This window comes from Stappia sp. 28M-7, assembly GCF_014252955.1.
GTDB lineage: Bacteria > Pseudomonadota > Alphaproteobacteria > Rhizobiales > Stappiaceae > Stappia.
Window position 1 is genome coordinate 1 of the sequence record NZ_JACMIA010000001.1, and the last position, 56,778, is coordinate 56,778.

Genomic DNA, 56,778 nt, shown 5'->3' on the forward strand with positions numbered 1-56,778 from the left:
AAATTCCCAAATACAGCCTGAACGTTACGAAGCCCGGTCCCAGCCGGGCTTTTTGCGTTTGGGAAATCGGTCGTCTCTGACGGCCACCGAGACGACGAAACCGTTCGGCCGACAGGCCCATTGCGCCCAACCTCGCTGAGGTAGGGCGATCTGCCGACTGTCGCAGCGGGTCTTCACGTCGCCAAAATCCAGTTCAAGGGACCGGACAGGCTGGCGGCGTTGGGCGCCCAGGTCAGCCGCACCTGCTGGAATGCTGCAACGTCATCCGCCCGGCTTCACGTGTCGGCCGAGCCAGAGCGCCTGTGCCGGCTTCTCCCGGCCTTTCTGTCAGTGCGCACAGGAAGCGATAGTCCCGGTTCAGAAGCATGGGGGGCGGATTTTCGGCCGGCCCGGCATCTCGGGCTGATGCCGGGCGACCCGATTGCCCATTGAAACTCCACCAAGGATACCGGCGGCGACGATCCGCCCTTCTGTGAGGTCGCGATCACCACCAGGGTTCGCCCGCACTCCGGTGCCGCGTGGCGGGTCGGAATTGCGGGCGGCAGGGACTTTGCCTTAGCCCCGCCGTGCCACACAGGCGAACCTGCGGGCTCCCAGCTTCTTGGCGACCGCTTTCCTGCCGCAGATGCACCTGCTGCCGCGAACCGTGCCGCCCTGGCAGACCACGTTCTGCCTTCTGGGGGCAGGGTTCACCCGGGACGGCGGTCTGGTTTTCGTTTTCGCCCGCGGATCGGTGCGCACGGCCTGCTTCTTCTGACAGGCGAAGGCGGCCTTCCCGATTTTCACAAGGTTGCGGTTGGGCCCGCAGCGGCACTTTCCGTTGGCGACCCTGCCGCCCCTGCAGACGATCTCGACCCTTCTGGGGGTGGGGTTGGTCCGGGCAGGCCGCCTCGGTTCGGGCGGCTTGGCGACCGCAATGCACTGATAGGACGCGTTTCCGGTCTTCCTGCGGATCTTGTTCTGGCCGCACTGGCAGGTGCCCCTGGCGATCCGGCCACCGACGCAGACGAGCCGTGGCTGCGGCGGCGTCGGGTTGGTGCGGGCCGGCGCCGGCGCCTTGTCGGGAGCCTTAGGGGGCGCGTGCGTGGGATTGGGGTCCGCAGTCAGGACGCCGACACCACCGCCAACGGCGGGGTTCACCCGGGGGTCGGGCTTGGGGAGGTCGTGACCAGGGTCCCTCCGGCTGCCGGTCAGGTCGCCGATGCCGCTGCTGTGCCCGGCGGCTTTCGCGCATTGGAAGGTACGGGCCGTGAAGGCATGGTCGAGCGGGTCTCCGGGCGACACCGTCCGCAGCGTGCAACCGGCCTCGATCGTGTCGGTAATGTCGAAATTGATCAGCGTTGCGGCGCGATAATGGCTGCTGGCCACCTGCTCGGGCTGGAGAACGCCTGAGAAGTTGCCGAGCGCCCCGCAGTCCAGCGAGTAATGGATGTTGTCCGCCTTGGGCGCGTCGAACCAGACCAGCGCCTTCGCATCGCGCGGGCACGTGTAGCTCTGCGCGAGCGGGCCGTTGTCGACAAACTGAAAATTGCCCTGGAACGAGGTTATCTTCGGCGTGTCGTCGTCGTCGTCGGTGCCGCTCGGCGATGCCAGTCCGCCGCCGCCCGCCCCGGTGCAGTGCAGGGTGATGTCTTTCCAGCCGGTCTCCTGGTTGAAGGTCTCGTTGACGAGATCGCGCGCGTTGAACTGGACGCTCGTCGTCCCGTCGACCTCGACCCAGCGCTCATGAACAGCCCTGAAATACCCGCCGTCGTGTTGGGCCTGTGCGTCGATGTCCTCGCTCGCAATGGCGCCGTCGCCGCGCTGTTCCCACAGCCTGAAGGACACCGGGCCTTCCTGGTTTGTCTCCATGGTCACCCGCAGCTTGGCCTTCTTGCAGCGGGTGCCGGGTGTCGGCTCGGTATAGGCGTTGGAGTAGGTGGTCAGCGTCAGGCGGATGTCGTTGACCGTCATCGGGCCCTGGTCGAAGGCGAGATCCTGGTTGTCCGGCGTATTGGGTGTATCGGTGCCGCTCGTCCTTGGAATGCCGCCGGTATCGCTCGGCGGCTTGGAATCGGGGACGGGGGGCTTCGAATTCTGGCCGAGGCACTCGATCTTGAGGCCGACGAAGCCGAAGGCGGTGGCCCGGCCGAAGTCGCCATAGCCCTCGTATTCGTTCAGATAATAGGGAAAGCGTTTGCGACGCTTTTCCCTGGCATCGGCATGTATGGCCAGCGGCAGCGGGTAGCTGAAGCTGTGCCCTTGCTCGGTTTCGGTCCAATTGGCATTGCAGCGATTGACGATCGCCTGCTCGTCGGTTTGGTTTAGCCTCGTGAATTCGTCGATGAGGATGTTCGCCGGGCCGGAAACCGATGTTCTGGAGTCGATGATGGCTTCTATGGGGTTTGGCTGGTTGCCGTGGGGTGTCTTGATGTATGTCGAGAAGACATCGCGAACTGCTCCATTGGTCAGATTGCGTCCGATGCGATAGAACTCGATATAGCCGCGTGACATCTCGATGGTGACATGGATGGGGATCGTTCGCGGATGGTCGCTGATCCGGGTCCACATGCCGTTTTCTTGTTCGACGAGGATCGTCTCCACATTGAAACCACCGCTGATCTCGATGTTGTTGAATCGAGGCGCCGCCGCCGCTGCTGGCGTCGCCAGCACGCCTGCAGCGCACAGGAACAGTGCCGCGGGCGACATCCTCCGGAGCAAACTTGAGGTCAACGGGCTTTCAGCAGACATAGGCTCGTCCTCGCTATCCAGCGTTGCTGCGCGAGGATATTGCGTTGCGAATGCCCGGGCTTGGGGGATGCGGCAAGGGTGAGAGCCGCACCGCGCACTGTCAGGTGGGTGGAGCCACCGGTCTGGATCTGCGCACATCCGACGGCGTCATCTTGTAGCGACGGCGGAAGGCCTGATTGAACCACGACAGATCGCCGAAGCCGGACTGATAGGCGATGGCGGTGATGCTGTGGTGGTTGAGGCGAGGATCGCAAAGCAGTTCGTGGGCTCGCTCCAGCCTTGCCGCAAGGACGTAGTCCGTGAAATTCGCGCTGGACGCGTAGAACAGGTTGCGAATGGCGCGCGGCGAGAAGCCGTGCCGGGCGGCAATCCACTCCAGCGAGAGATCGGGATGGGAGAGATTTGCCCAGATGTCGTCCTTGATGCGGGCGAGCCGTGCCGCCCGCGCGCTGTCCTTGGTTGCCTCGATGGCATCCCGGGTGGGGTCGACGGCCAGAATGAACAGGTCTGTCAGCGTTTTCCTGGCCTGGAGGAGCACCTCGCCGTCGAGCGGCCCGATATCGCTGGCGAGCGTCCTCGCATAGCCGCACAGGAGGTCGAGCGCGGCAGACTGCGGCACGCCGTGATCGAGCGCATGGTCGAGATCGCCGACGGCCGCGGCAATATGTGCGCGCGAGACGCAAATGACCTGGCTATGGCTCGTCAGCGACCAGGCGCTGTATCTCTCGTCGTTGCCCCTGAGATGCGCCGGCCCTCCCGGCCCCACGGTAACTTCATCGCGTCCATGGCGGCGGTCGTGCAGCCGCATCTGGATCGGGTGTCCCCCGCGATGGACCAGCAGGCACAGGTCGTCGTTTCCGTCGAGTGCGACATGGTTTTTCTGGCGCATGTTCGACATGCCGGACATCGTCTGGAAGCTGGCATAGGCGTTCGGCATGATGCGGAGCGAAAAGTCGAACGCCATTCGCTCGTCTTCATGGCGATCCATGAAAAAGCTGATGCTCGGCTCGAGAGCTTCCAGCAGCTTGGCTATTTCGCACGGGCCAGCTTCCGTGAATGACAGTCGATGAAAGTTGCCTTCGGTCAAATCCGCTCACTCCATTTAGAGTGCTGCCATGCTGACATGGCTGTCACCAGACGAGACGAACCGAGTGAACCGGCGGAGCATGGCCGCTGTCGGCAGAAATGAGGGCGATTTTGTCGCCTCATGCGTGCCGCGCGGTGCATGCTTCCCCCTTGCGTATCCAGGAGCGTGCACAGGGTAACGCAGGGGCATCCATCGGGGCAATGCTCGCATGAGTTGCCGGGGCGCGCGGTCGTGCGGCCCCGTAACGTCGCTCAGCAGGAGTGGGAAGATCATCGCCTGCCGTTCGGGCAAGGACACCTGCGATCAGAAGCGTATGTTCAGCTTGAGGCTGGCCGTGTGATCCTGAAGCCCGGAGCCGAGGAGCGCCCCGTAGGCAAGGCCCATTGTGGTGTTCTGCGTGAGGTTCACATCCAGGCCCGTGTCGAACACGAACGTGTCCTGCGCCAGCGGAACGCCCGCGATGACGAAGGGAGCGCCGCCCGAAGCGAAGGCGAACTGCGATGTCGGGGTGCTGCCGAACGCATGCCGCCAGCCCACCGTGCCGCGCAAGGTTGCCTGCGTCCCGCCCAGGCTGACATCGGTCTCCGCGCGAAGGCCGACCGTGGTGAAGGTCGCATCGACAGCGCTTGAGGCGGCGGTCAGGGCTGCTGCGCCACCGCTTTCGGTGAACCCGTCGGTAGACAGATGCACATAGGCGAGATTGGCGAAGGGCTCGAAGCGGGCCGCGCCTGCCTCGAAACGATAGCTCGCCTCGCCCCAGGCTTGCAGGGTTCGCGCGCTGTAGGATGCGCTGAGACTGTCCGTGAATCCGGTGAAGGCTACCGAGCGGGACGTGTCGAGCTGGTGCCAGCTATGGGCAAGACCGCCGGTCAGCGCGAAGGCATTCCATTCGCCGCCGCCATACAGTCCGAGCGTGTAGGTATCGGCCGTTCCAGAGGAGGACCGGTCGTCGACGCTGAAGCTCGACCGGGAATAGCCGCCCAGCACGCCGAGGCGCACACCGTCCCAGACCTGCGCGTCGCCGCCCATCAGGAAGCCGCCGATAGTGCGGTCCATTGTGGCTGCATTCCCGTCGCCGTCCCACTGGCTCCAGGAGCCGAAGCCCTGTCCCCAAAGACCGAAACTCTCGGAGATGCGATCCTCGATCCGGGTGTTCCTGCCGGAGCCGACGCCGCCGCGCGCTGAACGCAGGCGGCCCATCGCCGCTTCGCGCGGGAAGCGGCTGTCCTCGAGGAGCGCGGTATGCGCGGAGGCATGCACCTCGCCCGAAAGCAGGTCGAGGGCGATGGGGGCCTCCGCGACGGCCAGTGCCAGGACGGCGTTGAACACGCTGTTTCCCGCACCGAGCGAGTAGGCGCCGCTTCCGGCCGCGCATTGATTGGCGGTCATGCCGGCGAGGCAGAAGCTGGTTGCTGCCGCCGAGGTCAGATAGACGTTGCTTGGGTCGTAGGAGAGCGTGAAACCGAGGAAGGCGTAGGTGTCGGTGACGGCATCGAAAGCGCCGCTGACGCCGGCACCCGTCGTAAGGATGGTGTAGGTGCCCGGCAGGTAGGTCGAGCCGTCGTCGGTACCGTTCTCAGGCGTGACATGAACCGTGCCGCCATTGATGGTTGCCGTCCCGGTGACATTGAGCACGTCGTTGTTGAGGCCGGCAACGAAGCCGGCATCGTCGAGTTCGATCGCGAAGACCGATCCTGTATCGAAACTGGCGGAGGCGGCGGTCATCACGCCGATGGAGTTGCCCGGAGCCAGGGTGCCGCCGGAATTGACGGTGACGGCGCCTGCCGTGCCATCGCCGCCGAAGGTGCCCCCGGTGACCAGCACGTCGCCGACCAGGCCCATGTTGCGCAGCGTCCCGCTGGAGACGGTGGTGCCTCCCGAATAGCTGTTGATGCCGCGCAGGGTCGTCATGCCGGAGCCGATGTGGTTGACCGCGGCGGAGCCGGTGATGGCGACGTTCGCGCCCGCCACCGTGCCGTCACTGGTGAAGTAATAGTCGGCATCGCTGTGATTGAAATTGATCACCGCCGTGCCGGCCCCGCCATCGACCGTGATGGCGTCGACCACGCCCGCTGCGCCGCCCGTCCCGATATTGAGCGTGCCGGTGGTGGGAACGACATTGGCCAGCGTCAGTTGGCCGGAGCCGACCACGATACGCCCGCCATTGGAGAGATTGAGCGTGCCGTCGCCCTGCCATCCGACATAGTTTGCGCCGGTGGTGGTCCAGCTGGAGCCGGTCCCGTCGATCGTCACCGTGCCGACGCCGCCCGCCGCTGCGGCGACATAGCCTGCCGAGCTGCCTACCGAGCCGCCGCCCGAGATCTCCAGCGTGCCGACGCCGCGATTGCCGACACGCAGATTGCTGGAGTTGTTCCACGTTGCGCCGTTGACGGTGACGGTCCCGACGCCGTCGCTCTCGGAGCCGATCGAGGCCACGGTGCTGTTGACCGTGCCGCCGTTGGCGACGTGCACTGCGCCGGTGCCGGACTCGCCGACAACCAGGGTGGCGCTGCTCCAGACGGATCCCAGGTCGTTCACAGTGACCGTGCCGCTGCTCGTGGCGGCGCTCCCGACATTCGCATTGCCATTGGTGACCGCGCCGAGCCCGGAAATATCCAGCCTGCCGGTGCCATCGTTGCCGACATCGAGCGTGTTGGCGATGGTCCAGGTCCCGCGATCCACCGTCACGGTGCCGACGCTGCCGTCTGAAACCCCGATCACGCCGGTGTTGCTGCTGACCGTGCCCTGATTGGTGACGTTCAGGGAGCCCTGCCCCTGATCGCCGACATAGAGACTGGCCGAATTCGTCCAGGTGGACCCCGCGCCGTTGACATTCACGTGGCCGATGCTGCCCGCGATGTCGCCGATGCGCGCCGAGCTGTTGCTCACATCGCCGGTGTTCGTGATGTTCAGCGTGGCTTCGCCGCGGCCTCCGACGATCAAGCCTGCGGCATTGACCCAGGCCGCGTTCGCGCCGTTCACGTTGACGACGCCCTCGCTGCCGACCGTGTCGGCCATATAGGCCGATCCGTTCTGCACCACGGCGCCATTGGTGATGTTCAGGTTGCCCGCGCCGGCGCTTCCGACATACAGAGCGGCATTCTGAAGGTCCCAGGTCGAGCCCAGGTCATCGACCGTTACGGTGCCGGTGCCGCCATTGCCGATTCGCCCGACGTCGCTGCCGACGTCGCCGCCATTGGTGATGGTCAATGTGCCGGAGCCGACCTGGCCGACCGTGAGAGCCGCGCCGATGTTCCACGGATCGGGCTGCGTTCCGCCGCCCCCGCCGATGACGGTTTCGCTCGCGCCGCCTTCGATGACCTGCTGCGCATGGACCGGATGGCTGACGAGTACGCTCAAAGTCGTCGAGCTCAGCAGTGCTCCGAGAGCTGTTCCCAGGAGCTTTCCGCTTGCGTTGACAAATGAACTTCCACCGATCATCGGCATTTACCCCTGGCATCTTGCTCTGCGGCGCGAGGATAAGTGCATCGCGAAGGCGGGTGCTTGGGGAATCAGGCAGGGGCGAGAGCCGTTTTCGGGGTGGCAGACGTTATTTCGGTGCCGAAGTGCGTGAGCTCGGAGCCGGCTTCGTCCTTCGCCAATGACCCGTGTGCTCTGCTCGCCGGGAGCTCTGGCCGGGCGGGATTTTCCCCGCCCGGCCGTCCGCTAGCCGATCAGCCAAAGGCGGGCGTTTTCGAACGCGTTCCCGTCGTCGTCGACGGGGCGGCGGGAAATCTCCTGGAACCCCAGGCGCTTGTAGAAGGCCATCGCCTGCCGGTTACCGGTGTAGACCTCAAGCGTCAGCTCGCCCTTGAGCGTCAGGGCGTGGGCAATCAGCTGACGTCCAAGCCCGGCCCCTTGCCGGTCGGGCGACACGAAAATGGCGCCGACAAACGTACCGAGCAGGCTGATGAAGCCGCAGGGATCACCGCCCATGCAGGCGACCCAGGTCTCGGATTGCGGGAGATATCGGTCTTCGATAAGCGCTTTTTGCTCGCGCAAGCGCTGCTCCCCGACAAAGGGATGGGCCAGCAGCGAGGCTTCGAGCCAGATGTGCGACAGCTTTTTCGTATCCGTGGCCGGGTCATAGGGCCGGATGACGGCGTCATGGGTTTTCATGACAACTCCGAAGGATGGTTATGCCGAGAGGTGCGGCGACTTTTCCAAGTGCCGTTCGAGACCGCCGGGAGCGGTTGCGTTAGCTGCCTCTGCGCATAAATCTCCTTCTGCTGCTGCGCTTTTTCTAGGCTTGCCGGAATCTGCCGTCAATGTCTGGAAAGGGACGCTCTCCCGTCAGGCGGCGCCGTGGTGCCCGTAGCACGGGGCCAGCGCAGATATGGCCTCGAAAGCCGCCTGCTTGCCGCTTTGCTTTCGGGCTTCGCCGAGGGAGAGACCTTCCGCCACGACCGCCTCGATTCGTGTCACGCCGATGAATGCGAACATCGACCGAAGATAGGCTTCCGCATGCTCGCACGGGGCCAGGGAACCGCCTTGCCGGTACTGTCCGCCGCGCGCCACGGCAAGGATGATCCGCTTGTCCCGCGCCAGCCCTTCGACGCCCGTCTCGGTATAGCGGAAGGTCTTTCTCGCGATGACGATCCGGTCGATCCACGCCTTGAGCTGGCTCGAAATAGTCAGGTTGTAGAATGCGACGCCGATGACGATGACGTCGGCGTTCATGAACTCGTCCAGGATTTCTTCGCCGAGCGCGATCTCCTGCGCCATCGCCGGTCAGATGCGGAACGGGAGCGGCGACCAGATCGCGATAGGCGACGTCGGTCTCCGGATTAAGGTCTTGCAGCCTTTGAACGGTCGCCCGGGACAGCTCCCGGCTCACCGAGTGCGCGCCGAGAATGCTGGAATCGACATGAAGCAATTTCATGGGGGGATCTTTCTTGAAACGTCTGGACCGGTGTTGCGCTGTCAGGAGCTCGCAAGCGGCTTCAGGCCGAGCGCCTGCAGCTGCATCACGATCAGTCCGAGGAAGATCAGGCCGACGCCGACCAGGCGGGAGAGCGTGACGGGCTTTTGAGGCAGGCCGACAAGGCCCCACTGGTCGATGATGATCGACGCCAGCATCTGGCCGGCGATGACCGCCATCATGAAGCCGGCGGCGCCGAGCTTCGGCGCAAGCATGAGCGCGCCGGTTATGTAGACGACGCCGACAATGCCGCCGATCCATATCCAGCGCGGCGCCTGCACCAGGCCGGACAGGGTTGGCGCTCCCACCTTCGCGAGCGCCATGACGGGCACGATGCAGGCGAAGCTGACGCAAAGGGAGATGAGCGTGCCCCAAAGCGGATGACCGAGCGACCGCCCGAGGGCGGCATTCGCCCCCGCCTGAAACGGCACAACGGCACCTGTGATGATGGCTGCGAGAATGAGAAGCAGTGAGTTGGTGTGCATGGATGAACCTCCGATGCGCACCAGATGCGATATTTGATTTGTGGATGGAAATTCCGATAAAATATCCGCAACATGCATGACATGAATACTCTTAGGGGCATCGACCTCAACCTGCTGGTGGTTCTCGACGCGCTGCTGGCCGAGCGGCATGTGTCGCGCACGGCCGCTCGGCTGAACATGAGCCAGCCGGCCGTGAGCCACGCGCTCGCACGCCTGCGGCATCTCTTCGATGATCCCCTGCTGATCCGCCGCTCCGGGCGGCTCGTGCCGAGTGCCAGGGCGCGCGAAATCGCGCCCGTCCTGACCGAGGCCCTGCGACAGGTGCGGGAGGTACTGGGACCGGGCGGCTTCGATCCCGCCAGCGAGAAGCGGGCATTCCGTCTGGCGATGTCGGATTACGGCTCTGCGGTCGTCCTTCCCGATCTTTTGAAAAAACTGCGCCGCGAAGCGCCGGGGATCGATCTGGCGATAACCCAGTCGAGCCGCGAGGCGATGGTTCAGCTGGTTCTGGATGGGGAGTGCGATCTGGCACTGGGCGTCTTTCCCGATCTTCCCGAACGGATCGAGGCCGAGCAGCTTTTCCTGGAGCACTTCGCGTGCCTCGCGGACCGGGAGGGGCTGGCGGGGGGCGGCCGTCTCGATCTGGAGGCTTATCTCGCCCGGCCCCATATGCTCGTGGCGCTGAAGGACGAAGCGAATACCGAGATCGAGATGGCCTTGCGCGCCATCGGCCATGTGCGCCGCGTCGCCGTCACGCTGCCGCATTGGGGAAATGCGCCGCGGCTGATCCAGGGCACGGATCTTGTCCTGACCGTCGCGCGGAAGGCCCTGGGGCGCCATGAGCGCGACCCGGCGCTCGTCATCTTCGAGCCGCCGTTTTCGATCCCGTCCTTTCCGTTCGTTCAGGTCTGGCATGAGCGGCGCAGCGGCGATCCCGCGCATCTGTGGCTGCGCAATGCCGTCGCGCGCGTCTCGAGGTCCCTTTAGCGTCCGGCCGATCGACCGCCCCGCGCCCCGCCCCGCTCCGCTCCGCTACAACGGGGCGAGCATCAAAAGCGCACGGCGGAAGTCCGGCTCGCTGAGAACCACCTCGCCGGCGCCGAGCGTGCGGGCGTGGTTCAGGGCGCGGGAGGTGAGGTGCTGGGCGGTCTCGACCGCCTGCGGCAGGGGCAACCCGCGCGCCAGCCCCGCGACGACCAACCCGGAAAACAGGTCTCCCGTTCCGGGAAGGGCGATGGGCAGATGCGCCACCGGATGGCGGCTTGCACCCCCTGCACCGAGAACGACGCTCTCGATATGGCCGGCGGGGCTGTCTTCCAGCGCGCAGCCCGTCGCGATCAGATGGGCGCCGGGCGCCATGCGCAGGCGGGTTTGGGCTGCTTCGAGGTCGGCCAGGGTCGCGATTTCCTGCCCGGTCAGCCAGCTCAGCTCGAACGGGTTCGGGGTTGCGATGTCGGCCAGCGGCAGCAAGCGGTCGCGCATCACGTCCGCGATGGTTTCCGGCACATAGAGGCCGGGACCGGCATCACCCATGACCGGGTCGCAGACATATCTGAGGCGAGGGTTGATCGCCTTGGCTTCCGCAACGAAATCCGCCGCCATCAGCGCCACATCGAGCGAGCCGATATAGCCGGTCAGGATAAAGTCCGCCCGCTCAGGCAAGCTGCGCTCGCGTGCGCCCTGCAACAGGTCGCAGAAGAAGTCCGGCGGCAGCGCCCGGCCGCGCAGCGTCGGATAATCGGGCGTGTTGGAGAAGATCACGGTCGGGATTGCCGCCACTTCCAGCCCCGCGGCCTGCATCGGGAACAGGGCTGCGGAATTGCCCACATGGCCGAAGACGACCTGGCTCTGGATCGAGATCACGAAAGGCGGCCGGGTCATGCCGGCAGCTCCTGCAGCCAGGCGCGGAGCATGGACTGGCCGGCGCGTCTCAGCGCCGGTCCGTGCGTTCCGGCATCGCGGCGCAGGCTGGCCGGATTGATGCCGGCCTGGGCCAGCTCCACACTATGGCCGATCAGCCAACGCTCGAAGGCAGGCAGTTCGCCGGCTTCGGGGTGGAATTGCAGGCCCAGAAGCGCCGGCCCCATCGCAAAGGCCTGGGCCGGGCAGGCCGCAGTGCCGGCGAGATTGTCCGCACCGGCAGGCGTCTCGAACGCCTCGCCGTGCCAGTGGAGCACCGGCACGCCCTCAAGGGCAGAGAGTGGCCCTTCCCGCGCGGCCTCCGTCAGCGCCAAGGGAGCAAAGCCGATTTCCTTGCGCGGCATTGCGGCAACCCTTGCACCGAGCGCCGCCGCCATCAGCTGCGCCCCCAGGCAGATGCCGAGCGTCGGGCGCCGGGCGGCAAGGCGCGGGACCAGCCAGTCGCGCTCCGCCGTCATGGACGGATAGGCATCGCCGTCGTTCACGCCGATCGGGCCGCCGAGCACCACCACGAGATCGGCACCGAGCGGATCCGGCAAGGGATCGATGCCGGCCTCCGCATGAACGAGATTGTAGTCTTGGTCCTCGAGCACGGCGCCGAAGCTGCCGAGGTCCTCGAAGGCAAGATGGCGCAGGATCAGGGCTGTTTTCGACATGCGGGTCCCCTTGCATTTGCAAGCCTGTCTCGCGAATATCCGGCCTGTACAAAAGTGCCAGTTTCTTAAATTCAGATAGGCCGGTTGGCGTGGCATCCGATCCGCTTGCCCTGGAGATCGACAAAGACCTGCACGGCCCGCTGTTCCTGGCGATTGCCGAGGCGATCACCCGCGACATCATGCGCGGGCGGCTGCGACCCGGCGCCCGCCTGCCGGGAACGCGGGCGCTGGCGCGCGAACTCGGCGTTCATCGCAACACGGTCGATGCCGCTTATCAGGATCTGTTGACGCAGGGTTGGCTGCACGCGGAGCCCGCGCGAGGAACCTTCGTCGCGCAGGATCTGCCCGAAGGCATGGCAGAGCCGGTGGCCGTCCCCATTCCCGCACACGCGCCCGCCCGCCGGCCGCCGCTTGCCTTCACCGACGGGGCACCTGATCCCAAGCTGGTGCCCGACAAGGCTCTGGCGCGCGCCTTCCGCCGCGCCCTGCTTTCGCCGGCCTTTCGCAGTGGGGCAGATTATGGCGATGCGCGCGGCACGCCCGTCTTGCGCCAGGCGCTTGCCTCCCACCTTGCCTCGGATCGGGGCGTGGTCGCCGACCCGGCTCGGCTGCTGATCACGCGTGGCAGCCAGATGGCCCTGTTCCTTGCGGCGAAGGCGGCCTTGAACCCGGGCGAGGTCATCGCCGTGGAGGAGCCCGGCTACCCGCTTGCCTGGGAGGCGTTCCGGGCCGCAGGCGTTGTCGTCGAGGGCGTTCCCATCGATGCGGGCGGCCTGTCGGTTGCCGCATTGGAGGCGGCGGTCGCCCGCGATCCGCGCATCAAGGCGGTCTATGTCACGCCCCATCACCAGTATCCGACGACGGTGACCATGGGCGCGGCGCGGCGGCTGCAGCTTCTGGAGCTGGTCGAGCGGCACGGGCTCACGCTGATCGAGGACGACTACGACCACGAATATCGCTTCGAGGGCCGCCCGGTGCTGCCGCTTGCCGCCCGTGCTCCGGCGGATCTGCCGCTGATCTATGTGGGCTCGCTGTCCAAGCTGCTCTCGCCGGGCATCCGGCTGGGCTATGCCGTGGCCCCGGAACCCTTGCTTGGCCGCATGGCGGCCGCGCGCGCGGCAATCGACCGGCAGGGCGATGCGCCGCTGGAAGCGGCCTTGGCGGAGCTGATCCACGACGGCGATCTCGGCCGCCATGCGCGAAAGGCGCGCCGCATCTATCGCGCTCGCCGTGATGTCCTGGCCTCGGCCCTCTCGGAACGGTTCGGGACACGGATCGACTTCGACGTGCCGGCGGGCGGACTGGCGTTATGGCTGCGTTGCCGGGATGTGTCGGCGGAAAGCTGGGCGGCGCGGGCCGGAGAGGCCGGGCTGGCCCTGCTTCCCGGGACCCGCTTCGCCCTGGAGCGCTCGGCGCCGCAAGCCTTTCGTCTCGGCTATGCGGCGCTGGGCGAGGCTCAGATCGCCCGGGCGGTGGAGATCCTTGCCCGCAGCTGGCCCGACGCTGCCGCGTCTGCCGGGACCGGCAGGCGGGAGTGAGCCGGCGCGACATGCATTCCAAGCCGCGCCAACAGCTCCCGGTCCTTCCACGCGGCCGGGTTGCCGGTGGTCAGCAGCTGGTCGCCGACGAAGATGGAGTTTGCCCCGGCAAGGAAGCACAGCGCCTGCAGCTCGTCGCTCATTCCCGTGCGGCCGGCCGACAGGCGCACAACGGAGGCCGGCATCAGGATGCGTGCCAGCGCCACGAGGCGGACGAGCGCAAACGGGTCGACCGGCTGAGCCGTGTCCTGCACCGGCACGCCTTCGATCTCGTTCCACAGGTTGATCGGCACGCTGTCGGGATGCGCCGGCAATGTCGCCAGCGTCACCAGCATGGCGATGCGATCCTCCTGTGTCTCGCCCATTCCGACAATGCCGCCGCAACAGACCCTGATCCCGCCCTTGCGGACGTGGCCGACGGTTTCCAGCCGGTCGTCCATCGTCCGTGTCGAGGCGATCTGCCGGTAATAGTCGGGCGAGGTGTCGATGTTGTGGTTGTAGAAATCGAGCCCGGCCGCCTTGAGCCGCGCCACCTGGTCGGGCTTCAGCATTCCCAGCGTCATGCAGGTTTCCAGCCCCAGCTCCGAGACGCCTCGCACCATGTCGCACAGCGTGTCCATGTCGCGATCCTTGGGGCTGCGCCAGGCGGCCCCCATGCAGAAGCGCTGGGCGCCCGCGGCCTTGGCGCGGCGGGCGGCCGCCAGCACCTCGTCGGTCTCCATCAGCTTCGTCGCCTTCACCCCTGTCCGGTGATGGGCCGATTGCGAGCAATAGCCGCAATCCTCGGGGCAGCCACCGGTCTTGATGCTGAGGAGGCTCGCCGTCTCGATCGCCGCAGGGTCGAAATGCGCCCGGTGCAGGGCCTGCGCACGGTAGATCAGGTCGGGGAAGGGCAGGCGATGGATCGCCCGGGCTTCTTCCATCGACCAGTCGGTCCTGATTTCGGCGCCGGTCATCTTGCGGCGCCTTTCAGGCGGCCGAGGCCGGTTGCCAGCGTGGCGGCGAGTGCGATCTTGACCAGGTCGCCGAGGATGAACGGGGCGAAGCCGGCGGCGATCAGGCCGGATACGGGAACGAAAAGGGCGAGCCAGATCAGGCCGAACGCATAGACCACGGCAAGGCCGGCGAGCATCGCCAGGAGCCGACCCGCAAGGCCGCGCCCTTCGGCCAGCCGCCCGGCCACGAGGGTCGCCAGCAGGTAGCCGGCGAGATAGCCGCCGGTCGGTCCCGCCATGTAGGCAAGCCCGATCCCGCGTTCCGGCGAGCCGGAAAACACCGGCAGGCCCATCGCCCCGGCGCCGAGATAGGCGGCCATGGCGGCAAAGCCGAGCCGGGGGCCGAGAGCTGCCGCCAGGAAAAACACGGCCAATGTATGCAGCGTCATCGGCACGGGCCAGAACGGGATCTGCACCTTGGCACCGATGGTGATCAGCGCCGCGCCGCAAAGCGAAATCACGACACCGCGCCAAAGCGATGCCGAGCGCGTCAAGGAGGGGATCAGCAATGCCATGAGAACGTCCTCGAAAGATAGGTTCAGGTCCTATCTATAATTCTGGAGGTGTTCTCGTCTGATCAACTCAGATTATAGATAATCATCCAGGAATTTCATAAGTCTCTCTGGCGTCGGTGTTTTTTGATGTCGGCTTGCGCTTCCCGATCCAGCCGACATGGCGGGCCAGCGTCGAGCAGGCGAACTCCGTGCGTCCGTCCCTCAAGGCAGTCAGGATGGTGCGGTGGTCGTGGTCCGTGCGCGCTTCCCAGTCGCTGCGCCAGGCCGCGAACAGGAACCTTGCGCTGGCGGCGTGCAGGCCGTCGATGGTCTGCAGCAGGCGCGGCATGCGGCATGGGGCGAGGATCAGCCGGTGGAACCTGCGGTTCGCGGCCTCCCAGTCGCGGACGTTGCCGGCGCGGTCTCCATGCCGGGTAACCTCTTCTGCTTCCGCAAGAATCGCGCGCGTCAGGTTCGGTGCGGCGTGCCGCAAGGCCAGCGATTCGAGACTGGCTCGCATCTCGGCGACTTCGCGCAATTCGGCGACGTCGAAGTCCGTGACGCGAAAGCCCCGCCAGGGCTCGCTCTCCGCCAGACCCTGGGTCTGCAGGGCGCGAAACGCCTCGCGCACCGGCACATGGCTGGTGCCGAACTCCGTCGCGACATGGTCCTGTCGCAATCGTGCCCCGGGTTGGATCTCGCCGGAGATGATCCGGTCCGCAAGGATGCGTGCGATGCGCTCGGAAATGGGGTCTTCTGTCGCTGCGGTCATGGATTATAGATAATCTGCGACGCGCATCGTGTCGATCCCGATGTCCGCCACGGGGCGACCCGAGGGGTTGTCTCAGGTGCTGCCGCGGGTGACGAGCTCATAGCCGACATCCCGCAGCGGGATGTCGGCATCCGGCTGCAGGATCCTCTGCACGAGCATTTCCGCCGCATTCCAGCCGATCTGGTAGCCGTTCGTGCGAATCGTGGTCAGTCCGGGATGCACCTCAGCCGCGATCTCGAAATCGCCGAAACCCGCCACGGCCATCTGTCGGGGCACGGCGATCCCCTGCCGCTGGCATTCGAACAGCGCCCCCACCGCCAGAATGTCCGAAGCGCACAGGACGGCGTCGATATCGTATTTGCTTTGAAGCATCTGCAGGCCGACGGCCCCGCCCCGGAAGCTGGAGGCATCCTGATAGAGGTCCTGCGCCTCGAGCGGCGACACGATCTGGCCGCTCGGCAGTCCGGCGGCCTTGAGCTCGTCCTTCAGGCCGGCCAGGCGCTCGACGTAGCGCGTCAGGCCGATGGCCGGGTAGTCGATATAGCCGATCTTGCGATAGCCGCGCTCGATGAGGTGCGCGGTAATTTCCCGAGCGGCTTCGTAGTTGCGAAACCCGGTCGCCATGTCCAGGAACGGGCCCTTGGTCTCCCAGGTCTCGACGACGGGAACGCCGGCCGCCTTCAGCAGATCCACCGTTTCCTGCCCGTGACGGGTGCCCGTCAGCACGATCCCGTCCGGGCGGCGCTGGATGAACGCCTTGACGACGGCGGTCTCGTCCTCGAGCGAATAGCCGGTATTGGCGATCATGAAGTGATAGGAGGCCTGGCGCAGGTAGTCGGCCATGCCCTGAATGCTCGTGGCGTTGTTCGAGTTTCGCAGCGACGGCACGACGATGCCGATCATGTTGGTCTTTCCCGACGCCAGGTTTCCGGCAACGCTGTTGGGCAGGAAACCGAGGCGCGCGCCCGCCTTGAGCACGTTTTCGCGCGTGCGCGGGGAGACCGATTCCGGTCGCTTGTACACCCGCGATACGGTCATGAGAGACACGCCGGCCTCGCGGGCCACGTCGGCCATGGTCGCCCAGCCCATCCCTCTGCGGATTGAATTGTCAGCCATTTGGCCTCCGTCGAATCTTATCGCGCAACCTACTTGACAACGCCGTCGCTTTGAAGGGAAATGTGAACGCTAACGTTAGCGCTAACATAACTACGAAAAGAGAGGGGGCGTGATGCAGACGGCGGATGAGCTGGCGCAGAAGGTCGGCGACTGGGTGGAGCAGGATCGCGACGAGATCGTTGCATTCCTGAGCAGGTTTCTGCAGGCGAAGTCCCCGAACCCGCCGGGCGACACGCGCGAGGCCAGTGCCTGCGTCGAGCAGTTTCTCGCAGCCGCCAGCCTGCCCTACCGGATTCTATCCGGCCAGGATCACCTGCCCAACATCGTCGGCACGCTGGACAGTGGCCGGCCGGGCAAGCATCTCGTGCTCAACGGGCACATGGATGTGTTTCCCGCGATCGAGGACATTCCGGGCGAGCGCAGCCAGTGGAGTGGCGAAGTGGTCGACGGCCGCGTGTACGGGCGCGGCGCGGCCGACATGAAGTGCGGAACGACCGCCGCGCTGTTTGCCTATCGGTATGTCGCGCGTCTCCTCGAGCAGCTTTCGGGTCGCCTGACCCTGACCGTCGTGTCCGACGAGGAAACCGGCGGGCGCTGGGGCACGGGCTATCTCATGCAGACCATTCCCGACGAGGTGCTCGGAGATTGCTGCCTCGACGGAGAGCCGAGCGGGCTTGCCACCTTGCGGTTCGGCGAGAAGGGCGCGCTGCGAGCGGTCCTGACGACGAAGACCCGAGGCGGTCACGGCGCCTACCCTCACATGAGCGACAGCGCCATCAAGATCGCGGCCGAGCTGGTGCGCGAGCTGGAGACGCTGGCGGACCTGACGCCGGACCTGCCGGAGCACATTCTCGATGTTCTCTCCAGGCCGGAGATCCGGGAGGCGACCGACAAGAGCCTGGGGGCCGGCGCGTGCGATGTCGTCGGCAAGGCGACGGTGAACATCGGCGTCATTCGCGGCGGTCTGAAGGTGAACATGCTGCCGGACGAGTGCGTTCTCGAGGTCGAGATCAGGATGCCGCCGGGCTTGCAGCGTTCGCTCGTCGAGCGGGAGCTGCTGTCGATCGTAGCTAGATATCCGACGACGACCTGCGAGATCCGAGACCATCACAGCTACGATTCAAGCTGGTGCGATCCGCAACACGAGATGGTCGCGATCCTTCAGCAATCGGCCGAGGCGGTCACCGGTCTGCGGCCCCAACCCATCATCAGTCTGGGCGGTTCCGATACCCGGTATTGGCGGCATCGCGGCATCCCGGCCTACCTCTACGGACCCTCGCCAAAGACGATGGGCCGGCGAGACGAGCATGTCACCATCGAAGAGCTGATCACTGTGGTGAAGGTCCACGCCATGAGCGCGGTCCGCTACCTCAATCAGGCGCAATAGTCGAAAAAGAGGGGAACGATATGAAGAAAATCGGCCTGTTTACACTGGGGTTGACCGCCTCGGTCCTTGCACTGGCGACCGGTGCTCTCGCGGAAAATTCGGTCACGGTGCTCGTTCGCAACGACTCCGTCGGCTTCGATCCTCACAAGGTCACCGGCCGAGGGGCCGCGGAAGTCCTGTTCATGATGACCGACACGCTGGTGTCGGTCGAAGACGACCAGCAAACGCTGCACCCGCTGCTCGCCAAGTCGTGGGACGTGTCGGAAGACGGGCTCGAATACACCTTTCACCTGCGCGACGATGTTGCCTTCTGCAACGGCAAGAAGCTGACCGCCGCCGATGTCGTCTACTCCTTCAACCGCCTGCTCGATCCCGCGACGCGCTCTCCCACGGCCTGGCGCCTCGGCGAGGTCAAGGAGATCGTGGCGGCCGACGACCACACGGTGCGCTACACGCTCGAGCGGCCGCACAATGAGCTGCTGCTTCATCTTGCGCAGAGCTTCGGCGCGATCATCGACAAGGACGACGTCGAAAAGCTCGGTGCCGACTTCGGCGTCAAGGGCCTGAACGGCACGGGGCCGTTCTGCTGGGCGAGCTGGATGCCGCGCGATCACTTCAAGCTGACGCGCCACGACGCCTACACCTGGGGGCCGGAATTCTACGACAATACCGGGCCTGCGCTGGTCGACTCCGTGATCTGGAAGGTGGTTCCGGAAGAAGGCGCGATCCTGGCCTCCCTGCAGACGGGCGCCGGCGACATCTCCTATGTGATGCCCGAATGGGCCATCGAGCAGTTGCGGGCCGCGCCCAACCTGACGATCGCCGAGCCGCGCGTTTCCAACTACTCCGCCTATCTCGGTCTGCGTCCGTTCCGCGAGATGACCAGCGACCGCCGCGTTCGCCAGGCCATGAACCACGCCGTCGACCGGGAAGCGCTGGCGGCCAGCATGTGGTTCGGCCAGGCAACGCCGGCAACGACGCTGATCAGCCCGAAGACGATCGACTATTCGGGCGAGTACCAGGCCTCCTACGATCCCGACAAGGCCCGTGCGCTGCTGGACGAAGCGGGCTGGAAACTGGCGGATGATGGCTTCCGCTACAAGGACGGCAAGCGTCTGGCTCCCGGCATTCTTGCGGCCGGAACATCGGGCTGGCGCTCGCGCCTCGAGGCCATCCAGGGCTACATGAAGCAGGTCGGCATCGATCTGCAGCTCCAGCTGGTCGAGCCGGCCGCGGCCATGGCGCAGATCAACAGTTCCCCGGACTTCGACGGATATGCGCTCTTTGCGCCCTATGCGACGGCCGGCGAGGCGCTGATGGTCTTCCAGTCCGACAATATCCCCGCCCCGAACCGGTTCCACTGGGACAGCGCGGAAACCGACGCTCAGCTGGAAAAGGGCCAGACCGCTCTGTCGGCCGAAGAAAAAAGCGCTGCCTACGCCGCGATCCAGAAGACCATCGTCGAGGAAGCCCTGGTGATCCCTCTGGTTCACGAGAAGCTGTTCCTGTTCTCCACCGACAGGGTCAAGGGCGTCCGGGTGCATGGCATCTACAACAGCGCGCTCTACAAGGGCCTCGACATTGAGGTCGTGAAATGAGCGATGCGCTGTCGGCTGATTTCAAGCCGGAGCCATACTGGTGGGAGGATGTTCCGCGGCGCGGTGCCGCGGAGCATCCCCTTCCCGACGAAACCGATGTCGTCGTTGTCGGGTCTGGTTATGCCGGCCTGTCCTGCGCCATCGAGCTTGCGCGACAGGGGCGCTCGGTAACCGTCCTGGAGGCCAGAAGTCTCGGCTTCGGCGCCAGCAGCCGCAGCGTTGGCATGATCGGCGGCCGCTTGCGACAGTCTTTCCCGGTGCTGTCGCGCCGCTTCGGACCTGCAAAGGCGCGCGAGCTTCTCGAGGAGACTTCCGGGGCCTATAGCTGGTTCTTGAACTTCGTCCCGGACGAAGGCATCGAATGCGACCTCAGGCAGTCGGGGCGTCTGATCTGCGCCTGGACCGAAAAGGACCTGGCCGGCATCCGCCGGCAGAGCGAAACCCTGGCGACATTCGACATCCGCTCGCAGGTGCTCGAAAAGGACCAGCTGCAATCACACGTCCGCACGCCGCTCTACCACGGCGCGCTTCTTCTGCCCGATGACGGCGGCGTCCATCCGGCCCGCTATCATGAAGGGCTGCTGGCCAGCGCGACCCGGCGAGGGGTGGCGCTGATGGCGCACACGCCGGTGGTCGGGGTCGACAGGGCCGGTCCGGGTTTCGTTGTCCGCACGGCGCGAGGGCACATCAAGGCCGCGACCGTCGTTCTGGCGACGAACGCCTATACCGATACCGCGTTTTCATGGTTTCGCCGGCGGGTGATCCCGGTCGGCAGCCATATGGTTGCGACGGAACCGCTCGAGGTCTCCGCCATCGACGCCCTGCTGCCGACCGAAAGCCTGGTGAACGACACGCGCAGCCTCGCCTATGCCATCCGCAAGAGCCCCGACGGGCGCCGGCTTCTGGTCGGCGGCAGGGCCCTGTCGAGAAACAATTTCGACGCGCGGCACATCGCGACGCGGCTCATGGCCGTTCTCCGCCAGGTTCTGCCCGATCTGCCGCCCTTGAAGGCGAGCCACGCATGGGAAGGAAACGTCGCCTTCACCATGGATCGTGTCCCGCATATCGGCGTGCATGACGGCGTTCACTACGTGACCGGCTGCAATGGTTCGGGCGTCGTCATGGCCTCGTATCTGGGGATGCGGATTGCCAGGCTCGCCAACGGCGACGACGCGCCATGCGCCTTCAACGGCAACGCTTTCAAGGCGCCGCCCTTCTACCGCGGCAACGCCTGGTTCATGCCCGTGATCGCCACCGCGATGGGGATCGACGACCGGCTGCGCGCACTGCTCAACAGATAGACTGACCACACAGGAAGCGACGAAATGACTTTTTCTCTCATCGCCCGCGACGAAGCGACAGGCATGTTCGGGATCGGGATCACCACATCCTCGATCGCGGTTGGCAATCGTTGCCCGTGGGCGCGCGCCAAGGTGGGGGCCGTAACCTCCCAGCACCGCAGCGACATCCGGCTCGGGCCCAAGGGGCTGGACCTGCTCGAACAGGGCCTGAACGCCGAGGAGACCGTCAAGCGCCTCATCGACGAAAGCGAGTTCCCCGACCAGCGCCAGGTCGCAGCCATCGACAGGAACGGCGGCACGGCCTTTTATTGCGGCCCGAAAATCCCGTCCATCAATTCGGGCTATCAGGGCAGGAACTGCGTCTCGACGGGAAATGTCATCGCCAATGCCGACGTGCCGAAGGCCATGGTAAAGGCCTATGAGGCATCGCTGGATCTGGAGTTTGCGGAGCGGCTTCTGGCGGCCATCGATGCGGGGCTTGCCGCCGGCGGCGAGACGCAGCCGCTGTATTCGGCAGCGCTTCTCATCGTCGACGAGCAGGACTGGCCGCTGGTCGACCTGCGTGTCGACTACGAGCCGAGCCCTGAAAAGAAGCTGCGCGCGCTGTGGGAGACCTACAAGCCGCAGACCCAGCATTTCATCACCCAGGTGCTGCGTCCCAACGACGTGAAGCCGTCGGTCCGCGCCACCGAGCCGACCTGAGCGCTTGGTCGCCATAGAGTGTCCGGGAGACCACACGCATGCTGAGATACGCTTTTCAACGCCTGGTGCTGGCTGTTCCGGTCACTCTCGGGGTGTTGGTGATCGGGTTCACATTGCTGAACCTCGTGCCTTCCGACCCGGCGACGGTGCGCGCTGGGCCGGCGGCAAGTGCCGAGGTCATCGCCCAGATCCGAACGGAGATGGGGCTTGACCGACCCTTGTGGGAGCAATTCCTGCGCTATGTCGGGAACGTCCTGACGGGCGACCTCGGCACGTCGCTCGTCAACAACATGTCCGTCGCGGACGAGCTGTCGCGGGCCTTCGGCGCCACGCTTGAACTCGTCGTCCTTTGCCTGGTCTGGGCTCTTCCGACGGCGATCCTCCTCGGTGTTCTGGCGGCCTCGCGGCGCGGAACGATCTGGGACCGGGTGATCATGGGCGGATCGGTCGCCGGCGTTTCGCTGCCGGTCTTCCTGATCGGCATGATCCTGCTGTGGGTGTTCGGCTACAAGCTGCAGCTGCTGCCCTTCACCGGGCGCGGCGGCCCGTTGTGGACGCTGGACGGCTTTCGGCACGCGGTCCTTCCCTCCGTCTGCCTCGGGCTGATCTTCATCGGGCCCGTGGCGCGCATGACCCGCACGTCGATGCTGGAAACGCTGAAGGCCGACCATGTGCGAACGGCCCGGGCCAAGGGCTTGAGCGAACGCGTCGTGACGTTTCGCCATGGGCTGCGCAACGCGCTGATCCCCGTGACGACGCTTGTCGGCCTGCAGATCGGCTATCTGCTCGGCGGGGCCATCGTAACCGAGACGATTTTCTCCTGGCCAGGCGTCGGACGGCTTGCCGTAGGAGCCATCGTCGCCAACGACATACCCGTCGCGCAGGGCGCAATCATTGCGCTTTCCCTCGGCTTTATCGCCATGAACCTTATCGTTGATCTGCTCTACGCAGTGCTCGACCCAAGGGTGCAAGCGAAATGACGTCTCCCATCCCTTCCGAAACCGCGGCGGGCTTTCCAGGGCGCCACCTGCTGGTGTCGCTCGGCCGCGACCCGGTGTCGTGCATTGCCCTTGCCACGCTGTCGGCGCTGTTTCTCGGGGCTGTCCTGGCGCACTGGATCGCGCCGTACGATCCCCTCGCAATCGACATGATGAAGGTGCTCAAGGCACCGTCCCTTGAGCACCTGTTCGGCACCGACGGCCAGGGGCGCGACATCTTCAGCCGCAGCCTCTACGGCCTCAGGGTGACGATCCTGCTGGGTTTCTCGGCGATTTTCGTCGGCGGAACCGTCGGCACGGTGATCGGGCTGGTGGCCGGCTTCTACCCGAAGGCGGACACGATCCTGATGCGGTTGATGGATGTGATCCTCTCGTTTCCGGCAATCCTGTTCGGCCTCGCCATCGCCGCGATCATCGGTTCGGGAACGACTGCCGTCATCATCGCCCTGTCTGTGTCGACGACGCCGCTGGTCGCGCGCATTGCACGCGGTGCCGCGCTGATGGCGCTGGCCCACGACTACGTCAGCAGCGGCCGCGCCATCGGGCTGAACGACTGGGCCCTGCTCTGGCGCTACGTGCTTCCCAATTGCATCTCCACGATCGTGGTGTTCCTGACCCTGCGGCTCGGCCAGGCGATCCTGCTGGGCGCCTCGCTCAGCTTCCTCGGCCTTGGAACGCAGCCTCCCGCCCCGGAGCTCGGCACCATGGCGGCGCAGGGCATCGGCTTCTTCTTCTTTGCCCCCCATGTGACGCTGATCCCGAGCTTCGTGATCTTCTTCCTTGTCCTGTCGATGAACATTCTCGGGGATTCATTGCGCGACATTCTCGACCCGCGCCTGCGAAGCTGAGGACGACCATGACCAACCATGCAGATAGTCCCGGTGCCGCGGCCGCGCCCGTTCTCGACATCCGGGATTTCACCATCGAGCTCGTGACGGGCAAGATGGTATCCCCGATCGTCGACGGGGCCAGCTTTCAGGTCCATGAAGGCAGGACGCTCGGCATCGTGGGCGAGTCCGGCTGCGGCAAAAGCATGCTGTCGCTCGGGATCATGAAGCTTATCCCCACCCCGCCGGCCAAGATCGCCGAGGGGCAGGTCCTGCTCGACGGAAGCGATCTGGTTCCGCTGTCCGACAAGCAGATGGAGCAGGTGCGCGGCAACCGCATCTCGATGATCTTTCAGGAGCCGATGACCAGCCTGAACCCGGTCTACACGGTCGGCTACCAGATCGGCGAAGCGCTGCGGGCCCATTCCTCGCTCAGCTCTGCCGCGGCGCGCCAGAAAGCCATCGAGCTGCTGCGGAAGGTCGGCATTCCGAACCCGGAAAAGCGGGTCGACGAGTACCCGCACAGCCTTTCGGGAGGCATGCGGCAGCGGGTGATGATCGCGATCGCGCTCGCCTGCGAGCCGCGTGTCCTGATCGCCGACGAGCCGACCACGGCGCTCGACGTGACGATCCAGGCCCAGATCCTCGACCTGATGCGCTCGCTGAAGACGGAGTCGGGCACCGCGATCATGCTGATTTCCCACGATCTCGGCGTTATCGCCGAGATGGCCGACGACGTGATCGTCATGTATGCGGGGCGCATCATCGAGCAGGCGCCGGTTCACAGCCTGTTTGCCGCGCCGTCCCATCCATACACCCAGGGCCTTCTCGCATCGATACCGGCTGTTGAGGGCGAGCAGCACCGGCTTCAGCCGGTTCCCGGCACCGTGCCGCCGCCGCACGACCGGCCGAAGGGATGCGCCTTCCATCCACGCTGCAGCTTCAGCGACGAAAAATGCCGTGCGGAAAGGCCGCCGCTGGAAGAAAAGCTGGCAGGACATAGGGTTGCGTGCTGGCACGCCGGACCGGGAGCGAGCGCATGACCGCACAAAACGAAACGCCCTTGCTTGAAGTCCGCAACCTGACCAAGCACTTCAATGTCGGCGGGGGCGGCCTGTTCCGCCGCGACACGCAGACGGTCAAGGCCCTCGACGACGTCAGCTTCACGGTCGGCAAGGGCAAGACCTTTGCCATCGTCGGAGAAAGCGGCTGCGGCAAGTCCACGCTCGGGCGCAGCCTGCTGCGGCTGGAGCAGCCCACCGGCGGCCAGGTTCGCCTCGACGGGACCGACGTCACCACGGCGTCGGCGGCAACATTGCGCGCCATGCGGCGCAAGATGCAGATCGTCTTCCAGGACCCGTTTTCCTCGCTGCATCCCAAGATGACCGCCGGGCAGCTGGTCGCCGAACCGATGCTGCTCCACAGGATCGCGACCCGAAAGGACGTGCGCGAGCGCGTTGCGCGGCTGTTCGAACTGGTCGGGCTGGCGCCCTATCAGATGGACCGCTATCCCCACCAGTTCAGCGGCGGGCAGCGCCAGCGCATCGCCATTGCCCGGGCGCTTGCCGTGGACCCGAGCCTGATCGTGTGCGACGAGCCGGTTTCGGCGCTCGACGTCTCGATCCAGGCGCAGATCATCAACCTTCTGACCGACCTTCAGGAAAAGCTCGGGGTCAGCTACGTCTTCATTTCCCATGATCTCGGCGTGGTGCGCTACATCAGCCATGAGATCGCGGTGATGTATCTCGGCAGGATTGTCGAGCAGGGGCCGAAGGACGAGCTTTTTTCCTCGCCCAAGCACCCCTACACGAAGGCGCTGCTGTCCGCCGTGCCGCGGCCCGATCCCACGTATCGCTCGCGCCGGATCGTGCTCAAGGGCGACCTGCCGAACCCGCTCGACCCGCCGCCGGGTTGCAGCTTTTCCAGCCGCTGCGCCCATGTTTGCGCAACGTGCCGCGAGGTCGAACCCCAGCTGGATGCGGTCTCCCCGCAGCACCGCGCGGCGTGCCATTTCTGGCGCGAGGTGTAGTCTGTCCCCGCGCCGGAAGCCTTGGGAAAGTCGAGACGGATTTTGCAAAATTCCGTCTCGAAATCGCGAAATTTCGAGAACGGCCTCTCAATCCCGGCGGATCGGAGCGTTCCTTGCAAAAACTCCGGCCCCTTTTGCCAGGGACCGGAGGAGGCGAGCGGAAGAAGAGCCCGGGAAACGGGGGCGGTGAAACGGGGATAGAGCGGGGATAAGCCGGGCTCAGCCCTGCCAGGTCCATCGCATCCCGGTGCGCGAGGTGCAGGCGCCGCTGCCGCCGCCGCCGAGCGCGGCCATCAACGGGGCCGGAAGCTGGATCGAGAAGTGGCTGACCTCGTGCAGCTCGGTCTCCGAGACGACGGTCAGTTCCAGGCGCACGTCGACCTGGCCGGTCGGCCCCATCGGCTGGCCGACCAGGGCCGCCTGCCAGGTACCCGGTCCGGTGCGCGACCAGTCGATCTGCTTTGGCGCCTCGGCCATCAGCGGGCCGGGATGGAACGGATCGGAGAAGGTCATCTCGCGGGTGCCGGAGCGGCGCTCGAACCCGGCGCCGCGGATCTGCTCGGCGATCATCGCCGGACAGCCCTCCACGGCGGTCTGGCCGACCGTCACCGTCCAGCGGCCGTTGCGCGGCTGGATATCCCCGCCCCGGCTGGAACCTGTCCCCGCACCTGCGCTTGCACCGGCGCCGGCAGCCGCGCCTGCGCTTGCCGCCGAGGCGGTGCTGCGCGGCACGGCGGAGGGGGCCGGTGCGGCGCTGGCCGTGGCGATCCGCAGCGAGGAGCGCACCACCTCGAAGGCGCCGAGATAGGCAACGTCCGTGCTGGTCACCCGGCACAGCCCGCCGGCCGGGGTGTCGGTGCAGGGGCCGCTGGCGGCCATCCACTGGCGCGGGTTCAGCATGATCTGCTGCAGCTCGGTGCCGGCGTTCCGCAACAGGGTGGCGGAGGGAAGACGGGCCTTCGCCCCTGCGGCGGTCTCGTAGAAGAAAGGTGGCTCGATCTGCCAGCCCTGAGGCAGGATCAGCGCCAGCCCGGTCGCCGGGTCGTGATAGGCGCAGCCCGACGGGGCCTGGCAGGTCATGCCCTGGCTCTCCTGCGCCAGGGTGCTGCCGCCCGAGGGGCCGGCATCGCCGCGCTGTCCCGGCGGGTTCTGCTCTGCCTCGCCGCCGCCGACCAGCGGGATGACGAAGTCGTTGGGCTGCCCCGGCACGATCTCGACCACGCCGCGGAACTCGGTCTCGCCCGGTCCCATTGTCGAGACCTCGTAGCGGCCCGGCTCGAACTCGCCCTCGCCGATCACCATGTCCGTCTGCGGCGCCCAGGCTTCCGGGCTCATGTCGGGATCGAGCGGCACGGCCGACCAGGACAGCGGCGTCGGCGGGAAGCCGTCCGGCAGGCGGAAGGTGGCGCGCACCATCGGCAGCGCGTCCTGTCCGGGCGCGGCCTGCGTTGCCGCGAAGGCGCGCTCCGCCAGCTCCGTGCTGGTCGTCAGGTCGGCATCCTCGTAAGGCACCCCGACGCCGAAGGTCCGGGAGAACAGGATCTCCTTCTGGTTGGCCGACAGGTAGCGCAGCTCGTAAAGGCCGGGTTCGGCCGGAGCCTTCAGGCCCATGCGCCCGTTCTTGCTGAGCGCATAGCCCCAGTCGCCTTGGTAAGTGCTGGCAGGATCGCCCGGCCGCGCGATGACGATGCGCTGCTGGACCTGGTCCGGACCGCGCCAGGTGAAGGGAAACCGCTTGCCCGGCTCCACCGAGCCGATGGGGTCGAACCCGTTCGACGCGGCAACCACCTCGACCGGCTGGCGGGCGATGATGCCCTGGCCGGTGACGAAGAGGATCAGGTCGTAGTCGCCGGGCTCCGCCGGGGCCTGCCTGGTGAACGGGTTATTGCCGGTGTTGCCGCTGCCGCCGATCACACCGAAGGACGGGCTGACATCGGGCTCTGCCGCACCGCGCCGGGTGAAGCCCGCATAGTCGACGGGCCGCGCCGTGCCCTTGTACGAAATCCGGTAAGTGTGTCCGGCCTCGGCCTTCGGGCCGATGTCGAAGAACGCCTCCTGAACGGCCGGCTCTGGCTCTGGTTCCGGCATCGGCTCGGCCGCGGCGATCTGGTTGAGCGCGTCGGTGAGCTCGGCGCCGGACTGCGGGCGCAGCAGCTGCCCGCCGGTCTGGTCGGGCACGCAGGCCAGCGCATCGGCCTCCTGCTCGCTCAGGCCGAAGCCGACCACATGGGCGCGGATCTTGATGCCTTCCTGCGCCAGCTGGGCGGCGACCGCGCAAGGATCGGCTTCGCAGGTCTCCAGCCCGTCGGTGACCAGAATGATGTCGGCCTCCTCGGCCGTCGGCGGGATCTCGCCGGCCGCGATCCGCAGGCTTTCGGAAATCGGCGTCATGCCGCGCGGGTTGATGCGGTTGAGCCGCTGCGACAGGGCGCGGGCGTCCTGGCTCCCCGGCCGGGCGATGATCTCGATGTCGGAGCAGTCGCCGCGCCGGTTGTGGCCATAGGCGATGACGCCGAGCGGGATGGACGCATCGCGCGTGGCGAAGAACTGCCCCATCACGTCGCGCGCCACCTCGATCTTGGTGATGCCGCCGTCGAGCTGGCCCCACATCGAGCCGGAGGCATCGAGAATGAGGATGGCCGCCTTGCCGGATTGCCCGGGTTGCGATGAAGACGATTGGGCGTTCGCTGCCTGCGTGATGGCAAGCGCACCGAGCGTTGCGGCGGCGAGTGCCGCCCGGATGCCGGACTGTGTCATGATCTTCCTCCTCATGGGGCCGCTCAGTCGCGGGCGAGCCTCAGGGCCGGACGCAGCACGTTCTCGGCGCGCGGGATGGCGATGCGGGCCGAAAAGGGTACGGCCTCGTCGGTGGGCAGCTGCCGATAGCTGCCCTCGACGGTGACCGATCCGTCGACGAGAAGCCCGTCGCGCAGGTCGAAGGAGACAGAGCCGCCGTCCACCGTGCCGGTGGCCAGGGTGACGGGCACGTCCGCATCGTTGCGCTGCACCAGCTTGAAGACGCCGAGGAAGGCGCCGTCGGGCGCACCGGCCATCCCCGCCTCGCCGACGATGGCGCCGGATGTGGCGTCGCTGTCGCCGAGGCGGACCAGCACCATGCACAGCATGGTCAGGGCCGGCGCGTCGTCGAACACCATGCCCTGGACGCCGACGACGAGGCCGCCGCCTGCATCCGTGCCGTAGAGCCCGCCGCCCGCAAAGCCGGCAGCGAGCCCGCCGGAAATCTCGCCCCTGGTGACCGGAGCGTCCGGCTTGGTCTCCACAAAGGTGCGGAACTGCGAGATGTCGAAGCCGGGCGGCGGCATTTCGCAGGCAGCCGGCCCGAGCGTGTCGAACACGAAGTCGGCTTGCGGTGCGACCTGGGGGGCGGGCTGTGCCTGGGCGGCGGTCGCCGCAAGCAGGGCGAGGGCTGCGATGCCGCCGCAGGCAAGACGTGATCTGGAAATCATTTCATGGATCCTTCGGGTGGGATGGTGCGCCCCCGTTTGCGGTCCGGTTCCGACAGTTGCGTCCCTGCTTTGCCAACCTAAAAGGCAAATGCCGGCTCCAACCGGACCAAAGCGATGTTCGTATGCGGTAGCTGCCGCGCTCAGGCCTGCGGCTGTGCCGGTCCCGGCTCGGCGGGCGGGGTGGAGGACGGTGCCGGCGACCACAACCCGCTCTTCTGCTTGATGGCGTCGAACTTCTTCGACACCTGCGACAGCTTGGCGTCCCAGGCGGGATCGGGCGTCTGGCCGGCGGTGACCTTGAAGAAGACCTGCATCATGCAGGCGATGGCGAAGGGCTCGATCAGGGCGGCCTTGACCGCCCAGGCGAAGATCAGCGCGAAGACGATGCCGCCCGCCGACCACGCGCCGGGGATCAGGTAGACGACCGCCGCGGCCGGGGCGAGCATGACCAGGAACACCAGGAACGACAGGCCGTAGACGATGAAGGTGAGCACGGCGGCGTTCTTCATCATCCGCCCGGCATTCTGGCCGTAGAGGACCAGGGCGGTGCGGGCGGAGGCCCAGGGATTGTCGCTGCGGGTGCGGATCGCATGGGCCAGGATCACCTCGTCGACGAGGCCGATGGCGATGCGCAGGAAGGCGCGCACGAGCCCCATGATCTGCTGGACGCCGGGAATGGGCAGGAAGGAGGCGATGCCCTGGATCAGCCCGGTCACGGCGGCGAGCACGCCCTTGACCAGCTGGTCGATGGCGAAAAGCACGCTCGCCTCGGCGAAGCGGGCGGTCACCACCTGCCGGGCATGGGCGATCTGGCCCTGGCCGTCCGGCATCTGCTTGCCGTCGATGAGCTCGACCAGAACGGCGATGTGCCCGGCCTTGACCACATAGAGAATGTATTCGCGCAGGAGATAGAGGATGCCGGCCGTCAGGCCGAACCCGGCGACGCCGCCCCACAGGGTCGAGCTGGCGCGGAACTCCTCGTCACCGAAGCCGCCGATGCCCCAGCCGATGCCGGCGCCCGTGCCGGTGACGATGACATAGGCGCAGGCGATGCCGAAATAGACCACCATCCGCAAGACGATGAAGGGCGCGGTCTTCGCCATCAGGCCGAGCGACCGGCCAATACTGAAATCCCACATTCAAGGGTCTCCCGCAGCTGATGTGGTCGTGAATCGCAGCGCTCGCGTGCCGGGCGCGAAGCGAAGGTAGCCGCTTCGCAGGCCGCGCTCTTGGGGCCGGCGGTAGCGGATGCGGGCCAGGCGGCACAGCACCGGCCGCCGGCGATGGCCTCAATTCGCGGCGAAGGCGGCGGCGAGCGCGGCGGCGCGGACCTCTTTCGGCGTCTGGCCGAAGGCGCGGCGGAAGCTGGCATTGAACCAGGACAGGTCGCTGAAGCCGGAGGACAGCGCGATCTCGCTGATGCCGAGCATGCTCTGGGCCGGATCGCACAGGCGCCGATGGGCCAGCAGCAACCGCCGCTGGGCGACATAGTCGCGAAAGCTCGTTCCTTCGCCGGCAAACAGAGAGCGGATGTAGCGCGGCGAGATGGAATGGCGCGTGGCGATCCACTCGCTGCCGAGGCGCGGCGAGACGAGGTTCTGCTCGATGTCCGCCTTGATCGCCTTGAGCCGGGCGGCGCGCACGCCGCGCCCCTTGGCGATCTCCTCGGCCTCGCGCGAGGCGCCCATCGCCATGATCGTCAGGTCGTGGATGTGGCTGGAGCAGGTGGCGACCTCTTCGGCCGGCAGCAGCGCCAGTTCCTCGTGCAGCGAACGGGCGTAGCGCAGCAGCAGCCGCCATTGCGGCGTCACCGGCTGCACCTCCCGCAGGGCGCCGTTGAGGCTGGTGCCGGCGGAGGCGAGAAAGGCGCGCGGGATCGACAGGTAGAAGGCGTCGTTGCGCTCGCCGTGGAACTCGGCCGAGCCCGGCAGCTCGTTGGGGTCGAGATAGACGGAGCCGGGCGTGCACACGACATTGCTGCCGCCCTGCTGGTACATGGAAAAGCCGCCGGACAGCGGCACATGCACCATGACGTTGTCGCCGGTTTCCGCCGCCAGCGCCTTGGTGCGCACCACGCCGCAGCGCGAATGCATGGTCTGGCCGGTCATCAGGCCGGGCAGCAGGCCGATGGTCGTGTGCGAGTGGAAGGCGGTGTCGTCGGTCGGGGTGATCTGGAGCCGGCACATGGAGGCAACGGCGTCCTGGAAGGCTGCCACCCTGACATCCGGATCGAAATCGCTGGCGGAGAGGGTGAGGACCGACATGCTCTACCAATAGGTGTGCCCGACCGCCCTGTCCAGCGTCTGGCTTCCGTAGGGGAGCGTGACGGCGGGGCTGCGAAAAAAAGGCAGGCACCCGCGATCTGCAGGCGCCTGCCAGTCCGAGGGAGGCGGCGGGAGGACAGGTGGGAGGCTGCCGCGCCCTCAGTTCATCAGCCGGGGCAGCCAGAGCACGATGTCCGGCCACAGGGTGATCAGCGTCAGCAGCCCCATCAGCAGCAGGAAGAACGGGAAGGTCGCCTTCGCCACGGTGAGGATGTTGGCGCCCGTCACGCTCTGCATCACGAACAGGTTGAAGCCGACCGGCGGGGTGATCTGCGCCGCCTCGATCAGGATCGTGATGAAGATGCCGAACCAGATCAGATCGACGCCCGCCGTCTGCACCATCGGCAGCATCACCGAGGAGGTGAGCACGATGATCGAGATCCCTTCCAGGAAGCAGCCGAGGACGAGGATCAGCAGGCCGAGCACCGCCAGCAGCGCGTAGGGCGACAGGTTCAGCGCATCGACCCAGCCGGCGAGCTGGCGCGGCAGGTCGACGAAGGCGACGGCGATGGACAGGCATGCGGCGCAGGCGATGATGAAGGAGATCATGCAGGACGTGCGCACGGCCGCCATGACGCCGTCCATGAAGGTGGCCCGTGTCAAGGTGCCGCTCAGCGCTGACAGGGCGAGGGCGCCGATCACGCCGATCACCGCCGCTTCCGTCGGGGTGGCAAAACCGCCGTAGATCGAGCCGATCACCAGCGCGATGAGGCCGACGGCAGGGGCCAGGTTGCGCAGGCCCGCCAGCTTGGCGCGCCAGCTCGGCGCGGTCTCCGGCTCCGGCATCTTGTCGCGGTTGATGAGGCTCCAGATCGCCGTGTAGCCCATGAACAGGGCGATCAGCAGCAGGCCGGGCACCACCCCGGCGATGAACAGGCGGCCGATCGACTGTTCCGCCGTCACGCCGTAGACGATCATGATGATCGAGGGCGGGATCAGCAGGCCGAGCGTGCCGGAGCCCGCCAGCGTTCCGATGGTCATGTTGGCGGGATATTCGCGCTTCGACAGTTCGGGAACCGTCATGCGGCCGATGGTGGCGCAGGTGACCGCCGAGGACCCGGTGATCGCCGCCAGCACGCCGCAGCCCAGGATGTTGACGTGGAGCAGGCCGCCGGGCAGGCGCCCGACCAGCGGGGCCAGCCCGCGGAACATCCTGACCGACAGGTTCGAGCGGAAGAGGATCTCTCCCATCCACACGAACAGCGGCAGCGAGGTCAGCGCCCAGCCCCAGCTGCTGTCCCAAAGGGTCGAGGCGATCAGCGAGCCGGTGGGCGCGGAGGTGAACAGCGCCATCATCGCCATGCCGACGGCCAGCAGCGTGACGGAGACCCACACGCCGGCGGCCAGCAGCCCGAAGATGAGGACCGCCAGGGTGATGGCGGAGACGAAGATCATGTCCATGATGGCCTACTCCGCGTGGCTGTCTTCGGGATGGGTGTCGCTGTCGTAGCTCGGCACGTTGCCGCGCAGCACCTGCACCAGGTCGTCGAGGATCGCGACGGCGAAGAGCACGACGCCGACCGAAACGCCGGCCTGCGGGATCCAGAAGGGCATGGCCAGCAGGCCCGGACTGACATCGTTGTAGCTGTAGGACTGAAAGGTCAGCTCGATGACGTGCCAGGCGAGAAAGCACACCGCGGCGCCGGCGACGAGGCAGTTGAAGACCTCGAAGACCCGCTTCGGCCCGGCCGGCAGGTGGCTGACCACCAGCGTGATGCGCACATGGGCGCCATGCCGGAACGTGTGCGCCAGACCGAAGAAGGTGGCGGCGGCCAGACACAGTCCGGCCGCCTCGGTGGAATCGACGGTGACCGACATGGTGCGGGCCACCACCTGCACGACGATCGTCACGCCGATGCCGATCAGGAACAAGGCTGCCAGATAGCCGGCCGCCTCATAGAGGCTGTCGAGGACGCGTCGGATCATGAGCCGATTCCTCCCTCCTTGGCTGTGGCCGGATCAGTCGAGCGATGCCTGGTAGGCCTCGTAGACCGCCTTTTCCGCGTCGGAGGCGCGGGTCATCCAGTTGGCGACCATCTCCTTGCCGATCTCGTCGATGCGGTCGAGCACGTCCTGCGGCGCCTGGTTGATGGTGATGCCGTGCTCCTTGAGGACGTTCTCGCGCTCCTCGCTGGCGGCCTTGGCCAGTTCCCAGCCGCGTGCGGTCGCCGCCTCGCCTTCTTCCAGGACGATCTTGCGGATGTCATCGGGAAGGGCGCGCAGGGCCCGCTCGTTGACGATCACGGCGTTCTTGTTGTGCATCGTGCCGGTATAGGTGAACACGTCGAGGTAATCCCAGACCTGCACGTCGGTGCCCGACTGCGCGCTGGTCCAAAGCGCCTCGATCATGCCGGTGGCGAAGGCCTGCGGCACTTCGGCAAAGGGCAGGATGATGGCCTGGGTGCCGAGCTTCTCGCCCATGACCTGGGTCTGCTGGGAGTAGATGCGCAGCTTCACGCCGTTCAGGTCGTCGAGCGAGTTGATCGGCTCGGCGGTGAAGAAGCCCTGGCCCGGCCAGGCGACATAGGTGATGACGCGCATGCCGTTGCGGCCGAACCACTCGTCGTAGAACGGCTTTTGGGCCTCCATCAGCTTCCACGACTTGTCGAAGGTCGGCACGACGCCGGGAATGTTGTCGAGATTGAACATCTCCTGCTCGTTGCCGTAGACGCCCATGCGGATCTCGCCGATCTGCACCTGGCCCGACTGCACCGCGCGCTTGATGTTGTCGAGCTTGATGAGGCTGTCATGGGAGCGCAGGTCGATCTTCAGCTCGCCCTTGGTCCTCTCCTCCACCGCCGCGATGAACTGGCGGATGTTCTTGGTGAAAAAGCTGGTTTCCGGATAGCCCGAGGCCATCGTCCACTGGGTTGCCGCAAGGGCGGGGCCGGCGAGGGCGAGCGTGGCCGAAGCCAGGGCGGCCGCGCGAAGCAGGGACTTCAGGGACATTCTTGTTCTCCGTCTGTTGGGATGATGGGCGCCTGCGGGCACTGCCCGGCGCGTGGGCAATTGGCTTGCCTCTCGCTTTACGTATGCAGACTGTCATATGTTGTCATATGTGTCAAAACCGTAAAACGCGGTTTTGGCGATTCCTGCGATTTTGTCGATGGATCGGGCGATGGAGCGCAGACGCGCAGCCGGCATCGGCCGGCCGCAGGCAGCCGGAGGCATCAGGCGCAGGAAAGGGCAGGCGAAACGGTCTTTCCGGGAACGGACGCGCGCTGGCGGGCGCTACCGCCGCGCGCCGGTCCGCGCGTCAGACGGCCGACTGGCGGTAGCGCATCAGGCTGCCCGACAGGTGGCGGCGCATGGCATCGCGTGCGGCGGCCGGGTCCTGGGCCTCGATCGCCTCGAGAATGGCGCGGTGCTCGTCCTGCAGCTTTTCGGTATAGGCGCCGGTCCGCGCCTTGCCGCCGATGGCATTGACGCGCAGGCGCGGGATGATCTGCGGCCCGAGAAAGGTCAGGAACTTCTCGAAATACGGGTTGTTGGTGGCCCGGGCGATGGCCAGGTGGAACTCGAAGTCCATCGGTCCGCTCTGGCCGGTGTCGTCGGCGGACAGGCTATCCAGCGCGTCGCGGATCCGGGTCAGCTGCTCCTCGCTGCGCCGCTCCGCCGCCATGGCGGCTGCCTCCAGCTCGACGCTGAGGCGCAGCTCCAGGATCTGCAGGATCTCCTGCACCGCCGCATCGGGAAGCGGCGAGATCTCGAAAGGCTGCAGGCGCGGGGCGTCGTCGACGAAGACGCCGATGCCCTGGCGCGACTTCAGCACCCCGTCGGCGCGCAGCGAGGCGACCGCCTCGCGCACCACCGTGCGGCTGACGCCGAACTCGGCGCACAGGTCGCTTTCGGAGGGGATGCGCTCGCCGGGAAGATAAACCTTGTCGTCGATCTTCTGCAGGATCTGCTTCTTCAGCTGCGATGAAAGGCTTTCCCGTCTCCCGAGCATTCTTATTCCTTTTTGCGTCGCGCTATGCCTGTTGGGCATCATATAACAGACCACATGGCCGTGCCAGCAATTGCAACCTGCTTTGGCGGTTTCCCCTCAGTCATCCACCAGCAGGATGGCCTCCACCTCGACGCTCATGTCGTGCGGCAGCGAGGCGACGCCGACCGCACTGCGCGCATGGTGCCCCGCCTCGCCCAGCACCTGCAGGAAGAGGTCGGAGCAGCCGTCGATCACCTTGGGGTGGTCGCGGTAGCCGGGAACGGCGTTGACCATCCCCAGCAGCTTGACCACGGCGCGGATGCGGCCGAGATCGCCCAGCTCCGCCTGTGCGGCGGCAAGCAGCTGCAACCCGGCCGAGCGGGCATGGTCGTGCGCCTCGGCCGTCGTCACGCTCTCGCCGACGCGTCCCGAGGCGACCTGCCCGTCGGCGCTGGCTCCGCCCCGTCCCGACAGGAACAGGAGGGGGCCGGCCCGCCGGGCGGGACTATAGGAGCCGGCAGCCTCGCGCACCGGCGGCAGCTCCAGCCCGAGGTCGCGCAGCCGCTCCAGCGGGCTCACGCCTCGTCTCCGAGCGCTGCGACCGCCTCGCGGATGCGCGTGCAGGCGCTGGCGAGCAGCGGGCGCGCGGCGGCGAAGGAGAGACGCACGTAAGGCGACAGGCCGAAGGCGGAGCCCGGTACGGTGGCAACGCCGGCCGCCTCCAGCAGGTACTGGGAAACATCCGCGTCGCCGGCAAGCCGCCTCCCGTCCGGCCGCAGCCGGCCGATCAGGCCCTTGCACTCGAGGAAGGCGTAGAAGGCGCCTTCCGGCTTGCGCAGCCTGAGGCCGGGAATGCCGGACAGACCGTCGATCACCAGATCGCGCCGGGCGGTGTATTCGCGGCCCGCCTCGGCCACGAAGCCCTGCGGCCCGTTCAGTGCGGCGACGGCGGCCGCCTGGGCGACCGAGCAGGGGTTGGACGTGCTCTGCGACTGGATCTTGGCCATCACCTTGATCAGGCCGGCAGGTCCGGCCGCATAGCCGATCCGCCAGCCGGTCATCGCATAGGCCTTAGAGACGCCGTTGACCGTCACCGTGCGATCGCGCAAGCGCGGGCAGGCGGCGAGGAAGGGCGTCGCCTCGGCCCCGTCATGCAGGATGTGCTCGTAGATCTCGTCCGACAGGATCAACACCCGCGGGTGCCGCTCGAGCATCGCCCCCAGCGCCTCCAACTCGGAGCGGGAGAAGGCGGCGCCCGACGGATTGCCCGGCGAGTTGAGGAACAGCCAGCGCGTCTTCGGGGTGATCGCCGCTTCCAGCTGCTCCGGCGTCGGCTTGAACTCCGCCTCGATCGGGCATTCCACCACCTTCGGCACGCCGCCCAGCAGCAGCGCCATGTCGGTATACGAGACCCAGTAGGGCGCCGGCACCAGCACCTCGTCGCCCGGCTCCAGCGTTGCCATCAGGGCATTGAAGATGACCTGCTTGGCGCCGTTGCCGGCCGAGATCTCCTGGCGGGAGAAGAGCAGGCCGTTCTCGCGCGCGAATTTGCCGATGATCGCGTCCTTGAGCTCCGTCGTGCCGTCGGCGGCGGTGTAGCGGGTCGCGCCCGCCCGCATCGCCGCCTCCGCCGCGTCCAGGATATGGGCGGGCGTGTCGAAGTCCGGCTCGCCGACGCTGAGGTCGACGACATCGGCCCCGCCGGCGCGCAATTCGCGCGCCCGCACCGAGATGGCCATGGCCGGCGACAGCTTGATCAGGCTGGCGCGTTCGGCCTCGTAGGTCATGGCGACCCCGCTCATTTGCTCGCCACGTATTCGAACGCCTCGTCGCGGGCCGCTGCATCCGGGTCCCGCTTGTCCGGGGCACCGAAGCCGCCGCCGCCGGGAAGCGAGAGGATCAGCCGCCGGTCGGCCGGCACATGCTGGCGTCCCTTGGAGGCAAGGCGGGTGCCGTCGTCCAGCGTCACCGAGCCCGGTTCGCCGTCATGGCCGCCGTCGCGTCCGCGCGCGGGATGGTCGATGCGGTCGAACATGGCGTTGAAGTGGAACTCGTGGCCGGCCGCCGCGCCGATCTCGACCACCTGGCCGAGGCCGCCGCGATACTGGCCGGCGCCGCCAGACCCGTCGCGCAGCTCCTTGCGCCAGAAGATCACCGGGCCGACATGCTCGGTCGCCTCGATCGACATGGAGTGCACGCCGCTGGGGAAGGCGGTGGCGCTGAGGCCGTCGAGGCTGGCCCGGGCGCCGGCGCCACCGCTGTTGAACAGCAGCACCTCGGCCCGCCGGCCGCCGTCGGCGGGGGCGTGTGCGCCCTGCAGCGGACGCGCGCTGACATGCAGGTTCCACAGCGCGCCGGAGCCTTCCGCCGGCACGCGGCCGGGCAGCATCTTGTGCACCGCGCCGAGCACCGCGTCGGGAATGAAATGCCCGAGCACGTGGCGCACCGCCACCGGAGCGGGATGCTGCGCGTTGAGGATGCAGCCCTTCGGCGCGGCGAAGTGGAACGGGGCGAGCGAGCCGTGATTGTTGGGAATGTCCGGGGCCAGCGCGCATTTCAGCCCGTAGCAGGCATAGGCCTTGGAGTAGATCATCGGCACGTTGATGCCGAGGGGGCTCGGACCGGAGGTGCCGTCGAAATCGGCAAGGATGTGGTCGTCATGCACGTCGATGCGCACGGCCAGATCGACCGGGCTGCCGTAGCCGTCGACGCGCATCACATTGTCGTACGAGCCCTTCGGCAGCGCCGCGATCCGCTCCAGCGTCGCGTTGTAGCTGCGGTCGAAGACGAAGTCGGCGAGCTCCTCCAGATCGGCAAGGCCGAACTCGCCCATCATGTCCATCAGCCGCCGGTGGCCGGTCTCGTTGCAGGCCGCCAGCGAGAAGATGTCGCCGACCACCTGGTCCGCCTCGCGCACGTTGTGGCGCAGGATGTTGACGAGGTCGCGGTTGACGGTGCCGCGTTCGACGAACTTCATGATCGGGATGAAGATGCCTTCCTCGTAGACCTCGTTGGCATCCGGGCCGAAGCCGCGTCCGCCCACGTCCACCACATGCGCGGTGCAGGCGAAGAAGCCGACCAGCGCGCCGCCGCGGAAGGACGGGGTCACCATGGTGATGTCGAGGAGGTGGCCGGTGCCCTTCCACGGATCGTTGGTGATGTAGACATCGCCTTCGAAGATGTTGTCCGGGCCGATGTCGTTGATGAAATGGCCGACGGCCTCGGCCATCGCGTTGACGTGGCCCGGCGTGCCGGTGACCGCCTGGGCGATCATCTTGCCGCCGCGGTTGAACACGCCGGCGGACAGGTCGCCGGACTCGCGCACGCTGGTGCTGAACGCGGTGCGGATGAGCGTGACGGCCTGTTCCTCGACCACCGAGATGAGGCGGTTCCACATGACCTGCATGCGGACGTCGGAGAGCGAATTTCCGGTCATGGCTTGTGTTTCCTTCACGCTTTCGAGCGGACGAGCAGACATCCGTCCGCCTGGAAGACCGCTTCCTGTCCGTCCGTGATGATCGTGGTGGTCTCGTTTTCGGTGATGACGGCGGGGCCGGCGATGCAGTCGCCCGGCGCCAGCTCGGCACGGGCGACGACAGCGGCAGTGACGAAGCCGGCGGTGCGGGCCTCGAACATCTGCCGCGTCGCGGCCGCCTCCAGCCGCCGCTTCGCCTCCAGGCGCGGAACGCGCGGGGCCGGATAGGCCTCGGAGCTCGCCCGCAGCGACCAGCTGACGATCTCGATGTCGAGCTTGTCGATCAGCCGGCCGAACAGCTGCTCGTAGACCTCCTCGAAGCCCTTGCGGAACACGTCGACCTCGCCGGCGGCATAGTCGCGCACATCCACCGCAACCGGCACTTCCCAGCCCTGGCCGGCGTAGCGCATGTAGGCGGTGCATTCGAGGCTCGGCACCGCGTCGGGCGCGCCGGAGCGCACGAAGGCGGTCGCCTCCTCGGCGAGGTCCTTCAGCACGGCGTTGACCTTGCCGGCATCGAAGGCGCTGAGGCGCAGGAAGGCGCTGCGCACGGACTCGAAGCCGAAGGGCGCGCGCAGGAAGCCGATGGCCGAGCCGACGCCCGCTCCCGGCGGCACCAGCAGTTCGCTGATGCCGAGCTTCTCGCACAGCCGGCCGGCATGCAGGGGCGCGGCGCCGCCGAAGGCGATCATCGTGTAGTCGGCGAGCTCCATGCCGTTTTCCACCGCATGCATGCGCGCCGCATTGCTCATGTTCTCGTCGACCACCTCGCACAGGCCGAAGGCGGCCGTGGTGCCGTCGATGTCGAGCGGGCGGGCGAGATCGCGCTCGATGGCGCCCGTTGCCGCGCCCGTGTCCAGCGTCATCGAGCCGCCGGCGAACCCGTCCGCCGCCAGCTTGCCGAGCAGCAGGTCGGCATCGGTCACCGTCGGCTTGTCGCCGCCGCGGCCGTAGCAGGCGGGGCCAGGCTCGGAACCGGCGCTGTGCGGGCCGACGCGGATCTGGCGCATGGCATCGACGGCGGCGATGGAGCCGCCGCCCGCGCCGATCTCGACCATCTCGATCACCGGGATCGAGATCGGCATGCCGCTGCCCTTCTTGAAGCGGTAGGTGCGCGCCACCTCGAAGGTCTTCGCGGTCTTCGGCACCTGGTTGTCGATCAGGCAGATCTTGGCGGTGGTGCCGCCCATGTCGTAGGAGAGCACGCGCTCCAGCCCATGCTGGCGGGCGATGTGGGCTGCGAAGATCGCGCCGCCCGCCGGTCCCGATTCCAGCAGGCGGACGGGGAACTCGATGGCGCTCTCCACGCTGATGATGCCGCCGCCCGAATGGATCATGAAGACCGGGCAGGTGGTGCCGGCGGCCTTCAGGCTGTCGGTCAGCCGGCGCAGGTAAGAGGCCATCAGCGGCTTCACATAGGCATTGGCGCAGACCGTGTTGAAGCGCTGGAACTCGCGCATCTGCGGCGAGACCTCGCTCGAGATCGAGACGAAGAGGTCCGGCCGGCGGGCCAGCAGCGCGTCGCGGATCCGCCGCTCGTGCGCGCCGTTGACATAGGAGTGGATCAGGCCGACGGCGATGCTCTCGAAGCCGCCTGCCAGCACGCGCTCGACCAGGGCGTCGAGCTCGGCCTCGTCGATCTCCTTCAGCACGTTGCCGTGGGCGTCGATGCGCTCGTCGAGGACGAAGCGCTCGTTGCGCGGCACCAGGGGCGCCGGCAGCACGATGTCGAGGTCGTACTGCTCGAAGCGGTTTTCGGTCCGCATCTCGATGACGTCCCGGAAGCCCTTGGTGGTGATGAAGGCGGTGCGCGCGCCGCGCCGCTCGATCAGGGCGTTGGTGGCCAGCGTCGTGCCGTGGATGAGCGTGTCGATCTGGTCGAGCGCGATGCCGGCACGTTCGGCGACCAGCCGCACGCCGTCGACGATGCCCTGTTCCGGTGCCGTGTAGTTGGTCAGCACCTTGGCAGAGTGCATGGCATCGCCAACTTCCATGGCAACATCGGTGAAGGTTCCGCCGATGTCGGCCCCTACCCGGATCTGCTTGCCGTCCTTCGTCATGTTCGCCGCGTCTCCCGCTTGCCTTGGGCTGGACCGGCCCCTCCCCGGAGCCGATCGTGTTACTTGTATGACAACATACTACATGGAAATGTCAAGACGTCTGATGTGTGATTACATCAGTTTTGCGCCCCCGCCCGCGCGTCGTCCGGCAGCAGGTCCTCCGGCATGTTCTGGTAGCAGACCGGGCGCAGGAACCGCCGGATCGCCATCGAGCCGACGCTGGTCGCGCCGAAATTCGTCGAGGCCGGATAGGGGCCGCCATGCACCATCGCGTCGCAGACCTCGACGCCGGTCGGATAGCCGTTGACCAGCAGCCGGCCGGCCTTGCGCTCCAGCACCGGCACCAGCGCGCGTGCCTGCGCATGATCGCCCGGCTCCAGCTGCAGCGTGCAGGTGAGCTGGCCGGCGAGGCTGCCCGCCACCTGCGCCATTTCCTCGGCCGAGGAAACGGTCACCACCAGCCCGAGCGGGCCGAACACTTCCTCGGCAAGATGCGGTTCAGTGAGGAAGCGGGTGCCTTGGGTGCGCAGCAGGGCGGGCGAGGCCTCGCGCGGCCCGCAGGACGCCCCGAGATGGACGGGCTTGCCGCCGGCCGCCTCCAGTTCGCCCGCGCCCCGGCGGAAGGAGGCGGCGATCTCGGCCGTCAGCATCGGCTGCGGCGCCACCTGCGACAGCGCCCGCGCCGCTTCGGCGATCAGGGCCTCGGCCGCCTCTCCCTCGCGCAGCACCAGGACGCCGGGATTGGTGCAGAACTGGCCGACGCCCATCACCAGCGAGGCGGTCCATTCGCGGGCGATGCTCTCGCCGCGGGTCCGCAGCGCCTCGTCCAGCACGAAGACCGGGTTGACCGAGCCGAGTTCGCCGAAGAACGGGATCGGTTCGGCGCGCTGCGCGCAAAGGTCGAACAGCGCCCGCCCGCCGGCAAGGCTCCCGGTGAAGCCGACTGCCCGGATCAGCGGATGGGTGACGAGCGCTTCTCCGGCCGCCCGGTCGGCGCTCTGCACCAGCGAAAAGGTGCCGGCCGGCATCTCGCAGGCGACGCGCGCCGCCTCGATGGCCTCTGCGACGATCTCGCCGGTCGCCGGATGGGCGGGGTGGCCCTTCACCACCACCGGGCAGCCGGCGGCAAGGGCCGCGGCCGTGTCGCCGCCGGCGGTGGAAAAGGCGAGGGGGAAGTTCGAGGCGCCGAACACGGCGACGGGGCCGAGCGGGCGCATGCACAGGCGCAGCTCCGGGCGCGGCGGCGTGCGGTCGGGCAAGGCCTCGTCGACGCGCAGGTCGAGATGGCGCCCGGCGCGGATATGGCCGGCGAACATGCGCAGCTGGCCGGTGGTTCGGCCGCGCTCTCCCTCGACCCGCGCCTGCGGCAGGCCGGTCTCGGCCATCACCGTCGGGGTGAGATCCTCGGCGCGCGCCTCGATGGCATCGGCAATCGCCTCCAGGAAGGCCGCCCGCTGCGCGCGCGAGGTCTGGCCATAGCCGGCGAAGGCAGCTTCTGCGGCGCGAACCGCCGTGTCGATCTCGGCCGCTCCGCCATTGGCGAAGCCGTGGGAGGGACCGCTGACCGGCCGGCTGTCGAAGCGCGCGCTGCTGTCGACGCGCGCGCCGGCGATGAGATGCGTGCCGTGGGGGCGATAGGCCATGTCGGAATGCTCCTTGCCTCATGTGAAAATTCGGTCCGCGCAACCCATCATAAAATAAGACATCATACAACTGTTGACTTTCATCTGATGGCGGGTAGAAGCTTTGCGGAACCAAACAAGCCAATGAGGAGCGCTTCCATGGACCCGATCGAACTGAAGGAAAGGCTTGCATCCAGCCTCCTGTCGTTCCCCGTCACGCATTTCACGGCCGATGGCGGCTTCAACGCCGAGAGCTATCGCCGGCATGTGGAGTGGCTGTCCGGCTTCGACGCCGCGGGCCTGTTCGCCGCCGGCGGCACGGGCGAGTTCTTCTCGCTGGCCCCGGACGAGATCCCGCATGTGGTGCGCGCGGCCAAGGAAGCGGCCGGCAGCACCCCCATCGTCGCCGGTTGCGGCTACGGCACGGCGCTTGCCGTCTCCATCGCCAGGCAGGCCGAGGCCGCCGGCGCGGACGGGCTGCTGCTGCTTCCGCATTACCTGATCGACGCGTCGCAGGAAGGGCTCTACGCCCATGCGAAGGCCGTGTGCGATGCCGTCGGCATCGGCGTGATGATCTACAATCGCGACAACGCCATCTACAAGGCGGACACGGTCGCGCGCCTGTGCGAGGCCTGCCCGAACCTGATCGGCTTCAAGGACGGCAGCGGTGAAATGGGCCTGGTGCGCCAGGTCACGGCCACGGTCGGCGACCGGCTCACCTATCTGGGCGGCATGCCGACGGCCGAGCTTTTTGCCGAGGCCTATCTCGCCGCCGGCTTCACCACCTATTCCTCGGCCGTCTTCAACTTCGTGCCGGGCATGGCGGTGGAGTTTTACAAGGCGCTGCGCGCCGGCGAGACCGCCACATGCGAGACCCTGCTGAAGGGCTTCTTCTTCCCCTTCATGAAGCTGCGCGAGCGCGCGCCCGGCTATGCCGTGTCGCTGGTGAAGGCGGGCGTGCGCCTCAAGGGCTTCGAGGCCGGCCCGGTGCGCCCGCCGCTGACCGACCCGACGGCGGAAGAAGAGCGCCTGCTCGGCGAGCTGATCTCCTTCGCGGAAAGTCGCGCGCGCTGACACGCGCTGCCCGACAGGTACCCGAAACGAAAAGGCCCGCGGGAGACGCTCTCCCGCGGGCCTTTTTGCGTGCGCGCTGCGGCTGGTCAGTCGTCCCGGCTTGAGGGCTGGGGCTCGGCGCGCTGCAGCCGCTCCACCAGCGAGACCGAGCCGCGCATGATGTGGTCCTTCAGGAAGGTCTGCGCCTCGGCGATGTTCCCCTCGCGGCACAGTTTCAGGATGTGCCGGTGCTCGGCATCCATCGCCTCGCTGCCGATGGTGAAGCGCATCGGCACGGGAAAGTGCCGATAGGTGTTCATGTAGAGCTTTTCGAGAATGTCCAGGCTCTGCGGCCGGTCCGCCGCCGTGTAGAGCGCGCGGTGGAACGCCCAGTTCATCCGCGTCCAGTGGGTCTGGGTGGACTTGTCGAGCATCTGGTCGAGGATCTCCTCGGCCGCGGCGAGATCCTCCGGCCGCATCGCCGGGATCGCGATGCCGATCAGCCAGGGCTCGAGCAGCGCCCGCAGCTCGTACATCTCGCTCAAGGCCTCGATCGACACGCCGCTGACCACCGCGCCCTTATGCGCCTCGACCTTCACAAGGCCTTCCGCCTCGAGCTGGTTCAGCGCCTCGCGCACCGGCACCCGGCTCACCCCCAGCCGCGCGGCGAGCTTTTCCTGCTTCAGCTTCTCGCCGCTCGCCAGTTCGCCGGACAGGATCATCGAGCGTATCCGCTCGGTGACCTGCATGGTGACCGTCTTTCGGGCGATCAGGTGTGTCGCGTCATCCATCAACGGGCTCCAGGCTCTTCTCACCGCCGCACCACTATCCCAGTCCGGGCCGTTTCGCACCAGCCGCAGGTCGCATCGGACCGGATTTGATATGGTACTTTATTTTGTATCCAATATTCATTATACACATGACGCGAGCATGTCGGGAACCCCGGATCGGAGGGCGCTGGGTCTTGTGCACCGTCTTGAGCAACAACGAGGGAGCGTGCGGCATAGGCGCCTCGGCGGATCTGCTGGCGGCCGGCGCCCCCACCCTCGATGCACTGGAAGTCGGTGTGCGTCTGGTCGAGGCCGATCCGTCCGTATGGACCGTCGGGCGCGGCGGCTGGCCCAATCTTCTCGGTGTGGTCGAGCTGGACGCCTCGGTGATGGACGGCGATACGCTGCGCAGCGGCGCGGTCGGCGCCATCACCGGCTTCCTGCATCCGGTCTCCATCGCCCGCCGCCTGCTGGAGGAGCTGCCCCATGAGTTTCTCGTCGGCGAGGGCGCCATGCGCTTCGCCCGCGAGATCGGCGCCGAACGCGGCGAACTGCTGGCCGACCATGCCCGCGTCGCCTGGCGCTCCTGGTTCGAGGAGAGCTTGCGCGAGGACGAGCGCGCGGCCTGGCCGACGACAGACCTGCGCAAGCTGTGCTGGCAGTCGATGGACCCGGAGATCGGCAAGGACACCACGGTCTTTCTCGGCCTCGACGGCCGCGGGAGCATCGCCACCGCCACCAGCACCTCCGGCTGGGGCTGGAAATATCCCGGCCGCCTCGGCGACAGCCCGGTGATCGGCGCCGGCTCCTATGCGGACAGCCGCTACGGCGCCTGCGCATGCACCGGCGTCGGCGAGATGACCATCCGCTGCGGCACCGCGCGGGCCGTCGTCCTCTACATGAAGATGGGATTGACCGTTGCGCAGGCGGTGGATGCCGCCGTCGACGACATGCGCGCCCTCAAGGGCGGCCTGGTCGGGCGCGTCACCATCCATGCCATCGACAAGGCCGGCGAACACGCCGTCGTCGCCGTCAACGGCGAGCCCGGCAACCACTACTGGCTCTGGCGCGAGGGGTTTGCCGCCCCGCAGCGGCACGAGGCCCGCATCGTCACCCTTCATCCCCACACCGGCTCGGCGGCGACCACCCATGCCCGCGCCGAGCGGCATGCGCGCGCCGCCGCCGCCGCCCTCAAGGCGCTGGGCGGGACGGCCGCGTCCGCCGACCCGCAATTCTCAGGAGACCCCGAATGACTGTCATCGACCAGGCGCCCGTCAACCCGCTGTTCGCCGAGGATCCGGACGGGATCGCCGGCACCACGCTGGCCGATGTCGGCCGCCTGTTCCCGATCAAGCAGAAGCGCACCTATCTCAACAACGCCTCCATCGGCGCGCTGAGCCTGCCGGTGGTCGCCGCCGTCGAGCGCTTCCTCGGCAATTGCCGCGACAATGGCCGCAACGACTATCCCCGCTGGTGCAGCCATGCGGACGAGGTGATCAAGTCGCGGGTGGGCCAGCTGATCGGCGCCCGCCACAGCGAGATCGCCTTCGTCAAGAACACCACGGAAGGCCTCGTCAACGTCGCCAACGGCCTGGCCTGGCGGGAGGGCGACAATGTCGTCCTGCCGGATATCGAATATCCCTCCAACGTCTATTGCTGGATGAAGCTGGCGACCCGGGGCGTCAACATCCGCTGGGTGAAGAACCGCGGCGGGCGGATCCTCGTCGACGACATCCGCGAGGCGATCGACGCGCGCACGCGCCTCGTCTCGCTGAGCTCGGTGCAGTTCTCCAACGGCTTCCGCCAGGACCTGGAGGCGACCGCGACGCTGTGCCGGGAAAAGGGCGTGCTGCTCAACCTCGACGCCATCCAGTGGGTCGGCGCGCTGGAGATGGATGTCGAGCGCTACGGCATCGACTTCATGTCCTTCGGCGGCCACAAGTGGATGCTGGCGCCCGTCGGTACCGGCATCTTCTACTGCCGCGATGCGGTGCTCGACCAGCTGGAGCCGACCTCGGTCGGCTACCACACGGTCGACCGCGGCGAGGCGCATATGGACTATGTGCTGGACTATCGTCCCGGCGCCGGGCGCTTCGAGGAGGCGTTGGTCAACTTCCCCGGCATCTGGGGCCTGGATGCGGCCGTGCGCATGCAGCTCGCGCTGACGCCGCGCGCCATCGAGGCGCATATCCTGTCGCTCACCGCCCGCGCCGCCGAAGGCCTGCGGGCCAAGGGCTACGAGATCCACAGCCCGTTCGGCGAGGGCGAGCGCTCGGGAAATCTTTCCTTCAGCCATCCGGCCTTCGCGCCGGAAGAGCTCGACAAGCGACTGGGCGGGGCCGGTGTCGACCTTGCCCAGCGGGGCGGCCGCCTGCGGATCTCGCCCAGCTACTACAACGACGCCGACGAGATCGACCGTCTCGTCGACGTGTTGCCGTGACCCCATCAAAGATAAAAAGAACCAGCCAGAAGGAAGCCTCATCATGGAAATGACACGTCGCAGCTTTGCCCTGACGGGCCTGACAGCCCTGACGGGCCTTGCCCTCGGCGGCACCTCGCTCAGCGCCTTTGCCGCCGGCAAGGCCGGGACCCTGCGCTACGGCACGGTGACCGAGGTCACCAACATCGATCCGCACATCTATGCCGGCAACTCCTGGAAGGTGCTGATCGGTGTTCTCTACTCTCCCCTCGTCACCTTCGACACCAAGGGCGAGATCGTGCCGGCGGTGGCCGAAAGCTGGGAGCAGCCGGATGCGGCGACCATCGTCTTCCGCCTGCGCGAGGGCGTGACCTTCCATGACGGCAGCGCGCTGACCGCGGACGACGTCGTCTTCTCGCTGGAGCGCATCCGCGACGAGGCGACCGGCGCGACGCTGCGCGGCTATCTGGTCGATTGCACCATCGCCAAGGTCGACGAGCGCACGGTCGAGGTGAAGAAGTCGGAGCCCGACGCCTCGCTCCTGTCCGTGCTGGCGCTGCCCGAGGCGGCGATGGTGTCGAAGGCCTGGGTGGAGTCCGGCGTCAACATCAAGTCGCAGGCCAACGGCACCGGCCCCTTCACGCTGGCCGAATACGAGTCCGGCGTGCGCGCCCGCCTTGCTGCCAACCCCTCCTACTTCATCGAGGGCGAGCCGAAGCTCGAGACGGTCGACTTCCGCATGATCAAGAGCGACGATGCGCGCGTCTCCGCCCTGCGGTCCGGCCAGCTCGACATGATCGACTTCGTGCCGTGGAAGGACATCGACATGCTGGCGCGCATGCCGAACTTCGAGGTGGACTCCGCCTCCGGCGCCTTCATGAGCGTGTGGTTCAATGCCACCAAGGCGCCGTTCGACGATCCGCGGGTGCGCCGGGCGATGGCCTTCGCCGTCGACCGCGAGGCGATCTCGCGCGCCGCCTTCTTCGGCCACGGCACGCCGATCTTCTCGGTGCCGACGCCGCCGGACTCGCCCTATTTCAATGCCGACCTGAAGGGCGCCGTCTCCCTCGACCTCGAAAAGGCGAAGGCGCTTCTGGCCGAGGCCGGCCACGGCGAGGGCCTCGACATGGAGTTGATCGTCTACCAGGGCCTCGGCATCTACACGACGACCGCCCAGATCCTGCAGGCCAACCTCAAGGAGATCGGCGTCAACGTCTCGATCCGCCTGGTGGAATGGTCCGATCTGGTCTCGCGCAAGAACGGCGCGGACTACGACGCGATGATCTACGGCGTCTCCATGAAGCTGAACGACCCGGACGCCTACAGCTACTATCTCGGCTCGGAATCCGCATACTGGGCCAAGCCCATCGGCTACCGGGACGAGACGCTGGAGGCGCTGCTCGACGAGGGCCGCCAGCTCACCGACCAGGGCGCGCGCAAGGCCGTCTACGCCAAGGCGGAGGAGCGGATCCTCGAGACGATGCCGTGGATCTTCATCAACTACCGCGAACAGGCCCAGGCCTATACGCGCAAGGTGAAGGGCTATGTGCATCTCGGCGGCGCGCTGAGCGAGGCAGCCCCGGCCATCTCGCTGCCGAAGATCGCCCTCGACTGAGGACCGTCCTCGCCTGACCGGCTCGTCCGGCATCGCAGACCCGCCCGCCGCGCCCCCGCCCTTGACCGGCTGACGCGGCGGGCTCCGTTCAACGGGAGCGTTCCATGCTGAGGTTCCTCGGCCACCGGCTTTCCTCCGCCCTGCTGACGCTGGCCATCGCCGCCGTGGCGGTGTTCCTCGTCGCCCGCATGATCCCCGGCGATCCGGTGATGATCATGCTGGGCGAGGCCACCGGCGGCGATCCGGCGGCGGTTGCGCGCATGCGCAACGAACTGGGCCTCGACCGGTCCCTCTTCGTCCAGTTCGGCAACTGGGCGATGCGCCTGCTGCAGGGCGACTTCGGCGTCTCCATCCGCTCCGGCGAGCCGGTGCTCGACGACCTGCTGCTGCGCATCCCCCGCAGCCTGGAACTCATCGCCGGCGGCTTGCTGGTCGCCGTCCTGCTCGGCCTGCCGCTCGGCATCCTGTCGGCGCGCAACCGCGGCCGCCTGTCCGGTGCGATCAGCTCCATCGTCTCGGTGATCGGCTTTTCCGCGCCCGTCTTCGTCTCGGGCGTCATCCTCGTGGTCGTCTTCGGCGTCTGGCTGCAGGTGCTGCCCTCCTCGGGCTACGTGCCCTTCGCCGACGATCCCCTGCTGCACCTGTCCTGTCTCGTCCTGCCCTCGCTGGCCATCGGGCTCAACTTCATGGGCGTGGTCGCCCGCGTCACCCGCGCCAGCCTGATCGACACGATGGACAACGACTATGTGGCGCTCGCCCGTGCCAAGGGCCTGTCGCGGGGGCGGGCGATGATCCGCCACGCGCTGCCCAATGCCATGGTGCCGGTGATCGCCATCATCGGCATCCGCGCCGGCAACCTGCTCGGCGGCACGGTCATCGTCGAGGCGCTGTTCGACTGGCCGGGCCTCAGCTCGCTGCTGGTCAGCGCCTCCTTCTCGCGCGACTACCCGGTGATCCAGGGCAGCCTGATCGCCATCTTCGCGATCTTCATCCTCATCAGCCTGCTGATCGACCTCGCCCAGAGCTTCTTCGACCCGCGCGTGAGGGCCACCGCATGACGACCACCTTCCTCTCGACCTTCCTGCGCGAGCTGGGCAGCCGGCGGAACCTGGCCGCCTCCGCCGCCCTGCTGTTCCTGCTCGTCGTCGCGGTGCTGTCCGCTGCCGCGCCCCTGCTGCCGATCCAGGATCCGCTGGCCATCGACACGCTCAACATCCTCTCCGGCCCCTCGCAGGCGCACTGGCTGGGCACCGACGAGCTCGGCCGCGACATCCTCTCGCGCATCATCCATGGCGGGCGCATCTCGCTCGGCGTCGCCCTGTCGGCGGTGCTGCTCGCCGGCGTGCTCGGCACGTTGCTCGGCGTGCTGATCGGCTTTTGCGGCCCACGCGTCGAGGCGGTCGCCATGCGGCTGATCGATGTCTTCGTGTCGCTGCCGGAAATCTTCGTCGCGCTGATCGCGCTGGCGCTGCTCGGCGGTGGCCTCGGCACGCTGATCGGCACGATCGGGCTGATCTACTGCCCGCAATTCGCCCGCGTCGTCTACAACATGACCCGCTCGATCCGCGCCCGCGAGCATGTGCTGGCGGCGCGCTCGCTCGGCGCCGGCCGGCTCTGGCTGATCCGCCACGAGGCGCTGCCGAACCTTTATTCGATCATCGCCGTGCAGGCCTCGGTCACCTTCTCCTTCGCGCTGCTGATGGAGGCGGGGCTGAGCTTCCTCGGTCTCGGCGTGCAGCCGCCGACCCCGTCCTGGGGCCAGATGGTCGGCATTCTCAAGAACTACATCTACATCAATCCCTGGTCGGCCGTGTTCCCGGGTCTTGCCCTGTTCTTCGTGGTGCTGGCGGTCAATCTCGTCGGCGACCTGCTGCAGGACGTCCTCAATCCGGAGCTGCGCAAATGACCGCCGCCCCGCTGCTGTCCGTCCGCGACCTGTCCGTCCGCTTCGGCGATTTCCTGGCGGTCGACGGTGTCGGCTTCGATGTCGCGCCCGGCGAGGTCGTGTGCATCGTCGGCGAATCCGGGTCCGGCAAGTCGGTCACCGGCCGTGCGATCATGGGCCTGCTCGACGGTTCGGTCCGCCGCAGCGGCGAGATCCTGCTGCGTGGCGAAGCGCTGCAGGAGGCGACCGAAAAGCGGATGAACGCGGTGCGCGGCAAGGAGATCTCGATGATCTTCCAGGAGCCGATGACCGCGCTCAATCCGGGCATGCGGGTCGGCGCCCAGATCGCCGAGGTCCTGCTGCTGCATTTCCCCGTCACCCGGGCCGAGGCCATGCGCCGGGCGGTGGCGCTGCTCGAGCGGGTCGGCATTCGCGATGCGAAGACGCGCGCCCGCGCCTTCCCGCACGAGCTGTCCGGCGGCATGCGCCAGCGGGTGATGATCGCCATCGCCTGCGCCGCCGATCCGGCGCTGATCATCGCCGACGAGCCTACCACCGCGCTCGACGTCACCGTGCAGGCGCAGGTGCTGGAACTGCTGTTCCAGATGCAGCGCGAGCTCGGCTCGGCCGTCGTCTTCGTCACCCACGACCTCGGCGTCGTCGCCGGCATCGCCGACCGCGTCGTGGTGCTCTATCGCGGCAAGGTGGTGGAACAGGGCACGGTCACGGAGATCTTCACCCGGGCGCGGCATCCCTATACCCGCGCGCTGATCGCCGCCGCGCCCGATGTCGAGCTGCCGCGCACGCCGGGCCTGCGTTTTCCGACCGTCGACACGGATGCGATCTTCGGCCGGGCCGATGGCGCGCCCGCTCCTGTGGCCTCTTCCGTGCCCTCCGCCCCGGTTCCTGCCGCGCCCGCCGCTGCGGCCGAAAGCGAGGAGGACGCGGCAACGCCGGCGCTGGAGCTGCGCACTCTGCGCCGCACCTTCCGCCTCGGCGGCGGCATCCTGCCCTTCGGCGGCAAGTCCCTGCACGCGGTCAACGGCGTCAGCCTGACCATCGCGCCGGGCACCACCACGGCGCTGATCGGCGAATCCGGCTCGGGCAAGAGCACGCTCGGGCGCTGCGTCGCCCGGCTCGACCGGCCGACGTCCGGCGACATCCTCTATCGCGGTCGCGATGTGGTCTCCCTGCGCGGCGACGAGCTGATGGCCTTCCGCCGCCAGGTCCAGACGATCTTCCAGGACCCGTTCGCCTCGCTCAACCCGCGCCGCACCGTCGGCGATGCGGTGACCGACGGGCTCGCCATCCACGGCCTTGCCGGGCGGGCCGAGCGGCACGAGCGGGCGCGGGCGCTGCTTGCCCGCGTCGGCCTCGACCCGGACTACGTCTCGCGCTATCCGCACCAGTTCTCCGGCGGCCAGCGCCAGCGCATCGCCATCGCAAGGGCGCTGGCCCTCGACCCGCGCTTCATCGTCGCCGACGAGGCGGTGTCGGCGCTGGACGTCTCCGTGCGGGCGCAGGTGCTGAACCTGCTCTCCGACCTGCAGGACGAGCACCGCCTGTCCTTCCTCTTCATCACCCACGACCTGTCGACCGTGCGCCAGTTCGCCGACCGGGTGGCGATCATGCGCGCCGGCGAGATCGTCGAGGAAGGCGAGACCGAGGAAATCTTCACCGACCCGCAGCACGAGTACACGCGCAGCCTGCTCGCCGCCGTGCCGCGCATCCATCTGGAGAGCGCCCACCGCCTGCGGCCCCTGCCGGCCTGAGTCGAGGGGGCGAGGGGGGCGTCGCGTTAGCCCGGCTCATCTTTCCCTGACGAAAACTCAGCAGCCGACGGCCTTCGTCCGTGCTCAACTGACCTTCGGCGGCTCGGCACCCAGGCGGACCGCGGTCAAGGACAGTTGCGCATATGGATCCCACCTCTCTGATGGCGCTTGCCATCTATGCCTTCGTGATGTCGATCACGCCGGGCCCCAACAACCTGATGCTGACGACCTCCGGCCTCGTTTTCGGCATGGCCCGCACCTGGCCGCATATCCTGGGCATTCCCTTCGGCGTCGCGGTGCAGCTGAGCGCGGTCGGTGCGGGTCTTGGCGCCATCTTCGCGCTGGAGCCGCGGCTGCAGGTGGCGCTGAAGGTCATCGGCACGCTCTATCTGCTGTGGCTGGCGGCAAAGCTCTGGCGCGCGGGCGAATTGCGCGATGCCTCCATGGCCCGGCCCATCGGCTTCTTCCAGGCCGCCGCCTTCCAGTTCGTCAATCCGAAGGCCTGGTTGATCGCCGGCACGGTGATCGCCGCCTTCGTCGCGCCCGGCGAGGGCTATGCCGGCCGGCTGGCGATGGTCTGCCTCGTCTTCACCGTGATCGGCATTCCCTGCATGTCGGTCTGGGCAGCCTTCGGCGCGGGGCTGCGGCAAGTGCTCAAGGACCGGCGCAAGCTGCTGCTGGTCAACCGGACGATGGCCGCGCTCGCAGCCCTCACCGCCGTCCTGTTCTGGCTGTGAGAGAGTGATCCCGATGACCCGCGAAACCGCACCCCTTGTCGCTTCCGCCGTCTCGCTGACCGAGGCTGGCGCCGACAATCTCTACGCCTGGGGCGAGGGCTGCCTCGGCTGGCGCCTGCTGGATCAGGAGGGCCTGCAGCTGCGCCAGGAGCTGATGCAGCCGGGCACCAGCGAGACGCCGCACCTGCACCGCCGCGCCCGCCAGGTCTTCTACGTGCTGGAGGGCGAGATGACCCTGCGCATGCCGGAAGGGACGCTGCGCGCCCGCCCGCGCCAGGCGATCCACGTTCCGCCCGGCCGCCCCCATTGGGTGCGCAACGACGGGCCCGGCGATCTGGTCTTCCTGCTCGCCTCCGCGCCCTCCACCGCCGGCGACCGTATCGAGGTCGAAACCGCCGGCTGGGCGCCCCTTCCTCCCGATGATGCAAACGAGAGAGATGACCGATGACCTCCCCGATCGTGCGGCCCCCGATTGTGCGGCCCGATGCCCTGCCGCTCCAGACCCAGCGCCATGGCGAGACCTTCGAGGCCGACACGGCCGCCATCGCCGCGCCGCTCGGCGCCCGCCATCTCGGCGCGCGCTATGTCGAGGTGCCGGCCGGCAAGAAGGCCTGGCCGTTTCATTGCCACCACGCCAATGACGAGATGTTCGTGATCTTCGCCGGCTCCGGCCGGCTGCGCTACGGGGGCGATGAACACCCGGTCAGTGCCGGCGATGTCGTCGTCTGCCCGGCCGGCGGGCCGCAGACCGCGCACCAGCTGATCGCCGGGCCGGACGCGCCGCTGCGCTATCTCGCCATCAGCAGCATGCGCGAGCCGGATGTGATGGAATATCCCGACAGCGGCAAGCTGGTGGTGTTTGCCGGCTCCGCCCCCGGCGGCGACAAAGCCGCGCGGCGGCTGGATCTGGTGCTGCGCGGCGATGCGACCGCCGGTTACTGGGACGGCGAGGCCTGACCCGCCTCGGCCAGCAGCCAGGCGCGCACGTTGCGGATCCGCCGGTCGCGCTCCAGCGCCGGCGGATAGCACAGATAGTAGCCGGCATTGGCCGGCACCTTGTGGGCGAACAGCGGCGTGAGCCGCCCGGCGGCGATGTCCTGCCCGGCGATCTCGATCCCGGCCAGGGTCACGCCGGCCCCGTCGATGGCGGCCTTGAGGCCGAGCCCGGCGGAATCGACGACGGTCACCGCCGCCGGCTGCAACGGCCCGCCCGGCAGCGACGCGTTCCAGCGGGCGAAATTCTCCCGCCGGTTCTGCGACAGGAAGAGGTTCGTGCGGCCGACACGGGCGCGCAACTCGTCCTCCCCGCCCGTCGCCATGCCGGGCGCGCCGAGCAGCCCCACCGTCTCCTCGAACAATCGCTCCGCGACGACGCCCGGCCAGTGGCCGTCGCCATGCCGCACGGCCGCATCCGCCGCCCCGGCCGAGAGGTCGGCCCGGTCCTGCCCGGTCGAGATCAGCAGCTCGAACCCGGCCCGGGCGAAAGGATAGCGGCTCAGCCGCGGCGACAGCCAGTGCGCGGCGAAGGTCGGCAGCATCGACAGGCGCAAGGGGCCGAGCTTGCGCTCGCTCCTGACCAGCCCGACCGCCCCGGCGATCCGGCCGAAGCCCGCCGTCAGTTCCGGCGACAGCATGCGTCCGGTTTCCGTCAGCTCCAGCCGCGGCCCGACCCGCCGCATCAGCTCGACGCCCAGCACCGTTTCCAGCACGCGCAGCTGGTGGCTCACCGCCGACGGCGTCACGCCGATCTCGCCCGCCGCCTCCTTGATCGACAGATGGCGCGCCGCCGCCTCGAAGGCGCGCAGCGCCGTCAGCGGCACACCGAGTCGCACGGGGCGGCCTGCCTCCTGCGGCGGCGAGAGGGCAGGCGAGGGAGAGGGTGAGGGGGAAGGGGCATGCTGGAGCATCTGGGGTCCGATCCGGTCAGGCAGGACTTTCACGATCCGGGATGCTATTGGCTGTGACACTTTGTTAAAACAGGAAAAGTGTCACGGTACACTTGAGGAGATTTCGCATGCGCCTGCGTTCGCCCTGGCAGCCCCGCCTGGCGGAAGGGGCCGGCCCGCCCGGCGAACGGCTCGCCGCCGCCCTGTCGCAGGACATCCTGTCGGGCGCGCTTGAGGTCGGCGCGCGCCTTCCCGCGCAGCGCGATCTCGCCTGGCGCCTCGGCATCGGGCTCGGCACCGTGACCAAGGCTTATGCCGTGCTGGAACGGCGCGGGTTGCTGCGCTCGGTGCGCGGCTCGGGCAGCTTCGTCGCCGCCACCGAGGCGCGCAAGGGTCCGCTCGTCGACCTGTCGCGCAACGCCCCGCCCTCCGGCGTCAGCGAACGGCTGCTCGCCCGCACCCTGGCCGCCGTCTCCCGTAGGCTCGATGCGGATGTGTTCAACGCCTATCCGCCGGTCGCCGGCCATGCCCGCTACCGCAACGAGATGGCCCGCTGGTTCCGCCGCCTCGGCATGGAGGCCGACCCGCAGTGCCTGCTGCTGGCGGGCGGCGCCCAGCATGCGTTGGCGGTTGCGCTCTCCACCCTTTGCGGTCCCGGCGGCACGCTGCTGGTCGAGGCGCAGACTTATCCCGGCGTCCTCGCGCTCGCCCGGCATATGGGCCTGCGCGTGCTCGCCGTTGCGATGGACGCCGAAGGCATGCTGCCCGATGCGCTGGACGAGGTGCTGGACGGCTTGCGGTCGGAGGGCGGCATCGCGGTCTACCTGACCCCGACCATGCAGAACCCGACCACCGGCTCGATGGGGCGCGGCCGGCGCGAGGCGATCGTCGCGGTCTGCCGTGCGCGCGACGCAATGCTGGTGGAGGACGATGTCTACACGCTGGCGCCGGAGGCCGAGTTCCCCCCGCTCGCCGGCCTTGCGCCCGAGCGCGTCGTCTACATCAACAGCCTGTCGAAGACCCTGAACCCCTCCTTGCGCGTCGGCGGTCTGGTGGTGCCCCCGGCCCTTGTCGCCCGCACGGAAGCGGCACTTCACGCCAGCGGGCTGATGATCTCGCCGCTCGGCTGCGTGGTGATGGAACAATGGGTGCTCGACGGCACCGCCGAGGCGATCGGCACCGCCATCCGTGAGGAGGCCGCGCGCCGCCGGGCGCTGGCCGGGGCGATCCTCGGCCCCGCGATGCGCGACGCGCGCCATGTTGGCTATCACGTCTGGCTGCCGCTCCTCGCCGGGCAGGCCGCGGTGCTGGAGGCCGCCGCCCGGGCGCTGGGCATCCTCGTCACCCCGCCCGCCTCCACCGCCGCCGCGCCCGGCACCCCGGCGAATGAGGCCTCCTGCGGCGTGCGGCTGTGCCTCGGCGCGCCCGCCATGGACGAGCTGGAGACGGCGCTGCGCGCCATTGCCGGCCTCGTCGAAAATCTCGAGGCAGGCGCGCCACCGCCCGTCCTAGCCTGACGCGCGCGCTCCGGCGGCGAAGGCGTCGAACAGCATTCGCCCTTCGCGCCAGACCCCGAGACCGCTCGCTCCGTTGATGTGGCCCCTGGCGCCGATCTCGACGAGCCCGGCCCCCCAGTCCCGCGCCCGCCGGCGGGCATGCTCCGTCGTGCCGTAGGGATCGTCGCTGCTGGCGATGATCAGCACCGGGAACGGCAGCGCCCGCGCCGGCACGTCGCGAAAGCTCGCTGCTTGAGTTGGAAAGGCCGGCCCGTCCGGGTCCGGCACGGCGACCAGGAAGGCCCCGCGCACGCGGCCCGAAAGCCTCTCAGCCGCATGGGCGACCAGCAGGCAGGCGAGGCTGTGCGCGATCAGCAGCGGCGGCCGCGAAAAGTTGCTGAGCGCCCGCTCCAGCGCGCCCGTCCACTCGGCAAGCTCCGGCCGGTCCCAGTCGGCCGGGGCAAAGCGCGCCAGCCCGGCATCCTCCGCTTCCCAAAGGCTCTGCCAATGCGCCTCGCCCGATCCGCCGATGCCGGGAAGAACCAGTCCGTCTGTCATTGCGCGCCCGTCCCCTGGTTGCCGCGATGAGGAGACTACAGGCCCCTGGCCAACGAAGGAAACTGAAGGGATTTCAGGCGAGGGGGAGCATTTCTCACGACCTTCCGGCTGCTGTGCTTTGGCGCGAAGTGTCCCTCATCCGTCCTGCCTGCGCA

At 67.6% G+C, this 56,778-nt stretch carries 48 protein-coding genes and 1 pseudogene; 21 read left to right on the top strand and 28 right to left on the bottom strand.

Features of this window, described 5'->3' with window-relative positions:
• Positions 1-555 precede the first annotated feature (555 nt).
• The 6 genes and pseudogenes from H7H34_RS00005 to H7H34_RS00030 form a co-directional block, all read right to left on the bottom strand.
• The gene (locus tag H7H34_RS00005) at positions 556-2,730 is read right to left on the bottom strand and encodes a hypothetical protein (RefSeq protein WP_185923841.1); all 2,175 of its coding nucleotides are present in this window, start codon (positions 2,728-2,730) and stop codon (positions 556-558) included.
• A 100-nt stretch (positions 2,731-2,830) separates the two neighbouring features.
• The gene (locus H7H34_RS00010) at positions 2,831-3,817 is read right to left on the bottom strand and encodes a helix-turn-helix transcriptional regulator (RefSeq protein ID WP_185923842.1); all 987 of its coding nucleotides are present in this window, start codon (positions 3,815-3,817) and stop codon (positions 2,831-2,833) included.
• Positions 3,818-4,120: 303 nt separating this feature from the next.
• Positions 4,121-7,177, bottom strand: coding sequence for an autotransporter domain-containing protein (locus H7H34_RS00015; protein ID WP_185923843.1), 3,057 nt, complete (start codon positions 7,175-7,177; stop codon positions 4,121-4,123).
• Positions 7,178-7,483: 306 nt separating this feature from the next.
• Positions 7,484-7,936: a GNAT family N-acetyltransferase gene (locus H7H34_RS00020; RefSeq protein WP_185923844.1), complete on the bottom strand. Its 453-nt coding sequence runs from the start codon at positions 7,934-7,936 to the stop codon at positions 7,484-7,486.
• A gap of 174 nt (positions 7,937-8,110) precedes the next feature.
• Positions 8,111-8,699 (bottom strand): annotated as a pseudogene (locus H7H34_RS00025) (FMN-dependent NADH-azoreductase).
• A 41-nt stretch (positions 8,700-8,740) separates the two neighbouring features.
• Positions 8,741-9,223: a DMT family transporter gene (locus H7H34_RS00030; RefSeq protein ID WP_185923845.1), complete on the bottom strand. Its 483-nt coding sequence runs from the start codon at positions 9,221-9,223 to the stop codon at positions 8,741-8,743.
• Between the two features lie 81 nt (positions 9,224-9,304).
• Between H7H34_RS00030 and H7H34_RS00035 the strand changes: the two genes are divergently transcribed.
• Positions 9,305-10,210 (top strand): LysR substrate-binding domain-containing protein, encoded by a 906-nt coding sequence (locus H7H34_RS00035; protein WP_209006120.1) that lies wholly within the window; start codon positions 9,305-9,307, stop codon positions 10,208-10,210.
• Between the two features lie 45 nt (positions 10,211-10,255).
• Here the strand turns inward: H7H34_RS00035 and pdxY are convergent, their stop codons facing one another.
• Both pdxY and H7H34_RS00045 read right to left on the bottom strand, forming a co-directional pair.
• A complete protein-coding gene (gene pdxY, locus H7H34_RS00040) occupies positions 10,256-11,104 on the bottom strand; it encodes a pyridoxal kinase (protein ID WP_185923847.1) in 849 nt (282 codons plus the stop codon).
• Entirely contained in the window at positions 11,101-11,799 is a 699-nt protein-coding gene (locus H7H34_RS00045; protein ID WP_185923848.1) for a glutamine amidotransferase, read from the bottom strand. The genes pdxY and H7H34_RS00045 overlap by 4 nt, the downstream gene beginning before the upstream one ends.
• Before the next feature lie 89 nt (positions 11,800-11,888).
• Here H7H34_RS00045 and pdxR point away from each other — a divergent pair, with 89 nt between their 5' ends.
• Positions 11,889-13,337, top strand: a complete 1,449-nt coding sequence (gene pdxR, locus H7H34_RS00050) for a MocR-like pyridoxine biosynthesis transcription factor PdxR (protein WP_185923849.1) — start codon at positions 11,889-11,891, stop codon at positions 13,335-13,337.
• Here the strand turns inward: pdxR and bioB are convergent.
• The 4 genes from bioB to H7H34_RS00070 all read right to left on the bottom strand — a co-directional run bounded on the left by bioB (position 13,256) and on the right by H7H34_RS00070 (position 16,714).
• Positions 13,256-14,293 (bottom strand): biotin synthase BioB, encoded by a 1,038-nt coding sequence (gene bioB, locus H7H34_RS00055; protein ID WP_185923850.1) that lies wholly within the window; start codon positions 14,291-14,293, stop codon positions 13,256-13,258. The two genes, pdxR and bioB, sit on opposite strands and share 82 nt — an antisense overlap.
• Complete coding sequence (locus tag H7H34_RS00060) at positions 14,290-14,847, bottom strand: biotin transporter BioY (RefSeq protein WP_185923851.1); 558 nt, start codon at positions 14,845-14,847, stop codon at positions 14,290-14,292. Before H7H34_RS00060 ends, bioB begins: the two co-directional genes overlap by 4 nt.
• 82 nt (positions 14,848-14,929) lie before the next feature.
• The gene (locus H7H34_RS00065; protein WP_067222837.1) at positions 14,930-15,598 is read right to left on the bottom strand and encodes a GntR family transcriptional regulator; all 669 of its coding nucleotides are present in this window, start codon (positions 15,596-15,598) and stop codon (positions 14,930-14,932) included.
• 72 nt (positions 15,599-15,670) lie between these two features.
• Positions 15,671-16,714 (bottom strand): LacI family DNA-binding transcriptional regulator, encoded by a 1,044-nt coding sequence (locus tag H7H34_RS00070; RefSeq protein ID WP_185923852.1) that lies wholly within the window; start codon positions 16,712-16,714, stop codon positions 15,671-15,673.
• A gap of 112 nt (positions 16,715-16,826) precedes the next feature.
• On the opposite strand from H7H34_RS00070, the gene H7H34_RS00075 reads away from it, so the two are divergent.
• Genes H7H34_RS00075 through H7H34_RS00110 form a run of 8 tightly spaced genes read left to right on the top strand, consistent with a single transcriptional unit; the run spans position 16,827 to position 25,556 of the window.
• Positions 16,827-18,101 carry a M20/M25/M40 family metallo-hydrolase gene (locus H7H34_RS00075; RefSeq protein WP_185923853.1) on the top strand — a complete coding sequence of 425 codons (1,275 nt, stop codon included), beginning with the start codon at positions 16,827-16,829 and terminating at the stop codon, positions 18,099-18,101.
• 20 nt (positions 18,102-18,121) lie between these two features.
• A complete protein-coding gene (locus H7H34_RS00080) occupies positions 18,122-19,699 on the top strand; it encodes an ABC transporter substrate-binding protein (RefSeq protein ID WP_185923854.1) in 1,578 nt (525 codons plus the stop codon).
• A complete protein-coding gene (locus H7H34_RS00085; protein ID WP_185923855.1) occupies positions 19,696-21,000 on the top strand; it encodes an NAD(P)/FAD-dependent oxidoreductase in 1,305 nt (434 codons plus the stop codon). The genes H7H34_RS00080 and H7H34_RS00085 overlap by 4 nt, the downstream gene beginning before the upstream one ends.
• A 24-nt stretch (positions 21,001-21,024) precedes the next feature.
• Positions 21,025-21,702, top strand: coding sequence for a DUF1028 domain-containing protein (locus tag H7H34_RS00090; protein ID WP_185923856.1), 678 nt, complete (start codon positions 21,025-21,027; stop codon positions 21,700-21,702).
• A 38-nt stretch (positions 21,703-21,740) separates the two neighbouring features.
• On the top strand, positions 21,741-22,682 hold the full coding sequence (locus tag H7H34_RS00095; protein WP_067222848.1) for an ABC transporter permease: 942 nt from the start codon (positions 21,741-21,743) through the stop codon (positions 22,680-22,682).
• Positions 22,679-23,548, top strand: a complete 870-nt coding sequence (locus H7H34_RS00100; RefSeq protein WP_185923857.1) for an ABC transporter permease — start codon at positions 22,679-22,681, stop codon at positions 23,546-23,548. Before H7H34_RS00095 ends, H7H34_RS00100 begins: the two co-directional genes overlap by 4 nt.
• An 8-nt stretch (positions 23,549-23,556) precedes the next feature.
• Positions 23,557-24,570: an ABC transporter ATP-binding protein gene (locus tag H7H34_RS00105; protein WP_067222854.1), complete on the top strand. Its 1,014-nt coding sequence runs from the start codon at positions 23,557-23,559 to the stop codon at positions 24,568-24,570.
• Positions 24,567-25,556: an ABC transporter ATP-binding protein gene (locus H7H34_RS00110; RefSeq protein WP_185923858.1), complete on the top strand. Its 990-nt coding sequence runs from the start codon at positions 24,567-24,569 to the stop codon at positions 25,554-25,556. The genes H7H34_RS00105 and H7H34_RS00110 overlap by 4 nt, the downstream gene beginning before the upstream one ends.
• 219 nt (positions 25,557-25,775) lie before the next feature.
• Here H7H34_RS00110 and H7H34_RS00115 read toward each other — a convergent pair whose 3' ends face one another.
• From H7H34_RS00115 to H7H34_RS00175, 13 genes are all read right to left on the bottom strand, one after another.
• Complete coding sequence (locus H7H34_RS00115; protein WP_185923859.1) at positions 25,776-28,313, bottom strand: vWA domain-containing protein; 2,538 nt, start codon at positions 28,311-28,313, stop codon at positions 25,776-25,778.
• 23 nt (positions 28,314-28,336) lie between these two features.
• The gene (locus H7H34_RS00120) at positions 28,337-29,023 is read right to left on the bottom strand and encodes a hypothetical protein (RefSeq protein ID WP_185923860.1); all 687 of its coding nucleotides are present in this window, start codon (positions 29,021-29,023) and stop codon (positions 28,337-28,339) included.
• A 140-nt stretch (positions 29,024-29,163) separates the two neighbouring features.
• Entirely contained in the window at positions 29,164-30,162 is a 999-nt protein-coding gene (locus tag H7H34_RS00125) for a hypothetical protein (RefSeq protein WP_185923861.1), read from the bottom strand.
• Positions 30,163-30,312: 150 nt separating this feature from the next.
• Positions 30,313-31,287 (bottom strand): helix-turn-helix domain-containing protein, encoded by a 975-nt coding sequence (locus tag H7H34_RS00130; protein WP_185923862.1) that lies wholly within the window; start codon positions 31,285-31,287, stop codon positions 30,313-30,315.
• Between the two features lie 159 nt (positions 31,288-31,446).
• Positions 31,447-32,748: a TRAP transporter large permease gene (locus tag H7H34_RS00135; RefSeq protein WP_120270697.1), complete on the bottom strand. Its 1,302-nt coding sequence runs from the start codon at positions 32,746-32,748 to the stop codon at positions 31,447-31,449.
• A 6-nt stretch (positions 32,749-32,754) separates the two neighbouring features.
• The gene (locus tag H7H34_RS00140; protein WP_120270696.1) at positions 32,755-33,273 is read right to left on the bottom strand and encodes a TRAP transporter small permease; all 519 of its coding nucleotides are present in this window, start codon (positions 33,271-33,273) and stop codon (positions 32,755-32,757) included.
• A gap of 33 nt (positions 33,274-33,306) precedes the next feature.
• The gene (locus H7H34_RS00145) at positions 33,307-34,296 is read right to left on the bottom strand and encodes a TRAP transporter substrate-binding protein (protein ID WP_185923863.1); all 990 of its coding nucleotides are present in this window, start codon (positions 34,294-34,296) and stop codon (positions 33,307-33,309) included.
• A gap of 307 nt (positions 34,297-34,603) precedes the next feature.
• Positions 34,604-35,296, bottom strand: a complete 693-nt coding sequence (locus H7H34_RS00150) for a FadR/GntR family transcriptional regulator (protein ID WP_158592754.1) — start codon at positions 35,294-35,296, stop codon at positions 34,604-34,606.
• A gap of 96 nt (positions 35,297-35,392) precedes the next feature.
• Complete coding sequence (locus tag H7H34_RS00155; RefSeq protein ID WP_185923864.1) at positions 35,393-35,854, bottom strand: RidA family protein; 462 nt, start codon at positions 35,852-35,854, stop codon at positions 35,393-35,395.
• The gene (locus H7H34_RS00160; protein ID WP_185926375.1) at positions 35,851-37,062 is read right to left on the bottom strand and encodes an aminotransferase class I/II-fold pyridoxal phosphate-dependent enzyme; all 1,212 of its coding nucleotides are present in this window, start codon (positions 37,060-37,062) and stop codon (positions 35,851-35,853) included. The genes H7H34_RS00155 and H7H34_RS00160 overlap by 4 nt, the downstream gene beginning before the upstream one ends.
• 11 nt (positions 37,063-37,073) lie before the next feature.
• Positions 37,074-38,711 (bottom strand): hydantoinase B/oxoprolinase family protein, encoded by a 1,638-nt coding sequence (locus H7H34_RS00165; RefSeq protein WP_185923865.1) that lies wholly within the window; start codon positions 38,709-38,711, stop codon positions 37,074-37,076.
• Between the two features lie 14 nt (positions 38,712-38,725).
• Positions 38,726-40,810, bottom strand: a complete 2,085-nt coding sequence (locus tag H7H34_RS00170) for a hydantoinase/oxoprolinase family protein (RefSeq protein WP_185923866.1) — start codon at positions 40,808-40,810, stop codon at positions 38,726-38,728.
• A gap of 116 nt (positions 40,811-40,926) precedes the next feature.
• On the bottom strand, positions 40,927-42,453 hold the full coding sequence (locus tag H7H34_RS00175; protein ID WP_185923867.1) for an aldehyde dehydrogenase (NADP(+)): 1,527 nt from the start codon (positions 42,451-42,453) through the stop codon (positions 40,927-40,929).
• Positions 42,454-42,591: 138 nt separating this feature from the next.
• Here H7H34_RS00175 and kdgD point away from each other — a divergent pair, with 138 nt between their 5' ends.
• Positions 42,592-43,506, top strand: a complete 915-nt coding sequence (gene kdgD / locus H7H34_RS00180; RefSeq protein ID WP_120270689.1) for a 5-dehydro-4-deoxyglucarate dehydratase — start codon at positions 42,592-42,594, stop codon at positions 43,504-43,506.
• An 86-nt stretch (positions 43,507-43,592) separates the two neighbouring features.
• On the opposite strand, the gene H7H34_RS00185 is transcribed toward kdgD, so the two are convergent.
• Positions 43,593-44,276: a GntR family transcriptional regulator gene (locus tag H7H34_RS00185; RefSeq protein WP_185923868.1), complete on the bottom strand. Its 684-nt coding sequence runs from the start codon at positions 44,274-44,276 to the stop codon at positions 43,593-43,595.
• A gap of 173 nt (positions 44,277-44,449) precedes the next feature.
• Here H7H34_RS00185 and H7H34_RS00190 point away from each other — a divergent pair, with 173 nt between their 5' ends.
• The 9 genes from H7H34_RS00190 to H7H34_RS00230 all read left to right on the top strand — a co-directional run bounded on the left by H7H34_RS00190 (position 44,450) and on the right by H7H34_RS00230 (position 53,640).
• Positions 44,450-45,508, top strand: coding sequence for a glycosylasparaginase (locus tag H7H34_RS00190; RefSeq protein ID WP_209006121.1), 1,059 nt, complete (start codon positions 44,450-44,452; stop codon positions 45,506-45,508).
• The gene (locus tag H7H34_RS00195) at positions 45,505-46,695 is read left to right on the top strand and encodes an aminotransferase class V-fold PLP-dependent enzyme (RefSeq protein WP_185923870.1); all 1,191 of its coding nucleotides are present in this window, start codon (positions 45,505-45,507) and stop codon (positions 46,693-46,695) included. Before H7H34_RS00190 ends, H7H34_RS00195 begins: the two co-directional genes overlap by 4 nt.
• Positions 46,696-46,738: 43 nt before the next feature.
• On the top strand, positions 46,739-48,289 hold the full coding sequence (locus H7H34_RS00200) for an ABC transporter substrate-binding protein (protein ID WP_185923871.1): 1,551 nt from the start codon (positions 46,739-46,741) through the stop codon (positions 48,287-48,289).
• A 104-nt stretch (positions 48,290-48,393) separates the two neighbouring features.
• Complete coding sequence (locus tag H7H34_RS00205; protein WP_185923872.1) at positions 48,394-49,347, top strand: ABC transporter permease; 954 nt, start codon at positions 48,394-48,396, stop codon at positions 49,345-49,347.
• Positions 49,344-50,195, top strand: a complete 852-nt coding sequence (locus H7H34_RS00210) for an ABC transporter permease (RefSeq protein ID WP_067222899.1) — start codon at positions 49,344-49,346, stop codon at positions 50,193-50,195. Before H7H34_RS00205 ends, H7H34_RS00210 begins: the two co-directional genes overlap by 4 nt.
• Positions 50,192-51,946, top strand: a complete 1,755-nt coding sequence (locus tag H7H34_RS00215) for an ABC transporter ATP-binding protein (protein WP_185923873.1) — start codon at positions 50,192-50,194, stop codon at positions 51,944-51,946. Before H7H34_RS00210 ends, H7H34_RS00215 begins: the two co-directional genes overlap by 4 nt.
• Before the next feature lie 143 nt (positions 51,947-52,089).
• Positions 52,090-52,683 carry a LysE family translocator gene (locus H7H34_RS00220; RefSeq protein ID WP_067222903.1) on the top strand — a complete coding sequence of 198 codons (594 nt, stop codon included), beginning with the start codon at positions 52,090-52,092 and terminating at the stop codon, positions 52,681-52,683.
• A gap of 13 nt (positions 52,684-52,696) precedes the next feature.
• Positions 52,697-53,131, top strand: a complete 435-nt coding sequence (locus H7H34_RS00225) for a cupin domain-containing protein (RefSeq protein ID WP_185923874.1) — start codon at positions 52,697-52,699, stop codon at positions 53,129-53,131.
• Positions 53,128-53,640, top strand: a complete 513-nt coding sequence (locus H7H34_RS00230) for a cupin domain-containing protein (protein ID WP_185923875.1) — start codon at positions 53,128-53,130, stop codon at positions 53,638-53,640. The genes H7H34_RS00225 and H7H34_RS00230 overlap by 4 nt, the downstream gene beginning before the upstream one ends.
• On the opposite strand, the gene H7H34_RS00235 is transcribed toward H7H34_RS00230, so the two are convergent.
• On the bottom strand, positions 53,619-54,515 hold the full coding sequence (locus H7H34_RS00235) for a LysR substrate-binding domain-containing protein (protein WP_371811331.1): 897 nt from the start codon (positions 54,513-54,515) through the stop codon (positions 53,619-53,621). The genes H7H34_RS00230 and H7H34_RS00235 overlap by 22 nt on opposite strands.
• 182 nt (positions 54,516-54,697) lie before the next feature.
• Between H7H34_RS00235 and H7H34_RS00240 the strand changes: the two genes are divergently transcribed.
• The gene (locus tag H7H34_RS00240; protein WP_185923877.1) at positions 54,698-56,086 is read left to right on the top strand and encodes an aminotransferase-like domain-containing protein; all 1,389 of its coding nucleotides are present in this window, start codon (positions 54,698-54,700) and stop codon (positions 56,084-56,086) included.
• On the opposite strand, the gene H7H34_RS00245 is transcribed toward H7H34_RS00240, so the two are convergent.
• Entirely contained in the window at positions 56,078-56,623 is a 546-nt protein-coding gene (locus H7H34_RS00245; protein WP_185923878.1) for an RBBP9/YdeN family alpha/beta hydrolase, read from the bottom strand. The two genes, H7H34_RS00240 and H7H34_RS00245, sit on opposite strands and share 9 nt — an antisense overlap.
• Positions 56,624-56,778 lie beyond the last annotated feature (155 nt).

What these genes read in the sequence shown, in the direction of transcription:
- H7H34_RS00145 (WP_185923863.1), bottom strand. Translation starts at nt 34,296, where the DNA reads ATGTCCCTGAAGTCCCTGCTTCGCGCGGCCGCCCTGGCTTCGGCCACG.
- H7H34_RS00140 (WP_120270696.1), bottom strand. Translation starts at nt 33,273, where the DNA reads ATGATCCGACGCGTCCTCGACAGCCTCTATGAGGCGGCCGGCTATCTG.
- H7H34_RS00230 (WP_185923875.1), top strand. Translation starts at nt 53,128, where the DNA reads ATGACCTCCCCGATCGTGCGGCCCCCGATTGTGCGGCCCGATGCCCTG.
- H7H34_RS00220 (WP_067222903.1), top strand. Translation starts at nt 52,090, where the DNA reads ATGGATCCCACCTCTCTGATGGCGCTTGCCATCTATGCCTTCGTGATG.
- H7H34_RS00065 (WP_067222837.1), bottom strand. Translation starts at nt 15,598, where the DNA reads ATGACCGCAGCGACAGAAGACCCCATTTCCGAGCGCATCGCACGCATC.
- H7H34_RS00225 (WP_185923874.1), top strand. Translation starts at nt 52,697, where the DNA reads ATGACCCGCGAAACCGCACCCCTTGTCGCTTCCGCCGTCTCGCTGACC.
- H7H34_RS00075 (WP_185923853.1), top strand. Translation starts at nt 16,827, where the DNA reads ATGCAGACGGCGGATGAGCTGGCGCAGAAGGTCGGCGACTGGGTGGAG.
- H7H34_RS00020 (WP_185923844.1), bottom strand. Translation starts at nt 7,936, where the DNA reads ATGAAAACCCATGACGCCGTCATCCGGCCCTATGACCCGGCCACGGAT.
- H7H34_RS00030 (WP_185923845.1), bottom strand. Translation starts at nt 9,223, where the DNA reads ATGCACACCAACTCACTGCTTCTCATTCTCGCAGCCATCATCACAGGT.
- H7H34_RS00045 (WP_185923848.1), bottom strand. Translation starts at nt 11,799, where the DNA reads ATGTCGAAAACAGCCCTGATCCTGCGCCATCTTGCCTTCGAGGACCTC.
- H7H34_RS00215 (WP_185923873.1), top strand. Translation starts at nt 50,192, where the DNA reads ATGACCGCCGCCCCGCTGCTGTCCGTCCGCGACCTGTCCGTCCGCTTC.
- H7H34_RS00085 (WP_185923855.1), top strand. Translation starts at nt 19,696, where the DNA reads ATGAGCGATGCGCTGTCGGCTGATTTCAAGCCGGAGCCATACTGGTGG.
- H7H34_RS00095 (WP_067222848.1), top strand. Translation starts at nt 21,741, where the DNA reads ATGCTGAGATACGCTTTTCAACGCCTGGTGCTGGCTGTTCCGGTCACT.
- H7H34_RS00090 (WP_185923856.1), top strand. Translation starts at nt 21,025, where the DNA reads ATGACTTTTTCTCTCATCGCCCGCGACGAAGCGACAGGCATGTTCGGG.
- H7H34_RS00245 (WP_185923878.1), bottom strand. Translation starts at nt 56,623, where the DNA reads ATGACAGACGGACTGGTTCTTCCCGGCATCGGCGGATCGGGCGAGGCG.
- H7H34_RS00200 (WP_185923871.1), top strand. Translation starts at nt 46,739, where the DNA reads ATGGAAATGACACGTCGCAGCTTTGCCCTGACGGGCCTGACAGCCCTG.
- H7H34_RS00210 (WP_067222899.1), top strand. Translation starts at nt 49,344, where the DNA reads ATGACGACCACCTTCCTCTCGACCTTCCTGCGCGAGCTGGGCAGCCGG.
- H7H34_RS00060 (WP_185923851.1), bottom strand. Translation starts at nt 14,847, where the DNA reads ATGGCATTGCTGATCCCCTCCTTGACGCGCTCGGCATCGCTTTGGCGC.
- H7H34_RS00005 (WP_185923841.1), bottom strand. Translation starts at nt 2,730, where the DNA reads ATGTCTGCTGAAAGCCCGTTGACCTCAAGTTTGCTCCGGAGGATGTCG.
- H7H34_RS00070 (WP_185923852.1), bottom strand. Translation starts at nt 16,714, where the DNA reads ATGGCTGACAATTCAATCCGCAGAGGGATGGGCTGGGCGACCATGGCC.
- bioB (WP_185923850.1), bottom strand. Translation starts at nt 14,293, where the DNA reads ATGACCGGCGCCGAAATCAGGACCGACTGGTCGATGGAAGAAGCCCGG.
- H7H34_RS00125 (WP_185923861.1), bottom strand. Translation starts at nt 30,162, where the DNA reads ATGTGGGATTTCAGTATTGGCCGGTCGCTCGGCCTGATGGCGAAGACC.
- H7H34_RS00175 (WP_185923867.1), bottom strand. Translation starts at nt 42,453, where the DNA reads ATGGCCTATCGCCCCCACGGCACGCATCTCATCGCCGGCGCGCGCGTC.
- H7H34_RS00160 (WP_185926375.1), bottom strand. Translation starts at nt 37,062, where the DNA reads ATGACCTACGAGGCCGAACGCGCCAGCCTGATCAAGCTGTCGCCGGCC.
- H7H34_RS00185 (WP_185923868.1), bottom strand. Translation starts at nt 44,276, where the DNA reads ATGGATGACGCGACACACCTGATCGCCCGAAAGACGGTCACCATGCAG.
- H7H34_RS00170 (WP_185923866.1), bottom strand. Translation starts at nt 40,810, where the DNA reads ATGACGAAGGACGGCAAGCAGATCCGGGTAGGGGCCGACATCGGCGGA.
- H7H34_RS00135 (WP_120270697.1), bottom strand. Translation starts at nt 32,748, where the DNA reads ATGGACATGATCTTCGTCTCCGCCATCACCCTGGCGGTCCTCATCTTC.
- H7H34_RS00240 (WP_185923877.1), top strand. Translation starts at nt 54,698, where the DNA reads ATGCGCCTGCGTTCGCCCTGGCAGCCCCGCCTGGCGGAAGGGGCCGGC.
- H7H34_RS00080 (WP_185923854.1), top strand. Translation starts at nt 18,122, where the DNA reads ATGAAGAAAATCGGCCTGTTTACACTGGGGTTGACCGCCTCGGTCCTT.
- H7H34_RS00165 (WP_185923865.1), bottom strand. Translation starts at nt 38,711, where the DNA reads ATGACCGGAAATTCGCTCTCCGACGTCCGCATGCAGGTCATGTGGAAC.
- H7H34_RS00205 (WP_185923872.1), top strand. Translation starts at nt 48,394, where the DNA reads ATGCTGAGGTTCCTCGGCCACCGGCTTTCCTCCGCCCTGCTGACGCTG.
- H7H34_RS00120 (WP_185923860.1), bottom strand. Translation starts at nt 29,023, where the DNA reads ATGATTTCCAGATCACGTCTTGCCTGCGGCGGCATCGCAGCCCTCGCC.
- pdxY (WP_185923847.1), bottom strand. Translation starts at nt 11,104, where the DNA reads ATGACCCGGCCGCCTTTCGTGATCTCGATCCAGAGCCAGGTCGTCTTC.
- H7H34_RS00100 (WP_185923857.1), top strand. Translation starts at nt 22,679, where the DNA reads ATGACGTCTCCCATCCCTTCCGAAACCGCGGCGGGCTTTCCAGGGCGC.
- H7H34_RS00130 (WP_185923862.1), bottom strand. Translation starts at nt 31,287, where the DNA reads ATGTCGGTCCTCACCCTCTCCGCCAGCGATTTCGATCCGGATGTCAGG.
- H7H34_RS00105 (WP_067222854.1), top strand. Translation starts at nt 23,557, where the DNA reads ATGACCAACCATGCAGATAGTCCCGGTGCCGCGGCCGCGCCCGTTCTC.
- H7H34_RS00150 (WP_158592754.1), bottom strand. Translation starts at nt 35,296, where the DNA reads ATGCTCGGGAGACGGGAAAGCCTTTCATCGCAGCTGAAGAAGCAGATC.
- H7H34_RS00035 (WP_209006120.1), top strand. Translation starts at nt 9,305, where the DNA reads ATGAATACTCTTAGGGGCATCGACCTCAACCTGCTGGTGGTTCTCGAC.
- kdgD (WP_120270689.1), top strand. Translation starts at nt 42,592, where the DNA reads ATGGACCCGATCGAACTGAAGGAAAGGCTTGCATCCAGCCTCCTGTCG.
- H7H34_RS00195 (WP_185923870.1), top strand. Translation starts at nt 45,505, where the DNA reads ATGACTGTCATCGACCAGGCGCCCGTCAACCCGCTGTTCGCCGAGGAT.
- H7H34_RS00110 (WP_185923858.1), top strand. Translation starts at nt 24,567, where the DNA reads ATGACCGCACAAAACGAAACGCCCTTGCTTGAAGTCCGCAACCTGACC.
- H7H34_RS00115 (WP_185923859.1), bottom strand. Translation starts at nt 28,313, where the DNA reads ATGACACAGTCCGGCATCCGGGCGGCACTCGCCGCCGCAACGCTCGGT.